Source organism: Ureibacillus thermophilus (assembly GCF_004331915.1).
GTDB classification, from domain to species: Bacteria; Bacillota; Bacilli; order Bacillales_A; family Planococcaceae; genus Ureibacillus; species Ureibacillus thermophilus.
Genome location: NZ_CP036528.1, coordinates 2,622,302 through 2,677,962 on the forward strand (window position 1 = coordinate 2,622,302; position 55,661 = coordinate 2,677,962).

Genomic DNA, 55,661 nt, shown 5'->3' on the forward strand with positions numbered 1-55,661 from the left:
CAAGGAATGTAACTGCGCCACCTACATCAATTCCATCAATAAAGTCTTCCTTCGTTAAATTCATAACATCCATTGTCATTTGACAAGCGATTAATTTTACTCCCATCTCTTTTGCCATTTCTACTAATTCCGGAATACTTGGAACATTTGCTTTCGCAAATCCTTCTGCATAATGTTCTTTTCCTTCTGGAAGTGGCAATTGTTTCATCGCTTCTTTATGAATCAAGTTCAGACCCTCAAATGTAAAGAAGATTGCTACTTCTTTCTCTGTAGCAGCTGCTGCCGTTGCGATATTAAATACCTTATATGCATCAAATAATCCACCATTACTTGCAATAATTGCAACTTTATTAGACATTTTTCAAACCCCTCCGAATTTATAATTTTTTTATTAAATCGCCTTTCCAAGCACTCATTCCTGGTAAGACGTTATAAACTTTTGTAAAACCTTTTTCTACTAATTTTTGAGCAGCTAAATCACTGCGTGTACCTGTTCGACAAATGACATAGATTTCCTTGTCTTTGTCTAATTCATCTAAACGGTCTTCTAATTCCCCCATTGGAATGGATATGGAGCCTTCAATATGACCAAAAGCGTATTCCACTTCTTCTCGAACATCTAGAAGAATTCCGCCATTTTTCACTCGACTCAGAACTTCATCATTCGAGATTGTATGTTCAAATTTCTTTTCAACAACTTGCTCATTACATTTACGAATGTAATGAAACAGCACGCCATTTTCTTCAAACATACCGATATATTGATGTCCAACACTGTCACACCATGCTTTTAAGTCGGCAATTGAACCTTTATCGGTCGCTTTCACTTCTAATACTTGGCCTTCCTCGATACCTTCCATTGCCTTTTTCGTCTTCACAATCGGCATTGGACATGAAAGCCCCGTACAATCTAACTGTACATGTGCCTTTATCGACATCTCAAAACCTCCAAATACCTAATAGGGTATTTTATTTTAGAAAAATTTTTTGTTGAATATAAAATCAAAAATTTGCCGTCATGGAATCTTTTTCTTCATGTATGAATAAATATTTTATTACAGAAATTGTTTTTTCTTCTAATGTTGAATAGAACTCCAACACAAATTAGAGAAAAACTTGAATTGACAACAATACATTATCTTAAGATTGATGATTCGAAACCTCCTTTTCCCTTTCTTTGTTACTCTAACGATATCATATACCCATAAGGGTATAATGTCAACACTTAAATATTATTTTTACTGTTTTTAAAAGATTAACTTAAATTTCCAATACTTCTGCACAATTCCGTAAAGGAAATGTAGCCCTTAAAAGAAGGGAATTCTCTATTCAAGTCGTAAAATTGTTGATGGTAATTAATTTTTGTAGTGTTTGGCATTATGCATAAATTTTTGCATATTTGACGCTTTACATGGTGGCGGGCATGATAGGCTACTTTGCCTTGCAAAGACCAAATATAATTATGGCTTGCCCCCTTTGCAAGAAATCATGCCCGCAAAGGCTCCATGTCAAGTTGCAACACTATGCATTTGCAATTGCACAACTGTGTACTTTTTCATTGCAAAACACATAAGTTTATTGTCTATTGTGAAGGTTAAATAAATAATATATGTTTATGCGGTTTTGAAGCAATATTTGAACATAAAATAAATGGAATACACCTTTTGGTAACAGAAAAACCTAGCCCTATTGTTGTTTAATTACCAATACAGGCTAGGTTTAATATTATTATGCAATTATATTAGTTTCGCACTGTAACTAGTAGTATCTAACAGCATCATCGAAACCTTGAGTAATAGCTTGTCTATCTTTTTCATCTTCTGGTTGTCCAACACCAATTCCTACACCTGTACCACCAATAAGTAATACAGTTTTAGAAAATAGTGTTTCACCTACGTAACCATAGTTATAATTACCGATATATTCCGTATTTATTACTCTTGTTCCTGAATAAGTATAGGCTGTCCATTCTTTATACCAGTATCTATATCCTGGTTGAACCTTGTAGTCCCATGCTCCACCTTCTCTTACCTTACCTACGAAGTAACCTACTGCAGATGCATAAGCACTTTGCGGAGAGATTTTTAGAACAGCACTTAAGTAGTCTTCTAACTCCTTTTTGTTACGCTATCATAAGTGGATATGCGAACTACCGTTAATAAATAAAATGGATATAGTATTAAACTCGCTGTAAAAACTAATCCTATAATAGGGATTGGTCTATCCCCTTCGTTGTACATAGGAAATATATTTGTAAAAGAGGAAATAAATAAGAAAATGATCGGTAAACAAATAAATGGCCCCAAGTAATTCCACTTGTTTTGTTTTAAAAATTTTTTATTGAGCATATAGAATATAAAAGTGCTGGATATTATTAAAATTAAAATTAGCAATCCAATTAAAATGGATACTGTCCCTACCTCTAAATTAATAAATCTACTAATACGATAGATATTCAGCATAAGTTCTGCCTCTATCACATAAAAGAGGGCATAAATACTACTAACACATATCAATTTAAAAAAGTAATTCAAATAACCACCTCAAACTTTAAAAATTCATTTCGGCTCTATAATATTTGGTGTTGGTGAGTAAAAACCAGCACCAATTTTTTTGAACAAAAAAATGAGACAGTGACAAAACTCTGGTAAAATGTAATCGACCAAAACCACATTTACAAGGAGTGATGTCACATGTCTCATCATTATTCTATACGTAATTTATTAAATATTAAAGATAAAAATATCACATTTGATGAAAATTTTTGTGCAGAAGAACTCATTAAAGGGGTCCAATCAAAAGTCTTTTATGTCCAATTAACTTACCAACCAAAAGCGTGCTATGCTTGTGGACATGTCTTCGATGATCAAATCATTAAACACGGTTTTAAAACGTCTCTCATTAAAATGCCTAGTGTTTCAGGTTTTCATACCTATTTAAAATTGCGTAAACAGTGTTATTTCTGTAAACATTGTCATTCCACGTTTACTTTAAAAACGAGCGTCGTGGCTAAAAACTGTTGCATTTCCAACAATACCAAAGTATCGATTGCTTTAAACGCCAAAGATAAAATCTCCGAAAAAGATATTGCCATCAAACACAATGTATCTCATGCCACTGTCAGTAGAGTCATTGACAGCTTTTATAGTTACTATCAGCCGAATGTTCACTATCTTCCTAAGCACCTGTGTTTTGACGAGTTTAAATCCGTGAAATCCGCAACTGGAGCGATGTCCTTTATTTTCTGCGACTCTGAAACAGGGGAGATTGTGGATATCGTGGAGGACCGAAGATTACATGTCCTCAAAGAATATTTCTTACGGTATTCCAAGAAGGCGAGAGATGCGGTAAAAACGATTGTCATCGATATGTACAGCCCTTATATTTCCTTAATCCAAGAAGTTTTCCCTAAAGCGGAAATCGTACTCGACAAATTCCATATCCTCCAACTATTTAGCAGAGCTTTAAACAAAACGCGCATCAACGTCATGAATCGGGATAAAAAGAATTACAATAAATTAAAAAAATACTGGAAGCTCCTTCTGAAAGATCAAACAAAACTTGATTATAAGAACTATACATATCATCGTTGCTTTAAAAAGCATATGTGTGAGGTGGAGATTCTCCACTATCTCATTGATTTAGATTCTGAATTAAAAGCGTCCTATGAGTTATACCAATACGTTCGCCATTGCATCAAAACCAAAGACTTTGAGCTCCTAAAGAAAACATTAGAGAATAAACAAAATATCGTTTCCAGCTATATGAAAACCGCCATCAAGACAATCAACAAATACATCAATTACGTCGAGAATACGCTAAAGTACGATTATAATAACGGCATTTTAGAGGGGAGTAATAACAAAATCAAGGTGATTAAACACATTTCTTTCGGTTATCGATCCTTCTATCACTTTAGAAACCGAATATTCATTACCCAAAACTTAGCGAAAATAAAAACCGCTTAGGGGAACCTCGAATTTCCCCTAAGCTATCCGAATACATATTACCAAATAATGTCACTAGAATTTATTCACCAACACCATTTGACAAAGAACCCTTCGATATATTACCCATGAGCAACTCCCCATTTACATTTACTTTTATAATTCTTCTTTTATTCTACCATTAGATTTAATTTCTTTAAAATTAAGATTTACTCAGCATGTTCTATATAAAATAGAGAAGTTAATTTTCACTTCATCATCCTTAAATCGTTTTTTCTAATCTCAAAACTCCTTTTAAATTACGTTAAACTTTAAATTAAATTTAGTTGTGAACCATAAAATTTCCTAAAATAAAAGGAACCATAAAGTTTCCAAACGGAAATTTTATGGTTCCTGTCACAGATTTTGACGTTTATTGAAATTTTATAAAATTCATCTATGGAGACGGCGGGAGTCGAACCGTTTTTTAACACAAACGCTGATAAATCAATGTTTCCAAGTATTTTTCACATACTTTTTAATTGTACTAAATGCCAATTTAAATGACATATCATAAAACTTTGTTGGGGGCAAGTTTTAAATAACATGAGCATTTTGCAAAATTAGATTTTTTGGATAAAAGTATAAAAAATAAAGCACTCGACAAATAGCTACCAGCATGTTATTTTACAAAATATTACAATAATCTTGTTTTCGGGCATACCTACAGAATTTTTCACATTGAATTTTTTTAAGCGGCTTTCTTCCCTTTATTTTCCTTTGCCATCGCTAGCGCTGAAACAAGTAATACAATAGCGTTCAGGTAAATATGGCTCTTTACTTTCTCAATTCCCCATACATGTAGGGAGTTCGCCGTAAGGTAGCTTTTCATTCTTGAATTACAGCGTTCTACACTTGTCCTCTCGTTGTAAAGCTCTTTCCAACGTTTTGTATCACGGTGCGGATTGGAATATCGGCGCACATCCTTTTTGATGTCGACTTTTACCACCATTCCATAGTTGGAAGATGAACAGGCTGCCATTCCTAATGGGCAATCCACTTTGCCGGTTGCGTGAGGACATCTGAACTTGAGCTGGTCCTTATCAGCTCCCCAATAAGTCATTTCATAACCCATGGAACAACGCGGAGTTCCATTGGAAGAAATCCCTTCAGGAGGCTCTTTTTCGTTGCGCAAATTGAGCGGGATAATGGCTTGCGCTCCAATGTTTTTGGCTGATTCATAGTTTTTTAGTTGGTCATATCCGCCATCCATGATCAGAAATTCAATTTTGGATTTGGTACGCTCTGCCACTTGCTCGATTAATTCTGGTGCGACTTCTCCATCGTTCACATGGGCAGGGGTTACTTTTATGGCCATTGGCAGTTCGCTTGCGGTATCGACTGAAAGATGCATCTTATAGCCAAACCAGGTAATTTTATTGCCGAAGGAATCATATTTTGCGCCCCAATTGGCATTACCCGTTTGTTCACTACGCTTTTTGGGCTGTTTCTTTTCATAGGCATCAATGGCGGCACTGTCGATGGCCTGGTGGCTGCCGTCAATTATTCCTTCCTCCTGAGCTAACTGTACCAAGTCAAGGAAGATCTTTTCAGCCAGCTTTTTTTTGGTAAGTGCTGCAAAAACCCGGCTGAGAGTGGAGATAGACGGTGCGGGGCGATCAATCGATAAACCGCATTGATAACGGAAACGAAGGTCTTTATCCAATCGATGATGAAGGGCGGTAAAGGTGTCGATGCCTTCGAGTGGGGCAGCGATGAGAGCCCTTAGAATCCCTTCTCTGGAATGACCGTCAGCCCCTCGGGGTGAAGAACTTCTCAACTGTTTAGCATAAGGGCGTAAATCAAGCGAGCTAAAAAAGATATAAGTATTTACCGGGAAGAATTAAAGAATTTTTGTTGGTAGATAATTTAATTATTCGACGAAAACGATTAGAAGCTCTAGCTAGTTTATTAGTTTCTCATGACATGAAGAAGATTAATGAAGAGTTCTATGAATTAATTGCACAGGATAAGCTACCTAGTGATAATAATCCTTATGAAGTGGACTGGAGTAAATACGATTCATTAGCTCCTAGAGAGGAGGCTGTCAATTGAAACAGGACATTAAAGAATTGTGTAAGTCATTGAGGTTAGCTTATGTTGCGGATGTATACGAGCAAATACCGTTTGAAACTCCGAAACAATTCTTATATGGGCTACTTAAGGAGGAAATAAGATTAAGAGAAAAAGCGAGAGCAATCCGCTTGATAAAAAAGGCGAAGTTCTTAGATAAAAAGAGTTTACATGATTACGAGTGGACCGAACAACTTCGGTTCCCTCCTCACTTAACCAAAGAGGATTTGTGTAGCCTACAATTTATTGAGAATCGAGAAAATGTAGTTTTAGTTGGTTCACCCGGGACAGGGAAGACTCATTTAGCCACAGGACTAGGGAGAAAAGCTTGTGAACTAGGTTATGAGGTTCGTTTTTACCGTGTTGCCCACCTAGTTGAGGAATTAGAACAAGCTTTACGTAACAACCGTTTATCAGCATTTAGAAAACGGATGGAGAAGGTTGATTTGGTCATTTTAGATGAAATGGGATACTTACCATTTAGTAAAGAAGGAGCTGAATTATTATTCCAAATTATATCGGAGTTTTATGAACAGAAAAGCGTAATTATTACATCTAACTTAGAATTTAGTCAATGGAACCGGATCTTTACAGATTCTCGTTTAACAGCAGCGTTAGTGGACAGGCTAATTCATCACGCCCATATCATCTCTTTTCATGGCGAGAGCTATAGACTGTCCCACGCATTGTCGAAAAGGAATTAAATGGGTGGCAAACCTCTGCATTTTTAATTGCATTTCTCTGCACTTTTCTATTGCAAAATACACCAAAACACTATTTTTCAGCTGTTTTCAAGGCAGAAATAAACTGATCGACTGTTCGACTTTTACTTTCTTTAATAACATGAGCATATGTTTCCCAAATAACATTTGGGGTGTTTCCAAGTCGGTCTGCTACTACTGCTACGTCGATACCTTTTGAAAGTAATATCGAAGCATGCGTGTGTCTAAGAGTATGTGGTTTAACGGTAAAACCGACGATTTTGGATAATCTTTTAAATGCATAGTGTAAACTGTTGTCCATATATGGTTCTGCTGTTTGATATGATATAAAAACAAACTGTTCTTCAAATTCTTCCGGTGTAAATCTTTTGCCGAAAGAAAAGAATAACTCTTTGCACCATTTACGATACTTATCAAACATCGAAGCCAAATTTTCGTCGATATCGATTGTCCGATAACTATTTAATGTCTTTGGAGTACGATAACCTTTACGATCTCTTGTAGCTTCAATTGTGATTGTAAATTTTTCTGTATCAATATTTTTCCATTTCAAACCAAGCGCTTCGCCGCGACGCATACCAGTGAAAGCTAGTGTATAAACAATAAGTTTCGAAGTGAATGGTTCGGTTTCAGCAGCTTCTAAAAACTTATTTAATTCGTGAATGCTTAAAACATTTGGTTCCTCACGACGTTCTTCGTCTACAATTTTAATTTTTGTGAAACGATTACGAGGAAGAATTTCAGCATCCACAGCAGCATTAATTGCCACTTTAAACACCCGATGGAACAGTCTTACTGTTGATGGTTTATATTCCTCTAAAAGCGGATTAATAAATTTCCGTTTGTATGTTTCTCTGTCTAACGTTGAAAGTTTCATTTTTCCGATTAACGGCTCAATTTGGTATCGAATAATATTTTTTCTTTGTAATCGAGTAGTAATCTCCCACTCGTTTTTATGTGTTTCATACCAAATGTTGACCCATTGTCCCACAGTCATTTTGTCGTGTTCAACTTCAATGTTATTGCCTGCTGCCAATTTTGCGCGTACTTCGCATAACGCTCTGTATGCTGCGGCTTCACTAGTAAATCCTCTTTCTGTTTTTTCTCGGCGTCTGCCAAATAAATCATAATAACGATGGCGAAAGCACCAACGTTTTTCACCTTTAGAGTTTAAATACCAATACAATTCGTTATCTTTTTTACATTTATGCAATTTATTTTTTTTTCGATTAGTTTTTGCCATATTCTTCCCCCTCATTTGTGGGCAGATGTACGGGCATGGAGGGTAAGTTACATCACCTCCTTAAAAGAATATATGTTCGGTTTGGTTTTTGCTAAAAAAACAGCCTGTTCAGTATTGAATATTAGGCCGTTCATATTGATTAGAAATGGCGTTTATAATATAATGAAGGTGGAACTGAAACCGGGCTAGACTCGGGAGTAGGTTCCTACCGGCCCCCTTTTTGGGGGCCTTTCCTATTTAACCATTAATATTCCATTTTTCTCTTTTGATATATGTGTGCATCTGATATTTTCTAATCGTTTAATGAAGTTGTGCGCTTTTTTTCTTTTCATATAAGCTGTTGGATCTAAACTCTGTTTCATAAAATAAGCATTCACATCGACTAATTGATGAATATATGAATTCATCGAATCTTTAGTATATGGATCTTCAACGATTAATGTTAAAGGGAGATTTAAATAACCATTACCAAATCGACTCGGAATCGGATTGTATCTTCTAAGTTTTCTTACTAATTGAGTTAGTTTTTTATCATCGGTTTTATCTGGAATTAATATAAAATTATCGTTATTTTCATCTTTTGATGAATTGTTTATGACTCTAAAATTATTATTATCCAATGTATTATGAATTCTTTGTATAAGATATTTCCAAGCGGTTTCAAAAACATCTCCCGTAAAAGTAGCTTTGTCTATAACAATAAACATAACTTGTATATAATCTAATGATTTTTGAAAATCTAGTGTTTTTTTACATATTTGTAATTTTATATGTTTATCTATATGATCATACTTTTTAGATGATTGAAAGAACTCGGCAGCGTGTATTTCCTCTCTCATTTTAAATTTATAACGGTCTCTTAAATTTCTTCTAAAATCGACTAAGTCATCGATGAATCTATTCCAATTATTTTCATGAATAATCAGTGCACTTAAAATGAAGTATCTAGTTGGGCTATTAGTTACCCCTGTATCTCCACTTTCATCAACGTACACTAAATACATATATTACAATCATTCCCTCCGTTATCGAATGTTGATAGACTACAATGATTTAATTTTTATGATGGACTTCACATTTTAATCTGACTAATTCAACTGGCACTTGATATGCAGAAGCGATGTCAAAGATGTTATTGTATTCTAGTAAACTATCATCAGGGATTAAGAGTTCGGCTGCAAAGCGATTGGCTTCGCGTTCTATTTTGTTTATAGAGAAAAATGTATTCTTCGTCATGAATGGTGTATTAACTCTAGTGTGTAGTATTGCGTGCCCAAGTTCATGGGCACATACTACACGTTGAAACTCGTCGTCTAAGTTGCAATTAATTACTATGTATCGATTTCGACGATCGTATTTATAATAACCGTTGATTTGTTCGTGTAAATCCCATTTGATGACATGGATGTTTTTCTGTGATGCTATTTCAAATGGGTTGAAAGTTTTGTGTTCATTTACTAATTCTTGTACTTTAGCTTTCAACCACATAAAATCACTTCGCTTTGTAGATAATGCCTATTCTAAAAACTGAAAAGTTGTATATAATACATAATAAGAATTACTTTTTTGAAGGGTGTGAGATAATGAAAATGTTGTTTAATGAACATAAAAAGCTAATAAGAAAAATAGCGGATCAAGTTATTGAAGAACAAATGTATGCATCTCAACACTCTAAAAAGGTTCGTCAAGAAATTTCAGAACATAAAAAACGTATGGAGGAAAGAAGGAAAAGATTTTCGCTTATTCGAAATAAATAGCAACAGGAGAGACTATGTGGTCTCCTTTTTTTGTTAACTTTAATGATTCTAATATAAAATAAATCATTTGATGCAACTGTAATACAATATCAATATCGTTTAATTGAGGTAATTCACTGCTATTTATTTTCCCAGTTACTTTCCCCAGAAGTGTAATTTCTAAATTTGAAGAATTGCCATATTTAAAGCTTAATTCCTTTCCTTGTTCTCTTAGAAATTCCTCTTTTAACGGTGCTATTATTCCATCACCGATTAAAAATGTTGAGTTAGGTAGAATTTCCTTCAAATACTTCAACATCTTTTCAACTTTTTCTAATTCAGAAATAGTTTGTTTTTTCGTATTTTCTATTTCTACTTTTCTATCTTTAAAAAATGAATTCATTTGTTGATATTCTTTAGTATTCTTTTGTGCTTTTGGTATATTTTTAAGTTGCTGATTTATCTCGTCTAATTTTTTATCTAGTTCATCAAACATAAACATTTTAATTATATCTGCTTGCATTATTTTGATTAAATAATCAAAATCAATAATATTAAAAGTACTTTTTTTAGTAACATATTTACCAATACAATTCTTATCTTCAGTTAACTCTGTAACATAAATATCTTCTGTATTTTCATTTAAATAAATAATGAATTCCTCTAGGGCGTTATCATGCATTTGAGTTGAAATAATTTGTTTTGCAGCTTCAGTTTGAGAAGCTATAGCTTTTTCTTCTGAATAAGTACCAGGTCTCCAAACTCCTTTAATTTCACCAGAAGGCCCCTTAAATACAAGTGGAATCTCAAAATCACCAGTTTTAAAAATAGCTTCAATACTTGATCCGCTTTTATGCCCATCAGAAGACTCTAATGCATCTTTGATTTCCTCTGCTCTTTCATGACTTTTTAACGTAGGGAGTCCGTCGTTTTTTTGAGCTAAAAAAGAATTTAGAAATTGAGTGTCTAAATAAATAATTTCTTTCATTTGCATCCTCCTAACTCTTACTCCTCATCCCTAAACTTCTTAGGAACATACTTCTTATTGATCTTCTGCGTCTGCCGAAAAATATACTCCATCGATTCAATCAGTGATTCTTTCGCTTCCTCTGATAATGGTTCTCCATTGAATGCTAATCCATCCGAATTTTCAATTTCTTCTCTGAATTTTTGTATTCGTTTGGCTATGTCTTTTTCGGCTTTGTTAGCTAATGGGGTAGAGTTATCATCCGGAATTTCTTCAATATAACCAGCGCGCGCCATTAAATCTTCATAAGATACATGGTAACCATCTGCAATAAGTTTTAAAGTTTCTGGTGTAGGTTTTACCGGTTTACCAGAACGTTTATCATAACCTTTTTCGATTGTATCTAAATAAGTATGACTTATACCAATACGTTTACTGGCTTCGCGCAAAGACTCTTTCCCTCTAAGTTTTTTTAAATACTCACCTAAAGTTTCCAAAATACTCACCCCCTGTAATACATACTTTACACAATGGAATGAAAAAAATATAGAAAAATGTTGTAAATCATTATTGACATACGTGTAATTCATGTAATACAATACAGTCAAGGAGGTGTTATACATGACTTACAATAATAAGTTGCGTGAAATTCGGAAAGAAGTAGGAATGCCTGTAGCAGAATTAGCAAGACGTTGTAAAACGACTAGACAAACGATTACTAATATTGAATTGCATGGTCAAGAACCTTCTGTAACGTTGGCTTTAAAAATCGCTAAAGCTTTAAAACGGGATCCATACGATATTTTTTTTACGAATGATGTTATACAAGGTTTACAAGAAAGTGATAAAACCGCATAGGAGATGAAACAATGGAAAACTTAACTCAACATCAAGCTGAAAATGTTTTGTCCAAAGTGAACGATTTATTAAATTATCTTGTTAAAGAAAATATCTTGTATGAATTCGATCCATCTTTAACAAGTCGTTTAGTTGGTTGTCAAGAGAGGTTAAAGATTCTAATTAGCAAGAAAACGAATGAACAACCAACTAAACATATTCCTAGGTTAGAAAGATACATTAAATCTGAATTAGAAGCTATTTTATCTGATTTGAAAGGTTGTTAAAAATCGAAGAATTTTTTCTCTTTAAATTGTTTGGATTTAGCTTCATCAATCTGAATTGTCACATCTTTTAAAGAATCGTTATTAACTGTGATACCTAGATGGTCTGAATGATTTAATTGCAACGATTGGATGCCTCTGCTATGAATGTATATTTCGGTTAATCCTATATCTTCTTTATCGATTTGTATATCACCGATGTAATCAAATACATCATCTTCATCACGAGCAAAGACAAGGATACCTGAACTGTATTTCGAACAGCTGATGATTATATCTTCTTTTAGAGCAAAGTAAGTGCGTTCGGTGTCATGATAACGAGATTTAAATTGTTTACCATCTACGGTTTCTAAAAGAGTTATACGTTTTTCAGTCACAACCAACACCTCCTTCCGCTGTCAATATTCGACAGGAAAGAGAGGAATCCTGCAAAAACTAGGAGGTATGTAAATGAATCAATTGCAAGTGATTGAACATAAAGGACAACGTGTTTTAACTACATCACAGCTTGCTGAAAGCTATGGGACAAGCAGTGATCGCATTTCAAAAAATTTCAGCGAAAACAAAGAACGCTACAAAGAAGGCAAACATTACATTTTACTTCAAGGAGAAGACTTAAAACGATTTAAGAACGACTTCCGAAATTCGGAACTGGTTGGAAAAAATGCATCAGCATTGTACTTATGGACAGAAAAAGGCGCATGGCTTCATGCGAAATCACTAAATACAGACGAAGCTTGGGAAGCTTATGAAATGTTAGTAGATGAATATTATCGTGTTACACAAGAGAAGCAACTTCCACAAGATCCTATCGAACTCGCTTTAGAAACATCACTAAAAAACTATCAAGAAATTAAATCTCTAAAAAGCGATGTTGCTTATTTAAAAGAATACATGCGCATTGATGGAGCGCAAGAATATGCTTTAAATTCACAGGGTAAAGCGAAAGTTTTAGAGATACTTGGTGGTTATGAATCGCCTGCATATAACGCAGTAGCACGTAAAGCTTTTGCAGAATTGTGGCGTGACTTTAAACGTCATTTCAAATTACCACGTTATAGTGAATTACCGAAATCAAAATTCGATGAAGCGGTTTACTTCATTAGCAAATGGCGCCCAAGCACTTCATTAGAAATTGAAATTGAAAGCTACAATAAACAAACTCAATTGAAATTAGTTAAATAAAAAGGCTGTCGGGCAAACAGCCTTTGCAAAGGAGGACTTTTGATGGTTAGAAAAATTCAGGAACAACCATCTGAAAGTGTTCTGATAAAAACTATTTTAGAAATGTCTGGAATTACTACAGAAAAAATTGAAAAACAAATTGAAAGTTTAATCAATGATGTAATGCGACCTAAGTTACTGTACTGGGACATTAAGAAAATGTCCGAACTTACCTGCATGGAACCTTCGTATTTAGAAAAATACGTTCTACATGATCCACGAATGAAAGTGTACGAACGTAGAAACGGTAAGGGCAAACGATTCTGGGAATACGAAGGCAGCGTTAAAGCTTTAAAAGAAATTGTTGATGAATGGTACTGATAAAAAATACATCGGGCAGATGTACGGGCAAATAGTAATTCTTCGTATTGTTAGAGGCCGGGCAGAACCTCTACTAATATCTTAATCTCAAACGAATTAACTTGGTATTCCGAGACGGAATATATTCCATTTTGGAATATTTGAAGGGGGGTGAAAGCCGTGCAAGTAACCCAGGAGTATCATAAGTTGCTGAAACAATTCAGAAAGAAAGCAAAAATGACCCAAGAACAAATTGCTTACGAACTCAATATAACTCAATCGACAGTAAGCAAAATCGAAAGCGGTCGATACTTTGTTGATATTAAAACATTCATGAACTGGGTGAGGGTTACGAATTGTGAAGCGCAGGCAGCAGTAATGATGTTCGGCGCAGATGTGCTAAACAACGCTTTGACTTTATTACAAATGATTCCAGCGTTTATAGGAGGGGTGTTATGGATTTAAAATCTATCAATTTTGAGATAGCAAAAGAGAAAGCGTGCATTGATGATCTCTTAAACATGATTAGAATGCACACTCAAGACGGACGAATTGATTTAGCTATCGCTAGAAACAGAGATATGCTTCGCTCTCTTGAACGAGTACAAAAGCTCGAAAACCAACGAAGATTTTACTTAACAATACATGATTTATCAAAACGAGGAATTTTATGTGAGGTGGTCAAAAGGTGCGAAAGTTTAAATGGCGCAAGTTGACATTAATTCAAAAGTTGTTGCTATCAGGCAAGGTGATCAGATGAAGTGGCTCAACGATTACTTTTTCGAAGGACAAGGTACCATATCAGATTTCATTTGGTTCTTTGGACCATTATTATTCGGAATTATCTTAACAGTTTTCTTATATATTCACATCAATTAAAAAACCGCTAACCAAAATGGTTAACGGCAGACTAATATACACTAATTCAATTATAACACAAATGATGATGGGTTGCGAGTCTAACTCGCTCCTATCCAGCAGTTCATAATCGACTCCTCGAATCATTTGGTTGGTTAGCCACGGGGATTATGAGCTGCCGGATGGGATTAGCAATCTATCTACAACCGAGCCCAGCTTCGCCAAGACTCCATTCGGACGAGCGGCGGCCGCAAAGGCTCCAGTGGCGACGACGTTGTGGATAGATTGGTGATTCTATCACCAAGAAGGAGGGATGCGTGATGATTACATGGGTTAATGGCAATACAGCTGTAATCAATGGCGGCCGTAAATACAAATTTACAGGCATTATTCGAGGGCAAGGATATGTCCCAATAACTTATTATGCAGATTCCATTGAGGAAATCACTGATGGGTTAATCCTCGATGAATGGATTTACTACATCAAGGAGGTGAAATCATGAGACCAATCGATATCGAAAATCCAATGGTCCTCGGCGGAGTTTATCCGGAAGATGCGGTAGGACCAATAGGAAAATGTAAAACATGCGATGCACCAATTTATGGAGGGGATGGCGCCGCAACATTCGATGATGAACTGTTTTGCAGTCCAAGCTGCCTTTGGGAGTATCTCATGGATGATGGGTCTCTCGAAGAAATATAAAAGACCACTTTTTTAAGTGGCCTACAAATAAAAAATATTTCAATTACTGAAATTATAGCATAGGAGGTCTGAAAATGGTATCAGCAATTTCAACGCTCGAAATGGACCGCCAAGAGTGGTTGGAAGCAAGAACAAAAGGGCTTGGCGGTTCTGATGCAGCGATTGTTCTTGGTCTAAATAAATGGAAAACACCTTTTGAATTATGGTTGGAAAAGACAGGTCAAGTAACAACTCAAGAATCACAAAGCGAGGCAGCTTACTGGGGAACAATGCTTGAAGATATGGTTGCAAAAGAATTTGAAATCCGAAGCGGGAAAAAGGTACGTCGCAGAAATGCAATGTTCCAACATCCAGAATATCCGTTCATTATCGCAAATGTAGACAGAATGGTGGTTGGCGAAAAAGCCATCCTTGAATGCAAAACCACGTCTGCATACAACGCTGATGAGTGGAAAAATGATGAAATCCCGGAAACGTATATTGTGCAAGTTCAGCATTATTTAGGAGTATTAGGTCCCGAATATGAGCGGGCATATATTGCAGTACTAATTGGCGGACAAAAGTTTCTTTGGAAAGAAATTGAGCGCGACGATGAACTTATCAACATGATTTTTGAAACTGAAAAGCATTTTTGGCACGAACACGTTGAAAAAAATATACCACCAAAACTTGATGGATCCAGTGCTGCTGAAGAATATTTGAAAAAACGTTACGCCGACGCAGAACGAGGAAAAACCGTTGATTTGAAACATGAATATAAAAGTAAAATCGAAGAATTACTTTCCCTCAAAGAGACAATTAAACAATTAGAAGAACAAGAAAAAGCGTTGGAAAACGAGATTAAAAACGAGCTAAAAGACGCTGAATACGGAATGGTAGGAAATTATCAAATCAGTTGGAAGCCTATCGTATCCAACAAGGTTGATTCTAAGAAATTGAAAGAGAAGTTCCCTCATGTATATGAACAAGTCATTAAACAATCAAGTTACCGGAAATTTGGAATTAAACAAATTAGCTGAAAGGGTGAAAAGTTATGGCTACAACACAATCATTGAAAAACAAACTTGCTTCTAAAAGTCAAAATAGCCCTGTACACGGATACACAATCAAGCAGCTGATGAACAGTGAAAGCGTGAAAAAACGCTTTGAAGAAGTGCTTGGAAAAAGGGCTCCGCAGTTTATGACTAGCGTAATCAATTTGGTCAACAGCGATACAAACTTGCAAAAATGCGACCAGATGAGTGTAATAGGCAGCGCTATGGTCGCTGCCACACTGGATCTTCCAGTCGATAAAAACTTAGGTTATGCGTGGATTGTACCATATGGAAACCGGGCAACTTTTCAATTGGGTTACAAAGGTTATATCCAATTAGCTTTACGTACCGGACAGTATAAATCAATAAATGTTATCGAAGTTTACGAAGGCGAACTTCAAAAGTGGAACCGACTCACTGAAGAATTTGAAATCGATTTTGATAAAAAACAATCGGATGCAATCGTTGGATATGCAGCTTATTTTGAGTTGATTAACGGTTTTAAGAAAACAGTCTACTGGACCAAAGAAGAAGTCGAACGGCACCGTAAACGCTTTTCTAAGTCTGACTTCGGATGGAAAAACGATTATGACGCGATGGCCAAGAAAACAGTTCTCAAAAATATGCTGAGCAAATGGGGCATTCTTTCAATCGAAATGCAACAAGCGTTCATTGAAGACAGCGAGGAGCGAGAATTTAAGGACATTACGAAAGATGTAGCAGAAAGCAACATTATTGAAATAGAAGTTGAAGCAGAAGATACGGAGCCAGTACAAGAAGAACAGCAACAAGAGCAAGTCGCAGAGCAACAAACATTAATCTAACGCGAGGGGAGAAATCCCCTCAATCATAAAGGAGGGCGAGGGCAATGGGCATTGTAAGGGTCGCTAAGAACAGCAATTATGTAGTGATGAACAGGACAGCGTTAAACGATAAACGGCTATCCTGGAAAGCTAAGGGCATAATGGCATATCTGTTATCTATGCCGGATGACTGGGTGTTTTATATGGACGAATTAGTAACGCATGCATCTGATGGAAAAGCATCATTTAGATCGGGTTTTAACGAACTGAAAGAACATGGTTATGTTGAACGTGTTCCTATACGAGAAGGGCAAAGGATTGTAAGGTGGGAAACTATTGTTCATGAAGTTCCTAAAAAGTCTCTACTTACCGATTTTCAAGAAGTAGAAAATCAAGAAGTAGATTTTCAAGAAGTAGAAAATCCGACACTACTAAATACTGATAATAACCAAGTATTGAATATACCAAGTACTGATAATAATTCTACTACTACTAATACTGCTGATCGCAGCCAAGAAATATTCCAAGCAGTCCAAGAAAACATTCGCTATAACCTGTCACCAATCGAAATAGAAACAATTGAATACTGGATTAAAGATTATCCTCACGACTTAATCTTAGAAGCTATTAGACGGGCAGTTCTATCAAATCGGGCAACTCTAAGATATATCGAAACTATCTTAAAAGACTGGCAGCATAAAAGAATTAGTAATTTAGCCGAAGTCGAACGCGACGACGCGGAATTTAAACGAAAACGAGGTGGACGAAGTGAACGCGATTCAAACGGTAATGGACAATCTGATCGAGCGTCAGAAGATGACTTCTCACTCTGATGTGCACATCTGCCCACACTGTGGCCAAGAGGTACCTCCGATGGAAATCGAAGTGCTCGGCCGTAAAAGATGGGTGCAACCGATTTGCGAATGCGAGAAACAAGCAAAAATGGAAGAAATAAATCGACTGGTACGAGCCAAAGAAGAAAATGAAGTTCGTGAGTTATTCTCGATTAGCAACATCGGGGATAAATACTTAAATGCTAGTTTCGAAAACTTTGAGGTTCGGCCAGGCAGCGAAAATGCTTATAAAATCGCGAAACATTATGCCGAACACTTTGAAGAATACGGCCCCGAATCCATCATGATATGGGGTGAACCAGGAAACGGGAAAACGCATTTAGCGGCAGCGGTTCATAATCATTTGACGAAACACGGGAAAGTCGTTGTATTCATTTCAATGCCAGAGCTGCTGAACAAAATTAAAGCGACATTTAACTATAACAACAAAGAAACCGAACAGCAGATTTTAAAAGCATTAAACATTTGTGACTTGTTAATTATCGATGATCTAGGAGCAGAAAAAACATCGGATTGGGTGCAAGAAACGGTATTCACGATTATTGACGGACGTTACAGACGTCAGAAACCAATTCTAGCAACTTCAAATATTCGGCCTGCTGATTTAATCGACAAAATTGGAAATCGTGCATACGACAGAATCCTCGAAATGTCACAGCCTATTGAAAACAAAGCGACTAGCTACAGACGGGAGATTGCGAAGCAAAGACTATCAAAATTTGATGAGATTTTAAGGGGTGAATGAAATGGCAAAAGTGTATGTCGTAACTGTATTTGATGCAGGCGAATATAAAACAGAGCCGTGGGAAGTTATTGAAAATGAATTTGAAGCATATGACTACGCGGCTCGATTGAACAGAGAATGGGCAGCGAAAGGCGATCATTCGGAAGCAACAGTTTCCGAACATGAATTCGAAAGTAAATTTGAAAAGGCGCTCAAAGAAATCGAAGCCATTACTCGCGGGCTAGGCGACTTCAACCCAACATATGACAAGATTCATAAAATCGCGAGTGAGGCGTTGGGGGTGAATGAAAATGAGCGATAAGGAACGGTTGGAAAATTTAAATCCAACAATTGTTGATAATCAAGGGAATGTCACATTAAAAGGCGATGATTACCATTGGTTGATGGAACTAGCTGAAAAAGCGGAAAAGTTTCGTAAAGCGCTTGAGTTTTATGCGGATGAAAGTATCTATTCTGCAAAGAACAAAGAACGGGCAGAAATCACTTTGGATTATGGTGAAAAAGCACGAAAAGCATTGGAGGGATAAAAATGGTAAATTCACGGTTTAAGTTTCGTGCGTGGTTTAATTTAAAAAACAAAATGGTTGAATCTGAAAATTTAGCATTTCAATACGAAGGCGATGAAGAAAATCCTTTAACATTCGCTTTTGATAAAGCTGATATTGATGAGAACGGTAATGAAAAAGGAACGATGTGTTTTATTTTAATGCAATTTACAGGCTTATACGACAAAAACGGCAAGGAGATTTATGAGGGGGATATTGTATCTTATTTTGGTTTAAAATACGAAGTTTTATTTAAAAATGGTGCTTTTGGTTGGATGGAGGATGGAGAATTTTATTCTTTCAATGAAATGGCTCGTTCAGAGTTTAATAAATTCGAAATCATTGGCAATGTTCCGGTTAGCTGTTAATCGACCGTTTGCAAACCAAAATGGCGAAAGAGAAGCAGATTTTATCAACTGTGTAGCATGGAGAAAACAAGCTGAAAACCTCGCAAATTACATGCGGAAAGGAAGCCTCGTCGGCATCGATGGCCGCATCCAAACCGGCAGCTATGAGGACCAAGACGGCAAGAAGGTGTTTTACACCGAAGTAGTTGCGGAATCAATCCAATTCCTTGAATCAAAAAACACGCCTAATTCAGCGCAGAATCAATTTTCTAGTCAAGGTAATACAAATTATCAATCTAGTAATCAAAACGCCTACAGCGGTCAAAATCAACCGAATAATGACCCGTTTAATACTTCGTTTCCAGATGCAATCGATGATAACTTACCGTTTTAGCGAGGTGATGTAAATGGAGACGTTAAGCATCTATCATAAACGAAAAATTCTTAAAGGTCGAACAAAATGCGAATTAGAAAAGGAGATCGAACGTCACAAGCAATATGGCTATGTAGAGGTAAGTGAAACGAAATATTTCGAATCTGATTCAAAACCATATCAAATTCTAGTCGAAAAACGCTGGTTAGCAAAGGAGAATCGAAATGAATCTACAAAAGTTGTTTGAAGTACAAGCAAAATTAGATAAAAAAATCGTTGAGGAGAAAGGATTACAGGGGCAAGATTTGCTAGATAAAAAGATTCTAGCCTTGCAAGTTGAACTCGGCGAACTCGCAAATTGCTGGCGTGGTTTCAAGTTTTGGAGCCATGACCAAGAGCCGAGAATTGAAAAAAGAACATATAAGACATGCCCATCATGTGATGGTGAATATGTCGATTCATGTTGGGAGTGCGGTCATAGCGGTCAGGTAGTGGATAAAATTATCAATCCACTACTTGAAGAGTTCGTCGATTGTTTGCATTTCATCTTGTCTATCGCAATCGAATTGGGCTATACCGTAGATGATTTATATGTTTGGGATGATGAATTGGTAGGAAAAACAGAAGACATTTTCTTGGAATTGATGTACTGGGTTGTTCTTATCAAATCTAAAGATGAACGCAAAAGAAAAGATGCATTTAGAACTGTATGCTATATCTTTTTCAATATGGCTGAACAAAGACTCGGTTTTACATGGGAACAAATCGAAGAAGCGTATCTAGAGAAAAATCGAATCAATCATCAGCGACAGCTAAATCACTATTGAGGGGTGGTTGTATGAAGAAAAGACATTGGACTCAAGAGGAAATCGATTATTTAGAAGTTAGTTGGGGCACTGTATCGCTACCCGGGATATGCAAAAAGTTAAATCGTACAGAAAACAGCGTAAAGGTGAAAGCGTATAAGTTAGGGCTTGGCGATCCAATTAAAGCCTTCGACGGAATTACAATCTGTGAATTAGCAAAAACAATAAAAGTTAACTACAGCATTATGAAAAATTGGGAAGAAAAATATGGTCTACCTGTTATGTATAAACGTTTTACTAAAGTAAAAAAAGTCAAAGTCATCAAATACAAAGATTGGTGGAAATGGGCAGAGAAAAACAAACAAATGATTGATTTTAGTCGATTTGAGAAGGGGGATTTAGGTCCCGAACCAGATTGGGCGGAAGAAAAACGCAGAGCAGACCATCGTAAAAAGATGTACGTGCCAAAACCACATAATACGCCATGGAGTAGCAGGGATGATAATCTGTTAAAACACATGGTCGAAAAAGGTTATACGTATCCAGAGATATGCGACCAGCTGCAACGAACACATGGAGCGGTTAAACGTAGATTGCAAGACTTGGGAATTAAATACCGTCCAGCTTATCTTGATAATCACAGGCCTTACACGCAAAAAGAAATTGACTACATCCTCGAAAGTATGAAAAAAGGAATCAGTATACAAGAGATATCCCGTCACTTAAAACGCAGCGAAGCTGGAGTAAGAGGGAAGTTGGAACGGATGGGGTATAAGTTTAGAAATGGCGTTCCGCATTTGGATGAAAAACAAATTAGTTAAATGTAAGTTTGCTGATGAGAGTTTTATCAACTCTTTATCAGCACTCTAATCAAGCGAGTGCCAAGGAGGGCGACATGGCAAAAACAAAATACAAAAACAAGAAAGTAGTAGTGGATGGAATCGAGTTTGATTCTGCACTGGAAGCAAGATATTACAAACATTTAAAACTATTAAAAGCGCAAGGTATCGTAATAGATTTCGAGTTGCAACCAAAATACACATTGTTAGATAGTTTCAAGAAAAATGGTAAGACATTTAGAGCTATCACTTATAATGCAGATTTTGAAGTTTACTATACCGATGGACACGTTGAAGTGGTGGATGTAAAAGGAATGGTCACACAGCAATTCGAGTTGAGGAGAAAGCTTTTTGAGTACCGTTATCCGTATGAGCTAAAAGTCATAACGTATTCAAAAATTGACGGCGGATGGATAACCCATGACGAGTTGAAAAAAGCCAGAAAAGCCCGTAAAAAGGCCAAAAAGGTGATTTGAATGGCGGTTATCAACAAAGAAGTACGATTAACAGCATTGGAAAGACAGAAAATGCTTTACGATTTGCATTGTAAACATTGCATCAACTGGAATGAGCGAAATAATGTGAAATATTGTCCGGGTTGCGCCATTTGGGATGAGTTTTTGAAGATTGGCGAAGTGTTAGATAACACAATCAGCGATAGAGAAGAAAGTGCTTAGTGAACAATTGACACATAGTGCGACAAAGGAAAGGAGAATAACAAATGAGCAATATAACAGCTTTGAAGTTCTTTGAATTTATCGAGCCATACTACGCTTTGATTAAAGCAAAAGATTACGAAGAAGCTGTAAAAAAGTACATCGAAGTGGTTGCTGGCGAAGAAGATGAATTTGATGAGCTATTAAAAGAATGTAAATTAGTACCGGAACTTTATGCAATTGTGAAATTTTCGCAAGCTGTTGGTGAGGATGGAAAATTAAGTGATGTAGAAGAAATTGTAGAAGTTTTAGAAAGTGACGAACCAGAAGTATTGTTAATTGATGGTTGTTTATTGTAAGTAGCATTTTGACACATTGAACGACAGAAAGGAAGTAGAAAAATGAATATTGTACCAAAGAAATTTAAATGTATTGAATGTGGAAAAGAAACTTATGGTTATTATTCAATCTGTAGTTGTGGTGCTGAATTTTCATATAAACCAATTAATCGTGAGCATTACAAATGTTATTTAAACGGAAAATTTTACGGTAGTGGCGACTTAAATTACATGAGAGAACTTTTTATTGATTATGTTATTGCTCATAAAATGTACAACAAAAATGAGGTTGATTTTAAGATAGTCAAAGTGCAAGAAGAATTAACGGTTTAATGCACATTCCGAAGAATTTGTGACCATATCGAAGATTATTCAATTAACGATTTTGAGAATAAATTAACAAAAATTAATGCGTAGTACGAAGATTAAGTGACAAATGAATCAAAGTTCGAAATAAAGGAGAGATAATAATGAATTGTAAGTTGCTTTATTATGTTAGTCCGAAAGACAATTTTGAAGCGGATGGCAGGATTTTTCTAAAGGGTGAAAAATATCCAGTTTACGATGTAGACGGAGATTCTTTATTAATAGCAGAAAATGGAGATTTCCGTTTCACTAATCAGTTAATGAAGCAAGTTATTGAAGAATGGGAATTAGAAGTGACGGAAATTTAATGTCACACTTCGAAGATTAAGTGACAAATGAACGAAATTGTGTAATGAGTGGTAGATTGATATGGAAAAGTTTTATTTACCAACAAAAGACGTTTTTGATAGATATGAGCCAAGAGTTGCTTTTAATTTAATACACAGATATCACGAACGGATGACAGAAAAACACGATTGGTTTGTAAGAGAATTTGAAGGGGATTCGTATTATGTAGATGGGGAATTGCCTATTGTACCTTGGGCAGAAATAATTAATTGCAATTGGACACAAGATAAATGGTACAAAGAACCGTTTAGTTATTATTATAATCCGAATGAAAATGTAATTTATAAAGAATTTAGAAACATGACAGCTCTTCTTTTTCCGAACGATGCTTATGGGGAGAACAAACATGTTGTGAAGAAAATGAGAGGTAATGATATATATTTTATGTATTACAAAGAAGGGTGGGGCGGATGTAGTGCATTGTGGGATATAGATAATAATTGGATTCAATTTATAACTAAAGATGATATTTGGATGGATTACTATCAAGGTAAATTAAAACGTGGAAGATTTATGTTTCAAGAATCAGTAAAATCATTTGATCAATATGAGTTAATTCCAATCTTAAGAAAGATGAACGCTAAGAAATTTAATGGATTTTATGATGAATTTGTTAATTATGTTGTTGAACTATTTGATGTGAATCGGACACAAATATAGTCACACTTCGATGAAAATGCGAAATAAAAAAGGGGGCATCGATTAATGTTTCTTGCGCTTATGTTTATTGTTGCGGAGCAAAACGGTATACCGCAGTTAATCGACAATAAATTCTATACATCCGAAGTATGGGCGAGAAAGCGATTAGAACGTTTGAAAAAGTCTAACCCAGACTTTAACTACTTTATCGCATACGCAGATTCGTTTAAACGGTTAAGTTGATGTCGTAAACAAAAAGCTGCGGCCACACATTAACAACCAGCCGCAGCTTGCCCTCATAGCTAACAACTCAACTCTATTATAGCATGGGAGGGCAAACAGATGGGCAAAGGGCAGATTACGAAAGAAAAGTTAGAACAATGGATTAAAGACTATCGTTGGATGATTAATACAGTCGAAGAATTACAAAGCGAATTAGACTTCAAAGGGGCAAAAATAGCGCAGTACGGTGTTGAAGCCAGTTTGCCGAAAGCGGCTGGAAGTACAGGTGATGTGGTGTTCTCGGAAGTGTTGCGCCGGAACAAACACTTAAAACGAATCAATGAATATATTTTTAAAATTCAAGAAGTGCAAAAACGAGTTGATAAAGTAACAGAACCAAGAGAAGCAGAAGTATTGTATTGGCTCTTAGAAGGTAAATCAATGCGTTGGATTGGGCAGCACATGGCTTTAAGTCATGTATCTATTAAAAACATCAAAGAATCGATTATCGAAAGTATGTTGAAATAGTGTATTTCCAAACTTACCAAATTTAACACTTTTAACAAAGGTGACAGCTATTATTTTCCAACTGTAAAATATGAGGTAGGTCCGGGGCGGCGTGGAAAACCGCTTCGGCATTTCAAAAATACACGAATAACACAATTCGTAAAGTTGGTCAATGAAGCAGTCGGCGTGGAAAACCGGCTGCTGAATACATATGAGACAGTGGCGGAAAGGGAAGACGCTTAGACGTAAGACGAGCTACGCTTCGGTGCCAAAGGCATGGCGTAATGGGAGGCTCGACTCTAATAAGAACCAGAGCGGAACGCAGTTTGACCGCGTACCCGTCGATAAATGCTCGTCATGCAAGGTTCGAATCCTTGCCTGTCTCGCCATTTTGCGGTTGGGACTACGAATTCGTGGGCCTAACCTATCGCTCATCCACCTAGTTGTGGAAGGAGAATGCTGGTTGCTCATAGAGTAAACGGCCTTTTGAAAGGCGATTTAAATCACAACGCCGTTGACCGTCGGACGATCAATATCGACTGACAAATGGTCTCGGCGTTGTATTTTTATACTTTGAAACCTGCACCAAACATCCGCATTCACCGATTGGCATGTGTAAATCCTCCTCTTATTTCGTTTTTTTGTTTGGTGCGGATTTGAGAGTGTAAACGGACTATCGCAAAAAAAGAAGGTGAGAACATGCAATTACATGAGCGATTAAATGAACAGACAAAACAAAAGTTGAATGAATTGAAAAAACAAAATAAGCATAAAACCGAACAGTATTCGAAGCGTGAAATACTTGAATTGATGGGCGTAAATAGACCAACATACAAGCGTGTGCGCGGGGCGATTCGGAGGAAATAAATTTAGCATCCTTCGGGGTGTTTTTTAATTTTACCGAGCAATTAGCGTAATGGGGTGATGCCATTGAATGTAAGGAAATTAACGCCGAAACAACAAGCATTTGCTGACTATTACATCGAATTAGGTAATGCTACACAAGCAGCGATCAAAGCAGGATATAGTAAACGTTCGGCAAGACAGATAGGTGAACAAAACTTGTCAAAACATGACATTAAAGCTTATATCGATGCTCGAATGAAAGAATTAAAGTCACAACGTATAGCAGATCAGCAAGAAATATTGGAAACATTGACATCTGTTTTGCGTGGCGAAGCAAGAGCTGCAACATTAGTCGGAGTTGGTGGGGGTGAAGAAGAAATTAATACAGAAATGCCGCCAACTATGAGCGAACGAATTAAAGCGGCTGAACTACTTGGTAAACGTTACGCCATGTGGACAGATAAACAAGACGTTAATGTGCAAGGTGCTGTAACATTCGTGGATGATATAAGCGGTGATGGCGAATGACTGTCATAAGACTATCAGAATTATTGCCAAAAGCATTTCATTCGGTGTGGAAAGCTACTATTAACCCAAATATATTAAACGTGGTATGCAAAGGTGGACGTGGTTCTGGTAAATCCTCAGGTATTGCTCATATAATTGTCCAACTACTCATGCGTTACCCCGTTAATGCGGTGGGTATAAGAAAAGTTGACAATACTATCGAACTATCAATCTTTGAACAAATGAAATGGGCCATAAACGAACAAGGTGTGGCACATTTATTCAAGATTAATAAATCTCCAATGCGAATCACATACATTCCTAGAGGGAATTATATGGTATTCCGTGGAGCGTTAGAGCCAGAGCGTATTAAATCATTAAAAAGTGCTAATTTTCCATTTGCCATTGCTTGGATTGAGGAATTAGCTGAGTTCAAAACAGAAGATGAAGTTACAACCATTACAAACTCTTTATTGCGTGGAGAGTTGAGTAATGGTCTTTTTTATAAGTTCTTCTATTCATACAACCCTCCAAAGCGAAAACAATCATGGGTTAATAAAAAATACGAATCGGCATTTGTTCCTGAAAATACATTTGTTCATCACTCAACTTACTTAGATAACCCATTCATTTCAAAACAGTTTATTGAAGAAGCAAATGCAGCTAAAGAACGAAATGAATTACGTTACAGATGGGAGTACTTAGGCGAGGCAATCGGTTCTGGTGTCGTACCATTTGATAACTTGCACATCGAAAAAGGATGCATAACTGATGAAATGGTGAAGAACTTTGATAACATACGAAATGGTGTTGACTTTGGTTATGCAACGGATCCATTAGCTTATGTTCGTATTCACTACGACAAAAAGAGGAATGGTATCTATATCTTTGACGAAATATACGGTGTGAAAATGAGTAATAGAGAGTTTGCTAAGAAACTACACGATAAAGGGTATCAATCAGATGAAATATTCGCTGATTCAGCAGAACCCAAATCAATCGATGAACTAAAGCATGAGCATGGAATCAAACGAATCAAAGGTGTTAAAAAAGGTCCTGACAGTGTTGAATACGGTGAACAATGGTTAGATGATTTAGATTTTATTTGCATTGATCCGTTACGTACACCAAACACAGCTAGAGAGTTTGAAAATATCGATTATCAAACGGATAAAGATGGCAATCCTAAACCGCGTTTAGAAGATAAAGATAACCACAGTATCGACGCAACACGTTATGCAATGAGCGAGGATATGCGTTCTAAGAAACGCATGCAAGTTTTGCGTTAAAGGAGGTTAAAGATGTTTGAAAAAACACATACCGACGAATTAATTCGATATATAGAACAAAATGCACCGACACCATCCGAGATTATTAAAGAGCTCTTCGATTCGTTCGACCCATCACACATGCACGAAGGCGTTCGATACTATAAAGGTGAATCAGACATCTTAAACAGAAAAATATACTCTTACGAAGATGGCGTAAAAGTGATTGATACGGAAGCTACTAACGAAAAAGTGGTTTCGGGATTTCATAAAATCTTGGTAGACCAAAAGACAGCTTACTTAGTCGGTGAACCAATGGTCTTTGGTAGTCGAAGTGATAACCAAGAACACCTAGATTTACTGCAAGAACTCATTGGCGAACGGTGGGAAGATACAATACCTGAATTAATCAAGGGTGCAAGCAACAAAGGTTTAGAATGGCTACATCCTTTCGTGAATGAAGAAGGCGAATTTGATTACATGATAATTCCAGCGGAACAATTAATTCCGATTTACGACTATTCGAAACGTAAAAAGTTGGTTGCTGCTATTCGATTCTATCAACTTGATGATAATATAACAAAATTAGAGTTATGGACTTCTGATGATGTGACCTACTACGAAATGATTAACGGACAGATTTATTTAGATGCAACTGTTGAAGTGAATCCAGCACCGCATTTCACAGACGTAGAAGGCGTGGAATGGAAGTCATGGGGACGCGTACCGTTCATCAAATTTGCCAACAACGAAGAAGAATTAAGCGATTTACATTTTTACAAATCTATCATCGATGCTTATGATCTATTAGTTTCTGATGCACAGAACACATTGTCGGATATGCAGTCACTTGTATGGGCGCTCGTTGGCTATGAAGGCGAAAAGCTCGATGAATTCATGGCCAATCTGAAACGCTATAAAGCAATCAAACTAGATACCGATGGCGATGTAAAAACAATCAGAGCAGAAGTACCAGTGGATTCATACAAAACACAAATTGACATCCTAAAAGAAAACATTTATGCATTTGGTCAAGGTGTAAACCCTTCACCTGATATCATTGGCGATGCTCCTTCAGGTGTGGCATTAACAAACCTTTATTCATTATTAGACATGAAAGCTAGTATTCTCGAACGTAAATTCACATTAGCTTTACGTGAGTTTATGTGGTTCGTCGGGGAATATGTGAGACATGCGAAACTTGGCAATCTTGATTATCGAGATATTACATTCACATTCAACAAAATGTTACTTACAAATGAGTCTGAAATTATTGACATGGCTCAAAAATCGCAAGGTATCATTTCTCAAACAACGATCCTTGAAAATCATCCTTGGGTTAAAGATGTGGCCCAAGAAATGGCCCGAATTGAAGAAGAACGACAAAAGGAAATGGAATTGTTTGATAACTACAACACTACATTCAACCAGCTGAATGGCGGTGGAGTAGATGACCAAGAGTAGGGAGTATTGGCGTAAACGCTTTGAATTACTGGAAGATGCACAAACTCGAAAAGCTGAATCGTATTACAGGGACTTAGAAAAAGCGTATATTCAAACAATGCGAGCTATTGAAGCAGATATTCTCAAATGGTACAACCGATTCGCTAAAAACAATGAAATCACACTCGAAGAAGCAAAAAGACTGTTAAAATCTGATGAATTAAGAGAGTTTCGTTGGACTGTTGAGGAATACATTAAATATGGTCAAAAGAACGCTATCAATCAACAATGGATGAAGCAACTTGAAAATGCATCTGCAAGAGTCCATATAAGTAGATTAGAAAGTTTGCGGATACAACTTCAACAACACATAGAAAAGCTCTATGGTGGTCAAATCGAGGGTTTTGAGCGACTAATGAAAGAAATATATCAGGACCAATACTATAACACGATATTTGAAGTGCAAAAAGCCTTTAGCGTTGGGTTTACTTTGCAAGCTCTCGACGAACGAGTATTAGCAAAAGTCATTAGTAAACCATGGACAGCCGATAACCTAACGTTTAGCGCTCGAATTTGGCGTGACAAAAACTTACTTCTCGATACATTACACAAAGAATTAATACAAGCTTTTGCTCGTGGAGAAGGGCCTCAACGTGTAATTTCAGTCATTCAAAATAAAATGAACACATCTCGCGCAAACGCTGCTCGATTAGTTCAAACCGAGCAAGCGTTTTTTAGTGCTTCGGCACAGAAAGAAGCGTTTAAAGAATTGGATGTAGAACGCTATGAAATCGTAGCAACATTAGACAGTAGAACATCGGAAATCTGTCAATCTATGGACGGAAAAGTGTTCAAAATGAGTGAATATGAGCCTGGAGTAACAGCGAGTCCTTTCCATCCGAGATGTAGAACGACGACTGCTCCATATTTCGATGATAACTTTGGCGAAAGGTTTGCGTGTAATCGTGATGGTAAGGTGATTTACATTCCAAGCAATATTAAATATTCAGAGTGGAAAAAGAGATTTGTAGTTTAATCTTGACCTGAGCATGTCGTTAAACTGCTTATTTATTTTGCCCTTTTTAAAGGTTTGAGGGTTAATCAAACGGATTCCTTTAGCGAGAGGTGTAACTCGTTAAAAAACATTAAAAGGAGAGGAAAAAACATGGATTTAAAAGAGTTATTAGGTGAAGAACTATATACACAAGTTATGGAAAAGATTGGGGACAACAAGATTGACATTGTATCAAACGGGAATTGGATTCCTAAACAAAAGTTTGACGATCTAAATACAACGGTTAAGGATTTAAAGCAACAACTTAAAGACCGAGACGCTCAACTTGAAGATTTAAAAGCAAAAGCTGCTGGCAACGATGAATTAAAAGCACAAATTGAAGAATTGCAAGCTAAAAATCAGCAAATTCAAGAAGAATATGAAACTAAAATTCAACAGCAGCAATTCGACTTTGCACTTGAAAGCGCGCTAAGGGATGCAAAGGCGAAGAATCCAAAAGCTGTTAAAGCGCTATTAAATACCGAAGCTATTAAACTGGTAGATGGTCAGTTGGTCGGTTTAGAGGAGCAAATAAAATCCTTAAAAGAAACTGATGACTATTTATTTGTTCCTGATGGGTTGAAAGGAAAAACGCCTCCTGGAGCCCAAAATCCAACAGGTAATAACAAACCAAATCCATTCAGCAAAGAACATTTAAATTTAACTGAACAAGGAAGATTAATTCGAGAAAATCCAGAACAAGCAAAACAATTAATTATCCAAGCTGGAGGAAACCCAACGCTTTATGGACTATAAAAATAAATTAAAGGAGATGTGTAAATATGGCAGTAACAAGAGTTTCAGATATTATTATTCCTGAAGTTTTTAACCCTTATGTTATTAATACAATCGAAGAGCAAAACGCATTAATTCGATCCGGAATTATGGGGCCTGTACCAAATGTAACTGTTCCTAATGGCGGTACTATGGTAAATATGCCTTTCTGGAACGATTTAGAAGGAGATCCAGAAGCGATTCAATCTGACTTTGCGTTAACTCCTGAAAAAATCACAGCAGGAAAAGACGTGGCACGTATATTCGAATTTGGTAAAGCGTGGAGTTCAGAAGACTTGGCAGCGGAATTAGCTGGTTCCGATCCAATGAGAGCTATTGCTAGTCGTGTAGCGGGTTATTGGACACGTCAACAGCAACGGATTTTATTGAAAATGCTAGACGGGGTATTTGGTGATAATGCAGCAAATGACAACGGAGATTTAATTCTTGACGTTTCTAAAGAAGATGGAACTGGCGGAACAGCTAGTGGAGAAGTATTTATCGACGCTGCTCAATTACTTGGAGATGCAAAAGAAAAATTCACTGCAATTGCTGTTCATTCTCGTGTGCATGCTAACTTACAAAAAGCACAATTAGTTGAATATCTGCCAGAAAGCACAATTGACATTGGTTTCGGTACTTACCAAGGTAAAACCTTAATTGTGGACGATAGCTTACCCGTTATTGATGGTACTACTAGCGGTAAAAAATACACGTCTTACTTATTCGCTTCTGGAGCTGTTGGTTATGTTGCAGGAAGTCCTAAAGTTCCTACTGAAACAGACCGTAACACATTAAAAGGTGAAGACATTTTAATTAACCGCCAAAAATTCATTATGCACGTTCGTGGTTTCCGTTGGACTGAACAAGCAGTGGCGGGTGAAATGCCAACGCTTGCAGAAATCGGAAATGCAGCAAACTACGACCGTGTTTATGATCCGAAGAAAGTTCGTGTCGTAAAAATCGTCACGAACGGATAAGGTTAGGGATTATTCCCTAGCCTTTTTACTTTATGTAAAGGAGGGGTTACATGGGAGCAACAACGTTTTATTTGCTTGAAAAAGAGCGAAAAGAGCGATTGGAAAAAGAAAAAGTTGTATCAAAAGAACAATTCAATGATACGGCTGTTAAGAAGAAAGAGCAGCCAAAAAGAACTTCTAAATCGAAATCAAAAGAAAGTGAGTGATTCGCATGTTGAACAAAGTAAAAGAGCGATTAAACTCACTGAAAGTACCTATTTCGGATGAAGAAGACACTTTATTAAACTTTTCTATCGACAAAGTAACAAATCATATTAAAACACAAACGAATCAACAAGAAATGCCAACCGAATTAAACGAAATCGCAATCGATATGGTGGTCGGTGAGTTCCTTTACCTAAAAAAGAGTATGGGGCAATTAAACATTGAAACTATTGACTTTTCCCCAATCGCTAAGCAAGTGCAAGATGGTGATACAAATGTAATTTATGCTATTGGTGCAGAGGACACGCCGGAGGCACAATTTAATGCTATGGTAGAATATTTACAGCATAAAGACTATGATTTTACGAAATTTAGGAGGCTAACATGGTAAGTCCACGAAGAAAAGCCATCCAAAGTTTGTATCGTGGCACTTGCACGGTGAAAGTGTGGGAAGAGTATAAAGATCCAATAACAAAAATCACGAAACATCAAGAAGTAACGAAATTCGAAAACGAACCTTGTAAATTGTCTTATGTAAAACAAACAACAGCTTCAAGCGATGGAGGTCCTGCTATAATTTCTCAAACTATCAAGCTATCTCTAGCACCCGAATTAGAAATACCTGCTGGAAGCAAAATTATTGTTACACAAGACGGAGTGACAAAAGAATTTACAAGAAGTGGCGAACCAGAGGTACACATGGACCATCAACATATAACGCTTGAGTTATTTAAGGAGTATGCATAATGGCTAGGCGATGGGGTAAAGTTGATTATCGACAATTGAAAAAGTTGCAGGAACGAATGCAAAAGCTTGAAAAGGCTGAATTGGAAAAGTTTTGCGAGGCTATGGCGAAGGAATTGGCTGCTAGAATGTTAGCAAAAGTTATTAAAAGGACACCTGTTGCAGACCCTTCAAAATGGAAAAAGCCTGTTAAAGGTTATGTTGGTGGTACATTACGTAGGGGTTGGACAGCCGGAAAACAACATTGGACTGAAACCGAAGATGGAAAAACAAGAATAAAAGGAATAGGTGGTAAAACCGGTTTTGCTCAATCCATGACTGTTACGAAAAAAGGTAACATTTATGAGATTGATATTATAAATCCGGTGCATTACGCGAGTTACGTGGAGTATGGACATAGGACATCTAACCACCAAGGCTGGATTCCGGGTCACTTCATGATGACGATATCTGCAGATGAATTACAAAAAGATGCACCAAAAATTATTGAAAAGAAACTTGTTAAATTGTTAGGAGATGCGATGAATGGAAATTAACGATATCATAACAGCCATCTCTATTAAACTAAATCAAGTCTTTGGAGACGAATATCGAATATATGCTGACGACATACCGCAGGGCTTTGAAGCACCCGCTTTTTTAATTCTCTTTCTGAACTTAGAGAATATCCGACAAATCGGTGGACGATGGCGTGTAAATACACTATTTAACATTCAGTATTTCCCGAGAAACGGGCGCACAGAGGCTTCGAATGCGGCGTTGAAGGTACAACAAGCGTTAAAAGAAATAACGTTGTTAAATGGCACTGTAATGCTTGGTACTAACGGGAATACCGAAATTGTAGATGGCAACGCACACAACTTTATTAATTTTAATTTTTATTTACAAGAAATCGAGTACGTACCGTTTATGGAATCTCTTGAACATCACCTAAACACGAAAGGGTGAAAATATGTCTACTAAAAACATAACAAAGACAACAAAAACGAAAAAAGAAAATAAGAATCCAAAATTTACAAAAGAACAATTATTACGAAGCGAGAAATACGCTAATTACCAAGACGCTTTAAGCGCACTATTAAAAGATGGCAAAACGTACACACATGAGCAAGTCGATGAAATTTTAGAGAAATTCTATAAAGGAGGCAACAAATAGTGGCATTAGGTGGAGGAATTTTCTTAACTCAAAACAAAGTACTTCCGGGCGTTTATCATAATTTCATTTCGGCAGCTAGAGCATTCGTGAATCTATCTGATCGCGGATATGTCGGTTTACCAATCCAACTAGATTGGGGTCCAGATGGCGAGGTATTTACGGTGACAGTTGAGGATTTACAAAAAGATTCACGTAAAATTTTTGGTTATGACTATACAGATTCGAAACTTAAAGGTATTCGAGATGTATTTAAAAATGCAATCACTGTTTACTTTTATAAACTGGCTGTGAATGCAGCCGCAGCACAAAATGATTACGCAACAGCTAAATATAAAGGTGCACGAGGAAACGACATTAAAATCGTTATTCAAGCAAATGTGGATGAGCCAACTAAGTTTGATGTTCAAACGTTATTGGATAACGTTGTCGTTGACGAACAAATTGCTGTAGCCAGTGCAGGCGAATTAGTCGATAATGACTTTGTTATTTGGAAAGACACTGCAACGCTACAAGAAACTGCCGGCACTCCATTATCAGGCGGTTCAAACGGCGATGAAATCACAGGCGGAGCGCACCAAGAGGCGTTAGATGCTCTTGAAGCTTATGGATTTAATACTCTTGGTTGTTTATCTGATGATCCAATTATCAAGTCGCTTTACATTGAATATACAAAACGGTTACGTGACCAAGTCGGAGCTAAATTCCAGCTTGTAGGGCATAAATTAGGAAATGCAGACCACGAGGGTGTTATAGACGTACAAAACGATGCTATTGGTGAAGATGAAGAAGTATTCGGAGCAGTTTATTGGGTGGTCGGTGCTCAAGCGGGTGTGGCAGTTAATAAATCCAATACAAACAAAAAATACGATGGTGAATTTACATTAGATATGTCTGAGACACAAACACAACAACAATTAACAGCATTACTAAAAGCAGGAAAGTATGTATTCCATCGTGTTGGTGAAGAAATTCGCGTACTTGAAGATATCAACACATTTACATCGTTTACAGTTGATAAAAACGAAGATTTCAGCATGAACCAAGTGATTCGCGTATTAGACCAAATTGCAATTGATACGGCAAATATCTTTAATAATCGTTATCTTGGTAAAGTGCCGAATGATAAAGCGGGGAGAATATCACTTTGGAATGACATCGTAAGACACCGTCAGGAATTACAAGCATTACGGGCATTAGAAAACTACGATAAGGAAGCTTTAACTGTAGAACAAGGTAATTCTAAAAAATCAGTTGTTGTGAATGAGGTTGTTGTGCCGACAGTAGCAATGTCACAACTTTACATCACAACAACAGTAGCGTAAGGGGGTAATTGATTATGGCAGAAACAATGCATGCGAGAGATGCGATACACGGAGCTCAAGGCGAGGCTTTCGTAACAATCGAAGGTACTCGCTATAATTTTGCTCAATTAATAAACCTTGAAGCACGAATGGAGAAAACGAAAACGCAAGTTCCTATTCTCGGCAAAACAGGTAAAGGTAATAAATCGACGGGATGGGAAGGTACTGGGAGCGCTACATTCCATTTCAACACATCTATTTTCCGTCAACTTCTCTACCGCTATAAAGAAACTGGAGAAGATATTTATTTCGATGTGCAAGTTACTAACGAAGATCCTAGTTCGAACGTTGGTAGTCAAACAATCATTTTAAAAGATTGTAACCTTGATGGAGGAATCATTGCATTAATTGATGCGGATGCGGAATATCTTGAAGATTCGTTTGATTTTACATTTGAGGATTGGGAATTAGTTGAAAGTTTCTCCATACTCGATGTAATGCAATAAAAGTAAAGTCCACTTCGGTGGGCTTTTTTATATTAAAAATTCAGGAGGCTGACATTAATGAGTAACTTACAAGCTTTCTTTGCACAGAACGTTGAAAAAGTCGATATCGTCGAACGTGTAGTATCGAAACGATTTAAAGATGAAAACGGGAATCCGATTCCTTGGAAGTTTGGGGCGATTACCGCTGATGTAGATACAGCTATTCGTCGAGAGTGTACTAGACGAGTGCCCGTTCCAGGTCGAAAAGGTGTAACAATGCCAGAAATCGACTTCGAACTCTATTCATTAAAAACAACAGTAGCAACAATTAAATTCCCAGACTTAAATAACGCTGAATTACAAAGCAGTTATGGCGTTATGGGAGCTGAGGCATTATTACAAAAGATGTTACTTCCAGCAGAATTAACTGAAGTAAAGAAAATCGCTCAAGAGGTCAATGGTTTTGATGTTGACATGAACGACCTAGTGGAAGAAGCAAAAAACTAATTTTAGACGGTGATAGCGATGCGAATATAGCGCACTACGCACTGCATAAGCTAAAGCTGTTGCCGTCACAGTATTTAGCTTTGGATAGATATGAGAAAGCCTTCATTATCGCTTCTATTCAAGTGAAAATTGAAGCTGAGAAGGAAGCTAGAAAAGAAGCTGAACGGAAATCTAAAGGCGGTAAGGGTAAACGTAGAAAAAGAAGGTAGAAATTCAACTCCCTTTTATGTATATTTATGGGTAGGGAGGGAAATATAATATGAAGAAAATTTTAAAATTTGGTTGTGGAGGACTTGTTACTTTATTTGTTCTATTAGTTATAATCGGTTTCTTAGTTGGCGATAGCGAACAAAGTAATACTGATTCAAATAACAAATCTAACAATGTTCAGACAGAACCTGTTGTTGAAGAGACTAAAAATGTAGGTATTGGAGAGGAACTAACTGTAAATAAAGTAACTTTTAAAGTGAACTCTCTAAATGAAGTTAATGAAATAAGTGCAGCAAATGGATACATGAAATATACACCTGATGCAGAAGGTGCTGTATTTTTAAATGTAAATGTAACAGTTCGTAATGATGGCAATGAAATGATTCAAACAGATTCAAGTTTTTTTAAATTAAAAACTTCTACTGGTGCAGAGTATTCGCCGTCAACTATTATTGTAGCTGATGATAAATATTTCACATTTGAAGGTATTAATCCAGGATTAGCGCTTACAGGTAATGTAGTATTCGAGGTTCCGCCTGGATTAACTGGGTTGGATTTACAAGTACAAACGGGTTTCTGGGGAACTGAAACAGGAATTATTAATTTAAATTGATGTAACGAAGCCACTAATTAATAGGTGGCTTTTTATTATGCCTAAAAAGGCGGTGATAAGAGATGACGACTATTAAAACTAGCATCATGGTCCATGACATGATGTCGCAACAATTCCGGGCAATGAACATGGCGATGGCGACTGTTATTGATAGTTTTCAAACATTGCAAGATTTATCCGGAAAAGCTGTTGATGTGTCTGCATTAGAAGCAGCGCAAAGAGAATTGCAACAGGTTGAAGCTAATTTTAATCAGATTGAAAATGAAATTAGGCAAGCTGAAAACGCACAAAATGAATTTAATAAAAGCGTACAGAATAGTGATAACTATGCAAAAAAACTATTAGGTACTATAGGAAGTATCGTCGGAACTTATTTGACTTTAAATGCAATCGGAGATGCAATAAGCATATCTGATGAAATTGCAAATAGTAAAGCTCGTCTAGAATTAATGAATGACGGGTTACAAACAACAGCCGAACTGCAAAATATGATTTACCATAGCGCGCAACGTTCATATTCTTCTTATTCAGATATGGTTGATATCGTAGGTAAACTTGGAAATAATGCACGCGACGCTTTCGAAAGTACTGCAGAAGTAGTCGCTTTTGCAGAATTGCTACAAAAACAATTTAGTATTGCTGGTACCGAAGCGACAGAGGCTGCAAATGCTAGTTTACAATTAACTCAAGCGCTAGGTTCAGGTGTTCTGCGTGGTGACGAGTTAAACTCAATCTTCGAGCAAGCGCCTACCATCATTCAAACGATTGCTGATTATCTTGATGTGCCGATTGGTAAAATACGCGAGATGGCAGCAGACGGTGAAATCACTGCAGAAATCGTAAAATCGGCAATGTTCGCAGCAGCTGATGATATTAATAAAAAATTTGAAAGTATGCCTTTAACGTTCGGACAAATTTGGACAAGTTTCAAGAATGAAGCGTTATGGGCGTTTCAAGATGTTTTAGCATACATGAATGAAATAGCAAACAGTGAAAAATTTCAAGAATTCGTTAATCGTGCTAGTCAATCATTATACGTGATAGCGCAATTGACTTTAACATTTTTACATGGCTTAGCATCTCTTGGTGCGTTTGTATACGACAATTGGGCCATAATAGAACCTGTTTTAACTATAGTAGGTTCAGCTTTATTAGCGTTAGCTGCATATTTTACTATTGCAAAAATTGCTGCAATGGAATTTACATTTGCTCAATGGAATTTAAACGCGGCTATGGCAGCCAACCCGATTGGAGTTATTATAGGGGCTTTAATCTTACTAATAGGTTTATATTTTGCGGCGATAGAAGTAGTGAATCATTTTACGGGCGCGAATATTAGCGCTGTCGGATTAATAACTGGGGCATTCGCGTTCATGTATTCTGTTTTCTACAACGTGATTGCTTATATGTTGAATTTGGTCGTTTCATTCGCTGAGTTTTGGATTAATATATGGCGTAATCCGGTTTACACAATAAAACGTTTCTTTGCGAATTTAGCAAACAGCGCAATCGACATGGCAACATCGATGATCGGCTCGTTCGATAGTGTTGCTACAAATCTTGCGAATATGTTAATTGCTGCTGCTAATAAAGCAATTGAAGGGATTAACTGGATTATAGGAGCACTAAATCAAATACCGGGGTTAGACATTGGTAAAGTCGGTAAATTTAGTGCGAGAACATCAATCAAAGCGGATTATAGCGGTTTAAAAAAGCGTATCAACGATTGGGTCGGAGATATGCCAGAAACGTATATCGAGCTTCCGAGACTTGAGTATATGTCTCCGCTTGATAATGCAGTGAATGCATATAACTGGGGAGCGAATCTATTTAGTGGTTTTGATTTAGATATCCAAAATCAAGAGAGTTTTAACATGGAAAAATATATGAAAGACATCTTAAACTCGGTAAACGGCTTAGGCGATGCAATCGATGCAGGTAACGGATCCGCAAAAGATACAGCTGGCAATACAGGAAAATTGGCTGACAGCGTGGATTTATTAGAAGAAGATATGAAATACTTGAGAGATGCAGCAAACGCCGAAGCAATCAATCGCTATACAACAGGTAATATCACAATTGATATGAGCGGAATGCAGAACAACATCAATAGTGAGCTGGATTTAGATGGAATCGTAGATAAATTAGTAGCAAAAACAGAAGAAGCGCTTGATGCATTGCCGGAGGGGGTGTAATAGGGAATGTATAACTTCTTCTTAGACGGGGTACAATTCCCCGTTGCACCGAAAGAACTCACTTTAAAAATCAACAACAAAAATGAAACTTTGACATTAATTGATGACGGCGAAGTCAATTTATTGAAAAAAGCGGGTCTTACCGAAATAGAATTCGAGATATTACTTCCGAACGTAAAATATCCATTCGCTGTTTATCCGAACGGGTATCAACCTGCATCGTACTACTTAAACAAACTTGAACAGTTAAAAATTAATCAGAAACCATTCGTTTTTATCGTCAACAGAATGAAACCAAACGGAACATTTCTTTTTGATACAAATATGCTTGTATCTTTAGAAGATTACGAGATTCAAGAAGATGCAGAAAACGGTTTTGATGTCATTGTACCAATTCGATTAAAACAGTACCGACCTTGGGGAACGAAAGTTTTAAAAGCGCAAAGTGCACCGCAAACGCAAGTTAAGTCTGTAAAAATTGAAAAACAGCGTGATACAAGCACGAAAACAATTCCTAAAACTTATACAGTAAAATCGGGAGATACACTATGGGCTATCGCCAAAAAAGAATTGGGTGACGGCTCAAAATACACGGAACTAGCAAAATTGAACAATATTAAAAACCCGAATCTCATCTATCCGGGGCAGGTGTTAAAACTTGGCTAATGTTGAATTAATCATACAGAACGGAAACAAAATTCAACAATGCGTTGTCGAGGAAGGTGTCACTTGGGAGACACAGCGGCGCAAAGCAGCGGGGAAATTGACATTTACAGTCTTGAAAGATGAGGCGTTAGGATTTCAAGAAGGCAATCCAGTCATTTTTAAATATAACGGAAACAAAATATTTTACGGTTTTGTGTTTACAAAAGAGCGTCAAAACAACGACAAAATTAAAGTGACTGCTTACGATCAATTACGTTATTTAAAAAATAAAGATACTTATGTATTTACGAATAAATCGGCTGTGCAAATCTTAAAAACGATTGCAGCCGATTTTAATTTGAATTTCGTTAGTGCAGATGACACGAAGTATTACATCCCAACGTTGACGGCCGATAACAAAGAACTGTTTGAAATTATTCAAATGGCGTTGGATGAGACGACAGCCAACACGGGCGAAGTGTTTGTGTTATACGATGAGTTCGGGAAATTAATATTAAATAATATGAAAGACATGCGTTTGAACATTTTAATCGACGAAGAAACGGGCGAAAGCTTTAATTATACAACGAGCATTGACAATGAAACTTATAACAAAATAAAACTCGTTTATGAAGACAAAAAGAACGGAAAACGAGAGATTTATATTGCTCAAGACACCAATAACATCAATAAATGGGGAGTATTACAGTATTTTGAGACCATTCAAGAAAGTGCGAATGGAAAACTAAAAGCTGACACATTGCTCAAACAATTTAATCGTAAATCTCGTAAACTCTCAGTAAATAAAGTGTTTGGGGATGTACGTGTACGTGGTGGCTCCGTTTTACCAGTCGCGTTATATCTTGGTGATATAACCGTAGCAAATTACATGGTGGTTGAAAGTGTTAAGCACACATTTAATGAATCTTCGCACACGATGGACTTGCAATTGATTGGCGGTGAGTTTATTGCGTAATGTTAACGACTTAGTAAAGTTGATTAAAAAGGCAGCGGTCGAAGCAGTAAACGCATCAGATCCGACAGCAATTAGATATGGAGAAGTTATCAACGAAAATCCATTACAAATTCGAATCGACCAGAAGTTAATTCTTGGAGAAGCGCAATTAAAACTCACTCGAAATGTCACGGATTTTGAAGTTGACATGACGATGAATCACGAAACAGAGAGTGCAAGCGGTGGAAGCGGATATTCGGAATTCGCTCCGCACAAACATGAATATAAAGGTCGAAAAAAATTTCTAGTGCATAACAGTTTAAAAAATGGCGAAAAAGTGCTGCTCATACGTATGCAAGGTGGTCAGCAATATATCGTGGTAGATAGGGTGTGATAACGTGTTACCACAAACTAACAACGATTTATTAAATGATTTCGAAGAAGTACAACAACCGTCAAAAACTTATCGAATCGACTTAGAAAAAAATCGTATTGTTGGCTATGTCGACGGCAAGGAAGCGATTAAGCAATTCATCTATAAAACTCTTTCTACCGAAAGATACGAGCATATCATTTATTCTTGGAACTACGGGGCAGAACTCGCTAAATTATTCGGACAACCAATTCCATATGTTTACAGCGAGATAAAAAGATTAATTACAGAAGCATTGACACAAGACGACAGAATTACAAGTGTCAACGCTTTTTCTTTTGGCCATAAGAAGAATAAAGTGTTTGTCTCGTTTGTTGCCCATACAATTTACGGCGAAGTTGACGCTTCTTGGGAGGTGAAAATTGCGTAATGTTTGAGAACATAACCCCGGAACGTTTGTTAGAAGAAGCACTTAGTCAAGTGCCGAATGATATTGACAAGCGAGAAGGTTCGATTATTTATGATGCGTTGGCTCCGCACACAATTCAGTTGTACCAACTCTATCTCTCGATGGAATCATTAATTAACGAAATGTTTGGCGATACAGCTTCGAGGGAATTTTTAATACGGTTATGTTTGGATCGTGGTATAACACCAAAACCTGCCACGCATGCAATACTAAAAGGAGAATTTAACATCGATATTCCGATTGGTTCAAGGTTTTCGCTTGATGAATTGAATTATGTTGCTAGCAAACGAATATCACAAGGTATATATGAAATACAATGCGAAACAGCTGGATCCATTGGGAACACTCGGTTTGGCACGCTTATTCCAATTGAATATATTGATGGACTTCAAAAAGCAGAACTAACCGAATTGCTTGTACCAGGAGAAGATGAAGAAAGTACGGAATCTTTAAGAAAAAGGTATCTCGAAAGTTTTGATTCCAAAGCATATGGCGGAAATCGAAAGGATTATAAGGATAAAGTACACGAGTTACAGGGTGTAGGTGGTGTTAAAGCGGTACGTTTCAGGGATGGAATGCACAATGTATTGTTAGTAGTCATGGATTCACAGTATCGAACACCTTCACAATCATTACTAAATGATTTGCAAACTGTCATTGACCCAGAAGGTAACAAAGGTGAAGGGTTAGGAATAGCACCGATAGGCCACGTAGTAAAAATTGAAGGTGTCATTGAAGTACCTGTTAATATTACACTCAACATTACTTACGAAGAAAGCTATGCATGGGAGGATATTGAGCTTGAAGTTCATCAAGCGATTGACGATTACTTCCTTGAACTCAAAAAAACTTGGGAAGATTCAGAGCAGCTTGTCGTTCGCATCATACAAATTGAAACTAGAATTTTAGAAATTAATGGTGTCGTCGATGTGCAAAATACATTATTGAATGGAGCGCCTGAAAATTTAATTTTAGGCATATTCGAAATACCTGTAAGAGGTGAGGTAAGTGGATAATTTCTTATCACATGAAATAGATGTATCTACTTTACAACCTCCTACTGTTAAAGATTTAAAAGATTTCGAGGAAATTGCTAATGTCGAGAACAAAAACTTCAATAAGGTCCGGATGCAAATTATTGACATATTCAATAACAGGTTCGTGCATCTAGCGAATGAACAAGGTATCGCTCGATGGGAGAAGATGCTCAAGATTCAACGCAGACGTACTGACACCTTAGAAGAACGAAGGCAGCGGGTTTTAGCAAAGATTAATAATAAACTCCCTTATACCATGAGGACTTTAAAGCAACTTTTAAACTCCCTATGTGGGGAAAACAATTATGGCCTTTTTCTCGATCCAGAAGAGTTTGAACTACATTTAGAACTTTATTCAAAAATTAATGATGTACTTAATTTGAAAAACACTCTTGAAGCTATGATACCTTTGAACATCTGGCTTCATTTTGTTTACGCAATTAAAGTACCTCCTATTAAAATTGCAGCTCGAAAACACATCTACCCAGTTGATTATCCAATAACCAACGTCGCAATCAGCAATAATGACGACGTTGGTTTTGTTGGTTCAAGTAATGTTGAAATACCGGTTAGCGAAAAGAAATATCGAGTGGTCTATCCGATTACAGGCATGGCATTTTCCTATTAAAGGAGGGGTTTTATGCAAATACATGAACGATTGATGAATGTTTTTTATCAAGCGTTATTAGAAACCATTCGAAAAGCGCGCTTTACAATCGATGGTGTCGAAAGAGACTTTGATATTTTTCGTACGGAACGAATGGGGAATATCTTACGAGTGATGTTTTATTTAGATGATTATAGTGGTCCAGTAACACATGCTACACTTTTGGATAAGGACGACGTGATTTTAATTAGCGGTACAACTAATTTCCATAAAGAAAACGATGGATTTATGTATGTGTTCGACATACCAATTATCCCTGAAGGTGGTGTGGCTCCATGATTAAAAAAATCGAACCTTATGAGCTAATAAATTTCGTTGATCACATTTTACAAATTGATGAAAATGGAAATTTTATTCCAGTCATTGATGAAAAAACCGGTAAGCAAAAGGTTAATCCAATTACAGGTGCACCGGTGTGGAAAGCCCTGCAAGAAGGAACGCGCCATAATGCAAAAGTGATGGGGCATTTAGACAAGAATATTCAACTCAACCGTGAATACTTAATCGCTTTCCAACGCCAATTAAAAAGCATCATCGCCCAACTCGAACTCAACGGGCGTGTCCCGAGCGCAAACGGGAATTTTTTAGATGCGTTTGATGGCTCGCCGTCCCGGATAAAGTTGTTAAATGAAGCCACGCACGTCAAAGCGGATATTTCAGCGGGCACAAACGTTGCGGTCAGTGTTATCGATGCCAGCCAGTTCAACGCATTTACTTATGCCACGATTTTCGACGGCACCAACTACGAAGACGTCTACATCACAGCCGTGGACACAAGCGCCAACACGATCACTGTGCAAACGATGGCGCATGATTATGTCAAAGGCGCTATCATCGCTCGGAGTACGGCGGTTGTCGACACAGAAACTCAAGAAATGCTTGTCGGCCCACATACGGTCTATGAAGTTGAGTTAGTGGAGGTGGTGTAGGTGGTTAAGTACTATTACGATAAGTATACTTCAATTGTAAAAAAAACTCCTATTTGGCATGAACTTAGTACTACCTATGCTAGTTTTTATGATTTAAGACTTTATAAAGGCTACACTAATTCTAGTCCTTCTGTGTGGGGGTTAATAAATCCTTTTGTTCCTGAAGATTTTGTAGATATAAATACTGCTGGGTATAGAGTTACCGCCAACGGACAACAATTAGAAAAATTCACTGCTAAATCAGCAGGATATGCAAATACACATATAGAGGCAACTGTTCAATATGCTCTTATAAATGAAGCTTATAATACTTATTCAAGAGGAAGTTTAGTACAATCAAATATTATTGCAGAAAATGGAACTTACCCCGATAATGGTACACATACCGATGGGTATTGGTATGTGAAAAAGGGATTAGCAGACAATCCACCAACGACACCATCAACTATTTCAGTTGCAGGCTCGTTTAAAACAGGCGAAACTGTAACGGTATCATGGGGAGCTTCAATGGACCCAGACGGTGATGTAATTACTTATGGTTTAGAAGTATCTATAAATGGTGGAAACTATACGCAAATTTATAGCGGAGCAAATCGTAACTTTTCTTATACTATTCCAAACGGCACGACAAAACTCGCTTTTCGCGTGAGAGCATACGCTAATGGTGCTTATTCCGGCTATCAAACAAGCCCAACTTATAATGTAAAGTCAAACTCATTACCGATAGTAACACTAAATATCGAAAATAATTTAACACTATACGAAAACGACACACTCACAATCGCCGGCTCCGCATACGACAGCGACGCTGACCAATCGGTTACTGTTTACTATCAAATCAATGATAGTCAACGTAAAGTTTTAGCAACAAACTTATCGCAAACGACAATAACGTTTAATAAGCAGTTAAAATTTTCTGGTGGTGTACTGTACGACGGAGACACAGCAGTGTCTAGCGCTTTGACGGACGGTGTCGCTTATACACTCAAAGTCTGGGCGGTGGATTCGGACGGTGCACAGTCGGAAGTACAAACACGGACATTCTATGTGGTGCCAAATCGAGCGCCAACACTAACACTTGATGAAGTGGTACCAAGTGGAATAATCGATTCGGATAAATTCACAATTAGCGGACAAGCCGGCGACCCGGATGCCAATGCGAATATTAAAGTGAGCTACCGAATTAACAACAATAATAGTGTCGAAGTGTACAATGGCCCTGGCGATGCATTTAGCTTTGATGTTATGCTTGGCCAGTTAAATGTCGGCCAAAATACAATTACCATAGAGGCAGCCGATAACTATGGTGCGAAGTACACTAAAACAATCAAACTGAATAAGAAAGAAGTCAAAACACCTTTATTGCAGTCCACTGCTCGGTACAAAATCGAGCCTCCAAGTGGCAGCGCAAAAGGTGTTTTATTATGGATCCAGCGCCATAAAAACTTGCAAATTGATATAAAAATCAACATGACGCTTAAAGGTGAGCCAGAAAATTTTGTATCTATGAGTCTTGAAAATACAGCACCAGTGGATAATGACATCGTGGAAGATGAATTCTTCTATGAAGTAGATGATTCTGTAGACAACATCATCTTACAAATTGATATGACGCGCTCATCTATTGATGTAGATGATTCCATTAAATTGATAAGTGGGGTGCTTGAGTAATGGCTATTGTACGTAGAAAACGACTTCCAGACGGTAGCTTTGGGGAGCCTGAGAAAATTGGGGGAGGCTTAACTACAGATGAAATGGTCGCTGCACTCGGTATACAGCTAGCCCAGGAAAAACTAAACAATATTCAAAAAGACGCAAGCATCAACACATTGGGTGCCGAAGTTGCGTCTTTAAAATTGCAAATTTTACAAATGAAAGGTAGTGAATCACGATGAATTTCTGGAAACTTGCGTACAAAATGAATTGGGTAACTGCCGAGCAATTACGGTTGGCCGTGAAAACTGAAAAAAATCCTTATGGTGAAATCACACCGGAGCAGTACAAGGAAATCACCGGAGTTGATTTCTAATGATGGATTATTTCGCCACACTTACACCGTAGCCCATCTCATTAAATACTGGTGGGTGTGGTTGGTTTATGTAGGGATTTTTCTATTGCACCAAAATCCGGAAACGCACCGTGCCGAGCGGTGTTATCGGTGTTATTTTTTTGCAGAGCAGGTGGTCTAATGGAACAAAGAGTATCTAATTTAGAAAAAGACATGACAGATGTTAAAACGCGATTAGCAGTTGCTGAAGCGGGATTGAAAGACATGAAAGAAGATATGCAAAGTATAAAAAACAACACAACTTGGATTTTACGCATTATCATAGGGGCAATTATCACAGGGTTGCTTGGCTTACTTTTGACTAACGGAGGGATGTAAAAATGAAAATTAACTGGAAAGTGCGGTTTAGCAAACATAATTTAACGTTTATCATCCGTTTTATTGGGGCCTTGCTAATTCCAGCGCTTGGTTATCTGGGAATAAAATATGAAGATATTAACAGCTGGGAAAAATTATTAGATGTGTTAATAGGATTCATCTCTAATCCATATTTAATAGGATTAACAATTGTAAATGCAATCAATTTAATTCCAGATCCAACAACTCGCGGGTTATCAGATAGCAAACGCGCTTTAACATACGAAAAACCGGGTGAGTAATCACTCGGTTTTTAATTTATGAAAGGAGTAATAAAAATGGGATATATCGTTGACTTATCACATCATCAACCACCAGCAAAAATCAATTATGATGTTTTTGCTAAAAATATCGATCACGCAATCATTCGTACTCAGTATGGATCTGCAACGATTGATAAATATTACCGGACTCACCATGCCGAACTACGTAAACGCGGTGTACCAACTGCTGCATATGCATGGGTACGAGGAATTTCCATCAAAGACATGGAGCAAGAAGCGATTGATTTTTATAACCGCACGAAAGACCTGAATCCTACTTTTTGGTGGTTGGACGTGGAAGAGCAATCCATGAAGGATATGCGAGCAGGGGTAAAAGCATACGTCAAAAAGTTACGTGAGCTAGGAGCACGAAAAGTTGGCGTCTACATCGCCCATCATCTATACAAGCCATTTAATTTGGATATGATTGACTTTGACGCCGTGTGGATCCCGCGATATGGCACGAATAACGGGCAACCACAAGTAAAACCAGATTATCCATGTGACCTCTGGCAATATACTTCGGTTGGGAAACTGTCTGGTTATAGCGGCAATTTGGACTTAAGTAAAATTATTAGTAGCAAACCATTGTCTTTTTTTACAGTTGCAAGCATAACTACTGAGACAAAAACTAATCAGAAAACACTGTATCGGGTACAATCTGGCGGATATGCAACAAAAACAGCAGCGGAAAAAGCTGTGCAGCTACTGGAAAAAAATAAAATTGCTAGCGCGAAATATTGTACAGTCTATCAAGATGGTAATGTTTATCGCTTCGCTACCGGAACATATTCTTCTAAATCAGACGCCGAAGCGGCGCTTGCAAAAATGAAGCAATTGAAAATTTTGACAGTTGGATATATAGTCGAAGCATAGTATAAAGAAATTAGCTTTCTTAAAAATTGGAATTAATAGTCTAAAAACCGCCTTCCACATTTGAGTGGTTGGCGGTTTTCTAGTACATCTACCCACAATAAATTGATTTTAAATTGCTAAAAAATGTCCCCCAAATGTTCCCCCAGAAAAAAGTGTTTATTATGGTTTCTTTTTTATGGGTAAAAATATTTCAAAACAACGAAAAACCCCCAAAACAAAGGCATTTCTGATGTTTTGGGGGTAGATAAAATTTTGTCTTTTTTGAGCAAAAAGATTAACGAGAGATTACTGGTTTCAGCTCTCGCAATGGCAAAAGAGAGTAAAAAGCAACAAACCGCTTAAAAAATTTTTAAAGCGAAAAATTCTGCAAGTACGCCCAAAAAAGGACAAACAGAATATTTGTAAACCAAAGATACAAAATACCCCAATTTATTTGGGTTTCTTTTAAAACTCTTTTTAATAAAAATCTAATTTTGCAAAACTCTCAATTAAAAACAAAACAGATGTAAGCGTCAAATCTTGCACACCTTCTTGATGTGCTAATTTCATGAGATAATCTCCTCATGATGAAATTGAAAGAGTTTTTTTTATGCCTAAGAATCCTGAATTACGAAAGGTTTGGGAACAACGAATCGCTGACTATCGTAAAAGCGGTCAAACTCAAGTAAACTGGTGCAAGGAAAATCAATGGAGTATTCACCAGTTTAAATACTGGTTAAGAAAAATTGAAAATCCAATAAACAATCAAGGAAAGTCTACAAAATGGGCATCCGTTACCCTAGAAGATCATTCACAAACAGTTGAAAATTCATTACGGATTGAAATTAGTGGGATTTCAATTGAAGTAAAACCTGGTTTCGATCCGGCCTTTCTTTCAGAAGTGGTTAGGACGTTGAAATCAACATGTTAGTTGGTACAAGAGCTGAACGAGTTTACTTGGCAAAAGGAAGTACTGATTTGAGAAAATCCATTGATGGATTAGCTGCTTTGGTGAAAGAGGGATTTGATTTAGATCCCTTTTCATCAAGTTATTTTGTGTTCTGTAATCGAAAGCGAGATAAATGAAAAATTCTTCACTGGGACTATAATGGTTTTTGGCTTTATTATCGTCGATTGGAAAAAGGAAAATTTCAATGGCCAAATGAAAATGACACTGGAACGATACAAATTAGTTATCGGCAATTACGCTGGTTATTGGATGGTCTTCCAATGGAGCAAAAGAAAGCACACCCAGAAGTAAAGGCTAGAACAGTTATATGAATTTTTTACTTTTAACAAAAACCTTGGAGGAAAATAGCTAAAACCGTCGAATTATTACTACATGATGAAAAATTTAAAGAATCCTAACCAAAACCCATTTGAATTAATTGAAAAACTTCAACAGCAAATCGTTGAATTGACGGCGAAATGACGATGGTATGAAGAACAGTATCGTCTTAGTCAAAAACGAAAATTTGGCTCTTCAAGCGAAAAAACAAACCCTAATCAATTAGAACTACCTTTATTCAATGAAGCAGAAGTAGAGTCTAATGTAAAAGCCGAAGAGCCAACTGTTGAAACAATTACATATCGTCGTAAAAAGAAACGTGGTCAACGTCAAGCTACGTTTGAAAACCTGCCTATGGAAACGATTGAATATCGTTTACCCGAAGAAGAGCAGGTCTGTTCGTGTTGCGGTGAAAAAACACACGAAATGAGCACAGAAGTAAGACAAGAATTAGTGATTATTCCGGCTCAAGTCAAAGTTTTAAAACACGTTCGATATGTCTATGGATGCCGTCATTGTGAGCGTAATGAAATAGAGACACCAATCGTTACAGCACCTGCCCCAAAATCTGTGTATCCAAAAAGTTTAGCTTCGCCGTCAAGCATGGCATATATGATGAATCAAAAATATGTAGAGGGGCTACCTCTATATCGCCAAGAACAACAGTTCAAACGATTAGGTGTGATCTTATCCCGGCAAACCATGGCCAATTGGATGCTTTATGGTGCCGAAAAATGGCTTGCGCCAATTTATCAACGAATGAAAGAGCATCTCCTCTCTAAAGACATTCTACAGATATGTCTATGGATGCCGTCATTGTGAGCGTAATGAAATAGAGACACCAATCGTTACAGCACCTGCCCCAAAATCTGTGTATCCAAAAAGTTTAGCTTCACCGTCAAGCATGGCCTATATTATGAATCAAAAATATGTAGAGGGGCTACCTCTATATCGCCAAGAACAACAGTTCAAACGATTAGGTGTGATCTTATCCCGGCAAACCATGGCCAATTGGATGCTTTATGGTGCCGAAAAATGGCTTGCGCCAATTTATCAACGAATGAAAGAGCATCTCCTCTCTAAAGACATTCTACATGCGGATGAAACAACTGTTCAGGTTTTACATGAACCTGGAAGGTCAAGTACATCGAAATCTTACATGTGGCTTTATCGGACTGGAAGAGAGGATCCACCACTTGTCCTTTATGACTATCAGGAAACTAGAGCAGGAGAACATGCCAAAGAATTCCTAAAAGGGTTTAAAGGATACCTGCATGTCGATGGATATGCAGGATACCATAAGATATCCGGCGTAACATTAGTTGGATGTTGGGCTCATGCCCGCAGAAAGTTCGATGAGGCTTTAAACGTACTTCCTGAATCCAAACGTCATTCAGCAGTCACCGTCATTGTGAGCGTAATGAAATAGAGACACCAATCGTTACAGCACCTGCCCCAAAATCTGTGTATCCAAAAAGTTTAGCTTCACCGTCAAGCATGGCATATATTATGAATCAAAAATATGTAGAGGGGCTACCTCTATATCGCCAAGAACAACAGTTCAAACGATTAGGTGTGATCTTATCCAGGCAAACCATGGCCAATTGGATGCTTTATGGTGCCGAAAAATGGCTTGCGCCAATTTATCAACGAATGAAAGAGCATCTCCTCTCTAAAGACATTCTACATGCGGATGAAACAACTGTTCAGGTTTTACATGAACCTGGAAGGTCAAGTACATCGAAATCTTACATGTGGCTTTATCGGACTGGAAGAGAGGATCCACCACTTGTCCTTTATGACTATCAGGAAACTAGAGCCGGAGAACATGCCAAAGAATTCCTAAAAGGGTTTAAAGGATACCTGCATGTCGATGGATATGCAGGATACCATAAGGTATCCGGCGTAACATTAGTTGGAATGCGAGTTCTGCAACCCAGCCAGCGGAAATGAAAAAGGGAATGTCGAATCAAAGGTGAAATATATTCGAAACAATTTCTTTTTACCTGAACAAACAATCGTAAGCGTAAAATAACGCCCACGAAAAAACACGTGGGCGTTATTTTACGCTTACAAATAAACCTTATGATTGGCGGGAGATTCAACTAGCCCCAGGCATCACAAAAGATTATATTTTAGAAGGTGAGTTTACGAAAAATCAGGAAAACCTTATCTTCTATGGCGGAGTGGGAACCGGTAAAACATTCCTTTCCACTCTCATCGCCCTCAATTTGATGAAAAAACAAGGAAAAAGAGTGAAGTTCTATACGGCCGCCTCCATTGTCAATGCTTTATTGGAGGCCAATGAAAAAGGTGACCTTGGTAAATTTCTCAATCAAATCGAAAAGTTGGATCTCTTGATTCTTGATGAATTGGGCTATATTCCATTGTATAAACAGGGGGCAGAGTTATTATTTCAAGTTATTTCCATGTGTTATGAAACCAAAAGCATCATTGTGACAACCAATTTACCTTTTAGCCAATGGAATAATGTCTTTGGCGATCCCATTTTAACAGAGGCCGTCATTGATCGGCTGATTCATCATTCTCATTTAATCATCTTCAATGGTGAAAGTCACCGATACAAAGACTCAATCTCTCAACGTTAACCATGGAATTTGGCAAGTGTATGTATGCATTTTTAATTGCCATTTCATACATTTTCTACTTGCCAAAAACACCTAACTGAAAAGATTTTTCTTGAGAAACTAAAACATATACATTTATCACATACAACTTTGCAAAAATACCCATCCAACCATTCTTAGACCAAACACCAAATTGGGCAAAGAACAAGTTGGACAACACCCTTCCTTTTCATAAAAGCAATCGTTATCCATATTGTTATTTTTGCATAGGGAAAGGTGATGGAGGCCGAGGGACGTGGGTTTCTCTGATTGACAATAACTATGCAGAAGAACTTTGATTTTAAAAAATGATATCAAATCGTATATCTTGCTTGACATACAATCAGCACGATTATATAATGATATCATCAACGAATCATATTAAAGGAGGCAGTAATGAAAGAATATAGTGGTCGAATCTTACTAAGAATGTCTCCCCAATTACATCAAGAAGTTGCACAATTAGCTTCGTCCTATAGTCAGTCGCTGAATGAATTTCTTATTCAAACTATTGAGGAAAGGGTTGAGAAAGAAATGAAAACGAATGTGTCTTTTTCGCGTGTAAAAATTGATGAGTTAAAGGTGAAAGAAGTAAGAGAGGCGGTGATCGTCACTCAACACCCATGGTTTATGGAATTGCTTCATAAGCACAACGTTTACTTCTTTAATCCTTCCCTTGGAAGAGTGACACCGATGCAGTATTTGCTTTTTTATGAAACGACGAAGCAAGAAAGTGACGGAACAAAAAACGAGCATCCGCGTCATATCGCTTATTATGGAAAAGTAAAGGAAATCATTTATGACATTCAGCCAAGCGACTACATTCATATTCCTGAACTACAACCTTTAATGAACGATCCGAAGTTTTGGGATGAAATTCGCACGTGGGAAACGACGAATGTGGTTCTTTTACGTGAAGTGGGAACATTCGCGAATCCTCTTCCGCTGAAAAATGGTTTAGAGGCGAGATACTTAGTGAACAAAACAACAACTTTGCCTTTGTTAAGAAATGCAACGTATATTGACGAACTATATTAAGTCTCATTAGATGTAGTATAGATTTATGGACACAACTTGGTTAAGTCATTAATATTAAACTAACGAAAGGTTGTGTCCGAATCATGAGTCAAAAACGGTATAATCAAGAATTTAAACAAATGCTTTCTTGCTCAATGATAAGGGGATGGGAGCGGGGCAGGATGCTGCCTGTGTCCATCGTTCTCTTGATTGTTCCGTTAATCCCTGTTGCACAAAAGTCAATCCCATTTTAATACAATGCTTGTTATCCATTGTAACAAATAAAGAATGACTGCGCTCTTTTGTGCTGGAATATATAGATTAGGTTAAAACCGGAGAAAATATGGTACCGTCAAGAAATTTGCGTAATGTATAGGGGAAGGGTTTCTCTGTAATGGATTTGAATTGATAGGGGACTGATTTCCTCCACACAAGAGACTGAATATTCAGTTTCTTGTGCGGAAAGGGAGAATCCCCTTATTTGTTTATTTACAATATTTGGTTAACAATAACGTTCTTCAAACATTCGCTCGAGGGCTTCATGCGCTTCGGCAAATCCTCTTAACTTTCGCCCTGCCCATTTCTCATTAAAATCTTGGATGGTCAAATACACGACTTTTTCCGCGGCTTCTAAACTGCTCAAACTGTTCATCGGCTTTAGACGTTTCCGAATCTCATTGATCGTTCGTTCGATGGCATTCGTCGTGTAAATCACACTTCGAATACTGCTTGGATCATCCATAAATGTTAGGAGGACATCCAACTCATTGGCCCAAGATTGGACTTCTCTTGGATATTTGCTGGACCATTTCGACTCAAACTGTTGAAACATCTGTAATGCCATCTCCTTATTCGGCGCGCGATAAATCAGCTTGAGGTCCTCTGCCACTTCGAATTGGTCTTTTTTCCGAACACGATTTAAGGTATTACGTACTTTGTGCACGACACAGCGCTGCACATCGGCTTTCGGATACACCGCCTTAAAGGCTTCCTCCAGCCCCGGTAGTCCATCGAATCCGCCCAGAAGCACTTCCTTGACGCCTCTTTTGTAGAGCTGTTGGAGAATCTCCCGCCATCCATAGGCGCTTTCTTGTCCTCCCACGAAGAAATCCAGAATTTCTCGATACCCTTCTTCATTCACCCCCAATACCACATAAATAACTTCTTTCTCTACCGTATCCCGGCGAAGTTTCACGTACAAGCCGTCCAAATATAAGATCGAATAACACTGGTGTAGTGGACGAGCGTGCCATTTCCCGATGTCTTCTTTCACGACATCGGTAATACGGCTGATCGTTGCAGGAGAATAGGCATTTCCTAGAATTCGTTCGATAAACTTGCCAATTTCCCGTGTACTCATGCCACTTTGGTACATCCTAATGATGGCTTCCTCCAGCCAGCCGGTGTGGCGTTGATAAGGGGCAAACAACTGTGTTTGAAATTCCCCGTTTCGGTCTCTTGGAACCAAAAGACCCTCAATCCGGCCATATTGCGTATCTAGATTTCGTTGATAGTAGCCGTTTCTCATATTGGATGTGTCCGCCTGTTCGATTTCGAGGAAATGTTTGATTTCTTCCCGCATAATCAGCTCTAATTTTTCCTTCACAAACTGACGAATGCCACTTTCCAGTTGATTTGCCCAGTCGACATTCGGTATCCTTTTAGACATAGGTAGGGTACTCCTTTCTCTAAGATTTTTGGTCCAATCAGAGAATACCCTACCTTTTTTCTTTTGGTCTAGCAAAATACAGCAGGCCATGAAGGAGTTTTTAACTAATGAAGAAATTATCAACTTTTATAAGGCCGGAATGCCTATAGAAGAAATTGTTAGAAAGTCTAAATACAGAGACAAAAGCTCAATATATAGGATTCTTAAAAAAAATGGTGTTACCCCAGATAGAAATCCTAAAATAAACCTTTCAAATGAAGAAATAAATAATATAGTCGATTTGTACAATATCCCCCACAGTATCTGCGGTTAAGATTGGCAAAAAATTTAATATATCTGGTGATTCAGTGTTGCGTATTTTAAGAGAGAAAGGAGTTTCCATAAGAGAACAACCTAGAAAACATATTATAGATGAGCAGTTTTTTGACAGAATAAGTCCAAATGTCATTTATATTGTTGGTCTAATCCAAACAGATGGAACGATACATAAAGATCTTTTAGGTTTCTCCATAATCCAAAAAGATTATGAATTATTAGAGAAGATAGCGAAGGAAATGGGAGCGAATTCAGATATCCTATATAAGGGTGTAAATAATACATCAGTATTAATTGTTAGAAGTAAGAAAATGGTTAAATCGTTAATTGAAAAGTTCAAGCTTCACCCTAATAAATCTAAAACTTTAGAATTTCCACCAATACCAGAAGAACTTGTACCTTCGATGTTGAGAGGGAATTTTGATGGAGATGGTCACTTTTCAAAAAGAGAGGCGGGTATTGTTACTGCTAGCGAATCCTTTGCACTATCTTTATATGATTCCGTAATATTTGTCCATAGATGTAGTATAAGTTATGCTCCGATTAAACCTTTAGAAGAGAGATTATTTATACTACCTAGAAATACCCGCATGTTCGAGTTTATGTCATCGTAATACTCCTATATGATTGAACTGGTTCCTTGAAGGGCAAGGGATTTTTTGAGGGGATGGATAGGTGTATTGCTGTAGTTTGAAATCAAAAACTTAGCACTGGAACACTGAGTGAATTGGACAGTTTGCACGACATGGAAGTATGTAAACAACTGGTATTTATGTTAATTTTCTGAAGGGAGAAAAAGTAAAAGCGTTCAGAAATATGTAGTTTCATGAATTTTTTTGATTAATTACAGGTAATTACAGGACAATGAGGGAATAATGCATAATAATAATGATATAAGGTAACAGTTAAAAGAAAAAACCCCTTGCGAAAACTGGAAGGAGGGAAAACGGTGAAGATTTCTAAATACAACAGTAAAATAACTCTTGACTTTTTATTAAATGAGAAAGAGAATCAATTTTTTGATCGCAAGTCGGCAAGTATCAAAATTAACAAATTAGCTGAAGCAATTGTGGGATTTGCCAATGCTAATGGGGGATTAATAGTCGTTGGAATTGAGGATGGAAAAATTCAAGGAGTACTTTCTCAAGGGAATACAAAGGTGAATGATATCATCCAATGTGGATTTCAAAAATGTATTCCATCTGTAAATTATAAATATGAGAATATTCCAGTTAAAAAAGACAATGGGAAAGAAGATGAAATTATTTTATTACATGTAGAGCCTAGTGTAGACAAAGTTCATAAAACAGAGGCTGATGAAGTCTTTTTAAGGGTTGGCGATGAAACCATAAAACTTAATCATGAACAAAGGTTAGATTTGGAATATGATAAGGGTAGTCGTCTTTATGAAGAACAGATTGTTGAGGGATGCACATTAGATGACCTTGATAAAGAAGTATTAGATAAGTACAAAAAAATACTTGA

Annotated in this window: 75 protein-coding genes and 6 pseudogenes (2 of these 81 running past the window's edge); 71 read left to right on the forward strand and 10 right to left on the reverse strand. The window is 37.2% G+C overall.

What is annotated here, in order from left to right:
- Together DKZ56_RS13095 and DKZ56_RS13100 are read right to left on the reverse strand one after the other, a co-directional pair.
- A protein-coding gene (locus tag DKZ56_RS13095) for a DsrE/DsrF/DrsH-like family protein (protein WP_016839191.1) crosses the window boundary here: on the reverse strand, window positions 1-358 show its 5' portion. The gene continues 38 nt to the left of window position 1, outside the view; only the first 358 of its 396 coding nucleotides appear in the window; the start codon lies at window positions 356-358; its stop codon lies beyond the left edge, outside the window.
- A gap of 19 nt (window positions 359-377) precedes the next feature.
- A complete protein-coding gene (locus DKZ56_RS13100) occupies window positions 378-938 on the reverse strand; it encodes a sulfurtransferase TusA family protein (RefSeq protein WP_141603362.1) in 561 nt (186 codons plus the stop codon).
- Between the two features lie 1,755 nt (window positions 939-2,693).
- Between DKZ56_RS13100 and DKZ56_RS13110 the strand changes: the two genes are divergently transcribed.
- Entirely contained in the window at window positions 2,694-3,968 is a 1,275-nt protein-coding gene (locus DKZ56_RS13110; protein ID WP_208650383.1) for an ISL3 family transposase, read from the forward strand.
- A gap of 709 nt (window positions 3,969-4,677) precedes the next feature.
- On the opposite strand, the pseudogene DKZ56_RS13115 reads toward DKZ56_RS13110, so the two are convergent.
- Window positions 4,678-5,808 (reverse strand): annotated as a pseudogene (locus DKZ56_RS13115) (transposase); the annotation flags it as partial.
- Between the two features lie 229 nt (window positions 5,809-6,037).
- Between DKZ56_RS13115 and istB the strand changes: the two are divergent.
- The gene (istB, locus tag DKZ56_RS13120) at window positions 6,038-6,763 is read left to right on the forward strand and encodes an IS21-like element helper ATPase IstB (protein ID WP_208650384.1); all 726 of its coding nucleotides are present in this window, start codon (window positions 6,038-6,040) and stop codon (window positions 6,761-6,763) included.
- 70 nt (window positions 6,764-6,833) lie between these two features.
- On the opposite strand, the gene DKZ56_RS13125 is transcribed toward istB, so the two are convergent.
- The 3 genes from DKZ56_RS13125 to DKZ56_RS13135 form a co-directional block, all read right to left on the reverse strand.
- Window positions 6,834-8,024, reverse strand: coding sequence for a tyrosine-type recombinase/integrase (locus DKZ56_RS13125; protein WP_245989466.1), 1,191 nt, complete (start codon window positions 8,022-8,024; stop codon window positions 6,834-6,836).
- Between the two features lie 233 nt (window positions 8,025-8,257).
- On the reverse strand, window positions 8,258-9,028 hold the full coding sequence (locus DKZ56_RS13130) for a DUF3800 domain-containing protein (RefSeq protein ID WP_208650386.1): 771 nt from the start codon (window positions 9,026-9,028) through the stop codon (window positions 8,258-8,260).
- A 49-nt stretch (window positions 9,029-9,077) separates the two neighbouring features.
- Complete coding sequence (locus tag DKZ56_RS13135) at window positions 9,078-9,512, reverse strand: ImmA/IrrE family metallo-endopeptidase (RefSeq protein WP_208650387.1); 435 nt, start codon at window positions 9,510-9,512, stop codon at window positions 9,078-9,080.
- 95 nt (window positions 9,513-9,607) lie between these two features.
- Here DKZ56_RS13135 and DKZ56_RS13140 point away from each other — a divergent pair, with 95 nt between their 5' ends.
- Window positions 9,608-9,781, forward strand: coding sequence for a hypothetical protein (locus DKZ56_RS13140; RefSeq protein WP_208650388.1), 174 nt, complete (start codon window positions 9,608-9,610; stop codon window positions 9,779-9,781).
- Here DKZ56_RS13140 and DKZ56_RS13145 read toward each other — a convergent pair.
- Both DKZ56_RS13145 and DKZ56_RS13150 read right to left on the reverse strand, forming a co-directional pair.
- Complete coding sequence (locus tag DKZ56_RS13145; RefSeq protein WP_208650389.1) at window positions 9,765-10,748, reverse strand: DUF6414 family protein; 984 nt, start codon at window positions 10,746-10,748, stop codon at window positions 9,765-9,767. The genes DKZ56_RS13140 and DKZ56_RS13145 overlap by 17 nt on opposite strands.
- Before the next feature lie 17 nt (window positions 10,749-10,765).
- Window positions 10,766-11,224, reverse strand: coding sequence for a helix-turn-helix domain-containing protein (locus DKZ56_RS13150; RefSeq protein WP_208650390.1), 459 nt, complete (start codon window positions 11,222-11,224; stop codon window positions 10,766-10,768).
- 124 nt (window positions 11,225-11,348) lie between these two features.
- Between DKZ56_RS13150 and DKZ56_RS13155 the strand changes: the two genes are divergently transcribed.
- On the forward strand, window positions 11,349-11,585 hold the full coding sequence (locus DKZ56_RS13155) for a helix-turn-helix transcriptional regulator (RefSeq protein WP_208650391.1): 237 nt from the start codon (window positions 11,349-11,351) through the stop codon (window positions 11,583-11,585).
- Between the two features lie 11 nt (window positions 11,586-11,596).
- Window positions 11,597-11,851 (forward strand): hypothetical protein, encoded by a 255-nt coding sequence (locus DKZ56_RS13160; protein ID WP_208650392.1) that lies wholly within the window; start codon window positions 11,597-11,599, stop codon window positions 11,849-11,851.
- Here the strand turns inward: DKZ56_RS13160 and DKZ56_RS13165 are convergent.
- A complete protein-coding gene (locus tag DKZ56_RS13165) occupies window positions 11,848-12,225 on the reverse strand; it encodes a hypothetical protein (RefSeq protein ID WP_208650393.1) in 378 nt (125 codons plus the stop codon). The genes DKZ56_RS13160 and DKZ56_RS13165 overlap by 4 nt on opposite strands.
- A 73-nt stretch (window positions 12,226-12,298) precedes the next feature.
- Between DKZ56_RS13165 and DKZ56_RS13170 the strand changes: the two genes are divergently transcribed.
- The 64 genes and pseudogenes from DKZ56_RS13170 (at window position 12,299) to DKZ56_RS13490 (ending at window position 52,213) form a co-directional block, all read left to right on the forward strand.
- Complete coding sequence (locus DKZ56_RS13170) at window positions 12,299-13,033, forward strand: ORF6C domain-containing protein (RefSeq protein ID WP_208650394.1); 735 nt, start codon at window positions 12,299-12,301, stop codon at window positions 13,031-13,033.
- A 42-nt stretch (window positions 13,034-13,075) separates the two neighbouring features.
- Entirely contained in the window at window positions 13,076-13,393 is a 318-nt protein-coding gene (locus DKZ56_RS13175; protein ID WP_208652289.1) for a hypothetical protein, read from the forward strand.
- Window positions 13,394-13,552: 159 nt separating this feature from the next.
- Window positions 13,553-13,837 carry a helix-turn-helix domain-containing protein gene (locus tag DKZ56_RS13180; protein ID WP_208650395.1) on the forward strand — a complete coding sequence of 95 codons (285 nt, stop codon included), beginning with the start codon at window positions 13,553-13,555 and terminating at the stop codon, window positions 13,835-13,837.
- Window positions 13,828-14,088, forward strand: a complete 261-nt coding sequence (locus DKZ56_RS13185; protein ID WP_208650396.1) for a hypothetical protein — start codon at window positions 13,828-13,830, stop codon at window positions 14,086-14,088. Before DKZ56_RS13180 ends, DKZ56_RS13185 begins: the two co-directional genes overlap by 10 nt.
- Before the next feature lie 462 nt (window positions 14,089-14,550).
- Window positions 14,551-14,733: a hypothetical protein gene (locus DKZ56_RS13190; protein ID WP_208650397.1), complete on the forward strand. Its 183-nt coding sequence runs from the start codon at window positions 14,551-14,553 to the stop codon at window positions 14,731-14,733.
- Window positions 14,730-14,933 (forward strand): hypothetical protein, encoded by a 204-nt coding sequence (locus tag DKZ56_RS13195; protein ID WP_208650398.1) that lies wholly within the window; start codon window positions 14,730-14,732, stop codon window positions 14,931-14,933. The genes DKZ56_RS13190 and DKZ56_RS13195 overlap by 4 nt, the downstream gene beginning before the upstream one ends.
- 74 nt (window positions 14,934-15,007) lie before the next feature.
- A complete protein-coding gene (locus DKZ56_RS13200; protein ID WP_208650399.1) occupies window positions 15,008-15,952 on the forward strand; it encodes a YqaJ viral recombinase family nuclease in 945 nt (314 codons plus the stop codon).
- A 14-nt stretch (window positions 15,953-15,966) separates the two neighbouring features.
- Entirely contained in the window at window positions 15,967-16,791 is an 825-nt protein-coding gene (locus DKZ56_RS13205) for a recombinase RecT (protein ID WP_208650400.1), read from the forward strand.
- 44 nt (window positions 16,792-16,835) lie between these two features.
- The gene (locus tag DKZ56_RS13210; RefSeq protein ID WP_208650401.1) at window positions 16,836-17,603 is read left to right on the forward strand and encodes a DnaD domain-containing protein; all 768 of its coding nucleotides are present in this window, start codon (window positions 16,836-16,838) and stop codon (window positions 17,601-17,603) included.
- A complete protein-coding gene (locus DKZ56_RS13215; protein ID WP_245989468.1) occupies window positions 17,539-18,369 on the forward strand; it encodes an ATP-binding protein in 831 nt (276 codons plus the stop codon). Before DKZ56_RS13210 ends, DKZ56_RS13215 begins: the two co-directional genes overlap by 65 nt.
- 1 nt (window position 18,370) lies before the next feature.
- Window positions 18,371-18,670: a hypothetical protein gene (locus DKZ56_RS13220; protein WP_208650402.1), complete on the forward strand. Its 300-nt coding sequence runs from the start codon at window positions 18,371-18,373 to the stop codon at window positions 18,668-18,670.
- Window positions 18,660-18,896 carry a hypothetical protein gene (locus DKZ56_RS13225; RefSeq protein WP_208650403.1) on the forward strand — a complete coding sequence of 79 codons (237 nt, stop codon included), beginning with the start codon at window positions 18,660-18,662 and terminating at the stop codon, window positions 18,894-18,896. The genes DKZ56_RS13220 and DKZ56_RS13225 overlap by 11 nt, the downstream gene beginning before the upstream one ends.
- Window positions 18,897-18,898: 2 nt before the next feature.
- The gene (locus tag DKZ56_RS13230; RefSeq protein WP_208650404.1) at window positions 18,899-19,282 is read left to right on the forward strand and encodes a YopX family protein; all 384 of its coding nucleotides are present in this window, start codon (window positions 18,899-18,901) and stop codon (window positions 19,280-19,282) included.
- Entirely contained in the window at window positions 19,263-19,655 is a 393-nt protein-coding gene (gene ssb / locus DKZ56_RS13235; protein ID WP_342775808.1) for a single-stranded DNA-binding protein, read from the forward strand. Before DKZ56_RS13230 ends, ssb begins: the two co-directional genes overlap by 20 nt.
- Before the next feature lie 13 nt (window positions 19,656-19,668).
- A complete protein-coding gene (locus tag DKZ56_RS13240) occupies window positions 19,669-19,881 on the forward strand; it encodes a hypothetical protein (RefSeq protein WP_208650406.1) in 213 nt (70 codons plus the stop codon).
- Window positions 19,859-20,461 carry a dUTP diphosphatase gene (locus DKZ56_RS13245; RefSeq protein ID WP_208650407.1) on the forward strand — a complete coding sequence of 201 codons (603 nt, stop codon included), beginning with the start codon at window positions 19,859-19,861 and terminating at the stop codon, window positions 20,459-20,461. Before DKZ56_RS13240 ends, DKZ56_RS13245 begins: the two co-directional genes overlap by 23 nt.
- Before the next feature lie 11 nt (window positions 20,462-20,472).
- Complete coding sequence (locus tag DKZ56_RS13250; RefSeq protein ID WP_208650408.1) at window positions 20,473-21,261, forward strand: hypothetical protein; 789 nt, start codon at window positions 20,473-20,475, stop codon at window positions 21,259-21,261.
- 74 nt (window positions 21,262-21,335) lie between these two features.
- Window positions 21,336-21,755 carry a DUF1064 domain-containing protein gene (locus DKZ56_RS13255; RefSeq protein ID WP_208650409.1) on the forward strand — a complete coding sequence of 140 codons (420 nt, stop codon included), beginning with the start codon at window positions 21,336-21,338 and terminating at the stop codon, window positions 21,753-21,755.
- Window positions 21,756-21,956 carry a hypothetical protein gene (locus DKZ56_RS13260; RefSeq protein ID WP_208650410.1) on the forward strand — a complete coding sequence of 67 codons (201 nt, stop codon included), beginning with the start codon at window positions 21,756-21,758 and terminating at the stop codon, window positions 21,954-21,956.
- Window positions 21,957-22,000: 44 nt separating this feature from the next.
- On the forward strand, window positions 22,001-22,294 hold the full coding sequence (locus DKZ56_RS13265; RefSeq protein ID WP_245989469.1) for a hypothetical protein: 294 nt from the start codon (window positions 22,001-22,003) through the stop codon (window positions 22,292-22,294).
- A gap of 42 nt (window positions 22,295-22,336) precedes the next feature.
- Window positions 22,337-22,606, forward strand: coding sequence for a hypothetical protein (locus DKZ56_RS13270; protein ID WP_208650411.1), 270 nt, complete (start codon window positions 22,337-22,339; stop codon window positions 22,604-22,606).
- Between the two features lie 137 nt (window positions 22,607-22,743).
- Entirely contained in the window at window positions 22,744-22,947 is a 204-nt protein-coding gene (locus DKZ56_RS13275; RefSeq protein WP_222837118.1) for a hypothetical protein, read from the forward strand.
- A 61-nt stretch (window positions 22,948-23,008) separates the two neighbouring features.
- On the forward strand, window positions 23,009-23,647 hold the full coding sequence (locus tag DKZ56_RS13280; protein WP_208650412.1) for a hypothetical protein: 639 nt from the start codon (window positions 23,009-23,011) through the stop codon (window positions 23,645-23,647).
- A 45-nt stretch (window positions 23,648-23,692) separates the two neighbouring features.
- Entirely contained in the window at window positions 23,693-23,869 is a 177-nt protein-coding gene (locus DKZ56_RS13285) for a hypothetical protein (RefSeq protein WP_208650413.1), read from the forward strand.
- Between the two features lie 99 nt (window positions 23,870-23,968).
- Window positions 23,969-24,376, forward strand: coding sequence for a helix-turn-helix transcriptional regulator (locus tag DKZ56_RS13290; RefSeq protein WP_208650414.1), 408 nt, complete (start codon window positions 23,969-23,971; stop codon window positions 24,374-24,376).
- A 678-nt stretch (window positions 24,377-25,054) separates the two neighbouring features.
- Window positions 25,055-25,222 (forward strand): hypothetical protein, encoded by a 168-nt coding sequence (locus DKZ56_RS13295; protein ID WP_208650415.1) that lies wholly within the window; start codon window positions 25,055-25,057, stop codon window positions 25,220-25,222.
- 63 nt (window positions 25,223-25,285) lie between these two features.
- Window positions 25,286-25,729 (forward strand): terminase small subunit, encoded by a 444-nt coding sequence (locus DKZ56_RS13300; protein WP_245989471.1) that lies wholly within the window; start codon window positions 25,286-25,288, stop codon window positions 25,727-25,729.
- A complete protein-coding gene (locus DKZ56_RS13305) occupies window positions 25,726-26,997 on the forward strand; it encodes a PBSX family phage terminase large subunit (RefSeq protein WP_208650417.1) in 1,272 nt (423 codons plus the stop codon). The genes DKZ56_RS13300 and DKZ56_RS13305 overlap by 4 nt, the downstream gene beginning before the upstream one ends.
- A gap of 12 nt (window positions 26,998-27,009) precedes the next feature.
- Window positions 27,010-28,440 (forward strand): phage portal protein, encoded by a 1,431-nt coding sequence (locus DKZ56_RS13310; protein WP_208650418.1) that lies wholly within the window; start codon window positions 27,010-27,012, stop codon window positions 28,438-28,440.
- Window positions 28,427-29,455 (forward strand): minor capsid protein, encoded by a 1,029-nt coding sequence (locus tag DKZ56_RS13315; protein ID WP_208650419.1) that lies wholly within the window; start codon window positions 28,427-28,429, stop codon window positions 29,453-29,455. The genes DKZ56_RS13310 and DKZ56_RS13315 overlap by 14 nt, the downstream gene beginning before the upstream one ends.
- A gap of 129 nt (window positions 29,456-29,584) precedes the next feature.
- The gene (locus tag DKZ56_RS13320) at window positions 29,585-30,229 is read left to right on the forward strand and encodes a phage scaffolding protein (protein WP_208650420.1); all 645 of its coding nucleotides are present in this window, start codon (window positions 29,585-29,587) and stop codon (window positions 30,227-30,229) included.
- A 26-nt stretch (window positions 30,230-30,255) separates the two neighbouring features.
- Entirely contained in the window at window positions 30,256-31,227 is a 972-nt protein-coding gene (locus DKZ56_RS13325; RefSeq protein ID WP_208650421.1) for a major capsid protein, read from the forward strand.
- 50 nt (window positions 31,228-31,277) lie between these two features.
- Window positions 31,278-31,433 carry a hypothetical protein gene (locus DKZ56_RS13330; protein WP_208650422.1) on the forward strand — a complete coding sequence of 52 codons (156 nt, stop codon included), beginning with the start codon at window positions 31,278-31,280 and terminating at the stop codon, window positions 31,431-31,433.
- Between the two features lie 5 nt (window positions 31,434-31,438).
- Window positions 31,439-31,822, forward strand: coding sequence for a hypothetical protein (locus DKZ56_RS13335; protein WP_208650423.1), 384 nt, complete (start codon window positions 31,439-31,441; stop codon window positions 31,820-31,822).
- Window positions 31,816-32,178 (forward strand): hypothetical protein, encoded by a 363-nt coding sequence (locus DKZ56_RS13340; protein WP_208650424.1) that lies wholly within the window; start codon window positions 31,816-31,818, stop codon window positions 32,176-32,178. The genes DKZ56_RS13335 and DKZ56_RS13340 overlap by 7 nt, the downstream gene beginning before the upstream one ends.
- Window positions 32,178-32,711 (forward strand): HK97 gp10 family phage protein, encoded by a 534-nt coding sequence (locus DKZ56_RS13345; protein ID WP_208650425.1) that lies wholly within the window; start codon window positions 32,178-32,180, stop codon window positions 32,709-32,711. Before DKZ56_RS13340 ends, DKZ56_RS13345 begins: the two co-directional genes overlap by 1 nt.
- A complete protein-coding gene (locus tag DKZ56_RS13350) occupies window positions 32,701-33,123 on the forward strand; it encodes a phage tail terminator family protein (RefSeq protein WP_208650426.1) in 423 nt (140 codons plus the stop codon). The genes DKZ56_RS13345 and DKZ56_RS13350 overlap by 11 nt, the downstream gene beginning before the upstream one ends.
- A gap of 4 nt (window positions 33,124-33,127) precedes the next feature.
- Window positions 33,128-33,331: a hypothetical protein gene (locus DKZ56_RS13355; protein ID WP_208650427.1), complete on the forward strand. Its 204-nt coding sequence runs from the start codon at window positions 33,128-33,130 to the stop codon at window positions 33,329-33,331.
- Window positions 33,331-34,653, forward strand: a complete 1,323-nt coding sequence (locus DKZ56_RS13360; RefSeq protein ID WP_208650428.1) for a phage tail sheath family protein — start codon at window positions 33,331-33,333, stop codon at window positions 34,651-34,653. The genes DKZ56_RS13355 and DKZ56_RS13360 overlap by 1 nt, the downstream gene beginning before the upstream one ends.
- 14 nt (window positions 34,654-34,667) lie before the next feature.
- Window positions 34,668-35,138, forward strand: a complete 471-nt coding sequence (locus DKZ56_RS13365) for a phage tail tube protein (RefSeq protein ID WP_208650429.1) — start codon at window positions 34,668-34,670, stop codon at window positions 35,136-35,138.
- A 57-nt stretch (window positions 35,139-35,195) separates the two neighbouring features.
- Complete coding sequence (locus DKZ56_RS13370; protein ID WP_208650430.1) at window positions 35,196-35,624, forward strand: phage tail assembly chaperone; 429 nt, start codon at window positions 35,196-35,198, stop codon at window positions 35,622-35,624.
- Between the two features lie 259 nt (window positions 35,625-35,883).
- The gene (locus tag DKZ56_RS13375; RefSeq protein WP_208650431.1) at window positions 35,884-36,447 is read left to right on the forward strand and encodes a DUF4352 domain-containing protein; all 564 of its coding nucleotides are present in this window, start codon (window positions 35,884-35,886) and stop codon (window positions 36,445-36,447) included.
- 62 nt (window positions 36,448-36,509) lie between these two features.
- The gene (locus tag DKZ56_RS13380; protein ID WP_208650432.1) at window positions 36,510-38,642 is read left to right on the forward strand and encodes a tape measure protein; all 2,133 of its coding nucleotides are present in this window, start codon (window positions 36,510-36,512) and stop codon (window positions 38,640-38,642) included.
- Between the two features lie 6 nt (window positions 38,643-38,648).
- Window positions 38,649-39,308 carry a LysM peptidoglycan-binding domain-containing protein gene (locus tag DKZ56_RS13385; RefSeq protein WP_208650433.1) on the forward strand — a complete coding sequence of 220 codons (660 nt, stop codon included), beginning with the start codon at window positions 38,649-38,651 and terminating at the stop codon, window positions 39,306-39,308.
- The gene (locus DKZ56_RS13390; protein ID WP_208650434.1) at window positions 39,301-40,263 is read left to right on the forward strand and encodes an XkdQ/YqbQ family protein; all 963 of its coding nucleotides are present in this window, start codon (window positions 39,301-39,303) and stop codon (window positions 40,261-40,263) included. The genes DKZ56_RS13385 and DKZ56_RS13390 overlap by 8 nt, the downstream gene beginning before the upstream one ends.
- Window positions 40,256-40,636 carry a DUF2577 domain-containing protein gene (locus DKZ56_RS13395; protein WP_208650435.1) on the forward strand — a complete coding sequence of 127 codons (381 nt, stop codon included), beginning with the start codon at window positions 40,256-40,258 and terminating at the stop codon, window positions 40,634-40,636. Before DKZ56_RS13390 ends, DKZ56_RS13395 begins: the two co-directional genes overlap by 8 nt.
- Before the next feature lie 4 nt (window positions 40,637-40,640).
- Window positions 40,641-41,045, forward strand: coding sequence for a DUF2634 domain-containing protein (locus tag DKZ56_RS13400; RefSeq protein ID WP_208650436.1), 405 nt, complete (start codon window positions 40,641-40,643; stop codon window positions 41,043-41,045).
- A complete protein-coding gene (locus tag DKZ56_RS13405) occupies window positions 41,045-42,100 on the forward strand; it encodes a baseplate J/gp47 family protein (RefSeq protein ID WP_208650437.1) in 1,056 nt (351 codons plus the stop codon). The genes DKZ56_RS13400 and DKZ56_RS13405 overlap by 1 nt, the downstream gene beginning before the upstream one ends.
- A complete protein-coding gene (locus DKZ56_RS13410) occupies window positions 42,093-42,749 on the forward strand; it encodes a putative phage tail protein (RefSeq protein ID WP_208650438.1) in 657 nt (218 codons plus the stop codon). The genes DKZ56_RS13405 and DKZ56_RS13410 overlap by 8 nt, the downstream gene beginning before the upstream one ends.
- Before the next feature lie 12 nt (window positions 42,750-42,761).
- The gene (locus tag DKZ56_RS13415) at window positions 42,762-43,067 is read left to right on the forward strand and encodes a hypothetical protein (RefSeq protein ID WP_208650439.1); all 306 of its coding nucleotides are present in this window, start codon (window positions 42,762-42,764) and stop codon (window positions 43,065-43,067) included.
- Window positions 43,064-43,717: a hypothetical protein gene (locus DKZ56_RS13420; RefSeq protein ID WP_208650440.1), complete on the forward strand. Its 654-nt coding sequence runs from the start codon at window positions 43,064-43,066 to the stop codon at window positions 43,715-43,717. Before DKZ56_RS13415 ends, DKZ56_RS13420 begins: the two co-directional genes overlap by 4 nt.
- Window positions 43,718-45,388: a hypothetical protein gene (locus tag DKZ56_RS13425; RefSeq protein ID WP_208650441.1), complete on the forward strand. Its 1,671-nt coding sequence runs from the start codon at window positions 43,718-43,720 to the stop codon at window positions 45,386-45,388.
- A complete protein-coding gene (locus DKZ56_RS13430) occupies window positions 45,388-45,612 on the forward strand; it encodes an XkdW family protein (protein ID WP_208650442.1) in 225 nt (74 codons plus the stop codon). Before DKZ56_RS13425 ends, DKZ56_RS13430 begins: the two co-directional genes overlap by 1 nt.
- Complete coding sequence (locus DKZ56_RS13435) at window positions 45,609-45,746, forward strand: XkdX family protein (RefSeq protein WP_208650443.1); 138 nt, start codon at window positions 45,609-45,611, stop codon at window positions 45,744-45,746. Before DKZ56_RS13430 ends, DKZ56_RS13435 begins: the two co-directional genes overlap by 4 nt.
- 159 nt (window positions 45,747-45,905) lie before the next feature.
- Entirely contained in the window at window positions 45,906-46,103 is a 198-nt protein-coding gene (locus DKZ56_RS13440) for a hemolysin XhlA family protein (protein WP_208650444.1), read from the forward strand.
- 2 nt (window positions 46,104-46,105) lie between these two features.
- Window positions 46,106-46,384, forward strand: a complete 279-nt coding sequence (locus DKZ56_RS13445; RefSeq protein ID WP_208650445.1) for a phage holin — start codon at window positions 46,106-46,108, stop codon at window positions 46,382-46,384.
- A gap of 36 nt (window positions 46,385-46,420) precedes the next feature.
- Window positions 46,421-47,281, forward strand: a complete 861-nt coding sequence (locus DKZ56_RS13450; protein WP_208650446.1) for a GH25 family lysozyme — start codon at window positions 46,421-46,423, stop codon at window positions 47,279-47,281.
- 589 nt (window positions 47,282-47,870) lie between these two features.
- Complete coding sequence (gene tnpA / locus DKZ56_RS13455) at window positions 47,871-48,191, forward strand: IS66 family insertion sequence element accessory protein TnpA (protein WP_096551828.1); 321 nt, start codon at window positions 47,871-47,873, stop codon at window positions 48,189-48,191.
- Window positions 48,185-48,541, forward strand: a pseudogene (gene tnpB, locus DKZ56_RS15605) (IS66 family insertion sequence element accessory protein TnpB). The gene tnpA and the pseudogene tnpB overlap by 7 nt, the downstream one beginning before the upstream one ends.
- Window positions 48,542-48,602: 61 nt before the next feature.
- Window positions 48,603-49,340: pseudogene (locus tag DKZ56_RS13470) on the forward strand (transposase); the annotation flags it as partial.
- 1 nt (window position 49,341) lies between these two features.
- A pseudogene (gene tnpC / locus DKZ56_RS13475) lies at window positions 49,342-49,950 on the forward strand (IS66 family transposase); the annotation flags it as partial.
- Window positions 49,951-49,952: 2 nt separating this feature from the next.
- Window positions 49,953-50,468, forward strand: a pseudogene (gene tnpC, locus DKZ56_RS13480) (IS66 family transposase); the annotation flags it as partial.
- A 149-nt stretch (window positions 50,469-50,617) separates the two neighbouring features.
- Window positions 50,618-51,157 (forward strand): annotated as a pseudogene (locus DKZ56_RS13485) (ATP-binding protein); the annotation flags it as partial.
- A gap of 414 nt (window positions 51,158-51,571) precedes the next feature.
- Complete coding sequence (locus tag DKZ56_RS13490) at window positions 51,572-52,213, forward strand: toxin-antitoxin system HicB family antitoxin (protein ID WP_208650448.1); 642 nt, start codon at window positions 51,572-51,574, stop codon at window positions 52,211-52,213.
- A gap of 481 nt (window positions 52,214-52,694) precedes the next feature.
- On the opposite strand, the gene DKZ56_RS13495 is transcribed toward DKZ56_RS13490, so the two are convergent.
- A complete protein-coding gene (locus DKZ56_RS13495) occupies window positions 52,695-53,861 on the reverse strand; it encodes an IS256 family transposase (RefSeq protein ID WP_208650449.1) in 1,167 nt (388 codons plus the stop codon).
- A 350-nt stretch (window positions 53,862-54,211) separates the two neighbouring features.
- Here DKZ56_RS13495 and DKZ56_RS13505 point away from each other — a divergent pair, with 350 nt between their 5' ends.
- Window positions 54,212-54,790 carry a hypothetical protein gene (locus DKZ56_RS13505; protein WP_208650451.1) on the forward strand — a complete coding sequence of 193 codons (579 nt, stop codon included), beginning with the start codon at window positions 54,212-54,214 and terminating at the stop codon, window positions 54,788-54,790.
- A gap of 335 nt (window positions 54,791-55,125) precedes the next feature.
- Window positions 55,126-55,661, forward strand: partial view of an ATP-binding protein gene (locus tag DKZ56_RS13510; protein WP_208650452.1) — the 5' portion only. The gene runs 943 nt beyond the window's last position; the window shows 536 of its 1,479 coding nt (coding positions 1-536); the start codon lies at window positions 55,126-55,128; the stop codon falls past the right edge of the window.

Coding starts and splice junctions, on each gene's coding strand:
- DKZ56_RS13100 (WP_141603362.1), bottom strand. CDS start 938: ATGTCGATAAAGGCACATGTACAGTTAGATTGTACGGGGCTTTCATGT.
- DKZ56_RS13110 (WP_208650383.1), top strand. CDS start 2,694: ATGTCTCATCATTATTCTATACGTAATTTATTAAATATTAAAGATAAA.
- DKZ56_RS13125 (WP_245989466.1), bottom strand. CDS start 8,024: ATGGCAAAAACTAATCGAAAAAAAAATAAATTGCATAAATGTAAAAAA.
- DKZ56_RS13130 (WP_208650386.1), bottom strand. CDS start 9,028: ATGTATTTAGTGTACGTTGATGAAAGTGGAGATACAGGGGTAACTAAT.
- DKZ56_RS13135 (WP_208650387.1), bottom strand. CDS start 9,512: ATGTGGTTGAAAGCTAAAGTACAAGAATTAGTAAATGAACACAAAACT.
- DKZ56_RS13140 (WP_208650388.1), top strand. CDS start 9,608: ATGAAAATGTTGTTTAATGAACATAAAAAGCTAATAAGAAAAATAGCG.
- DKZ56_RS13145 (WP_208650389.1), bottom strand. CDS start 10,748: ATGAAAGAAATTATTTATTTAGACACTCAATTTCTAAATTCTTTTTTA.
- DKZ56_RS13155 (WP_208650391.1), top strand. CDS start 11,349: ATGACTTACAATAATAAGTTGCGTGAAATTCGGAAAGAAGTAGGAATG.
- DKZ56_RS13160 (WP_208650392.1), top strand. CDS start 11,597: ATGGAAAACTTAACTCAACATCAAGCTGAAAATGTTTTGTCCAAAGTG.
- DKZ56_RS13170 (WP_208650394.1), top strand. CDS start 12,299: ATGAATCAATTGCAAGTGATTGAACATAAAGGACAACGTGTTTTAACT.
- DKZ56_RS13175 (WP_208652289.1), top strand. CDS start 13,076: ATGGTTAGAAAAATTCAGGAACAACCATCTGAAAGTGTTCTGATAAAA.
- DKZ56_RS13185 (WP_208650396.1), top strand. CDS start 13,828: ATGGATTTAAAATCTATCAATTTTGAGATAGCAAAAGAGAAAGCGTGC.
- DKZ56_RS13190 (WP_208650397.1), top strand. CDS start 14,551: ATGATTACATGGGTTAATGGCAATACAGCTGTAATCAATGGCGGCCGT.
- DKZ56_RS13195 (WP_208650398.1), top strand. CDS start 14,730: ATGAGACCAATCGATATCGAAAATCCAATGGTCCTCGGCGGAGTTTAT.
- DKZ56_RS13200 (WP_208650399.1), top strand. CDS start 15,008: ATGGTATCAGCAATTTCAACGCTCGAAATGGACCGCCAAGAGTGGTTG.
- DKZ56_RS13205 (WP_208650400.1), top strand. CDS start 15,967: ATGGCTACAACACAATCATTGAAAAACAAACTTGCTTCTAAAAGTCAA.
- DKZ56_RS13210 (WP_208650401.1), top strand. CDS start 16,836: ATGGGCATTGTAAGGGTCGCTAAGAACAGCAATTATGTAGTGATGAAC.
- DKZ56_RS13220 (WP_208650402.1), top strand. CDS start 18,371: ATGGCAAAAGTGTATGTCGTAACTGTATTTGATGCAGGCGAATATAAA.
- DKZ56_RS13225 (WP_208650403.1), top strand. CDS start 18,660: ATGAGCGATAAGGAACGGTTGGAAAATTTAAATCCAACAATTGTTGAT.
- DKZ56_RS13230 (WP_208650404.1), top strand. CDS start 18,899: ATGGTAAATTCACGGTTTAAGTTTCGTGCGTGGTTTAATTTAAAAAAC.
- ssb (WP_342775808.1), top strand. CDS start 19,263: ATGTTCCGGTTAGCTGTTAATCGACCGTTTGCAAACCAAAATGGCGAA.
- DKZ56_RS13240 (WP_208650406.1), top strand. CDS start 19,669: ATGGAGACGTTAAGCATCTATCATAAACGAAAAATTCTTAAAGGTCGA.
- DKZ56_RS13245 (WP_208650407.1), top strand. CDS start 19,859: ATGAATCTACAAAAGTTGTTTGAAGTACAAGCAAAATTAGATAAAAAA.
- DKZ56_RS13250 (WP_208650408.1), top strand. CDS start 20,473: ATGAAGAAAAGACATTGGACTCAAGAGGAAATCGATTATTTAGAAGTT.
- DKZ56_RS13255 (WP_208650409.1), top strand. CDS start 21,336: ATGGCAAAAACAAAATACAAAAACAAGAAAGTAGTAGTGGATGGAATC.
- DKZ56_RS13260 (WP_208650410.1), top strand. CDS start 21,756: ATGGCGGTTATCAACAAAGAAGTACGATTAACAGCATTGGAAAGACAG.
- DKZ56_RS13265 (WP_245989469.1), top strand. CDS start 22,001: ATGAGCAATATAACAGCTTTGAAGTTCTTTGAATTTATCGAGCCATAC.
- DKZ56_RS13270 (WP_208650411.1), top strand. CDS start 22,337: ATGAATATTGTACCAAAGAAATTTAAATGTATTGAATGTGGAAAAGAA.
- DKZ56_RS13275 (WP_222837118.1), top strand. CDS start 22,744: ATGAATTGTAAGTTGCTTTATTATGTTAGTCCGAAAGACAATTTTGAA.
- DKZ56_RS13280 (WP_208650412.1), top strand. CDS start 23,009: ATGGAAAAGTTTTATTTACCAACAAAAGACGTTTTTGATAGATATGAG.
- DKZ56_RS13285 (WP_208650413.1), top strand. CDS start 23,693: ATGTTTCTTGCGCTTATGTTTATTGTTGCGGAGCAAAACGGTATACCG.
- DKZ56_RS13290 (WP_208650414.1), top strand. CDS start 23,969: ATGGGCAAAGGGCAGATTACGAAAGAAAAGTTAGAACAATGGATTAAA.
- DKZ56_RS13295 (WP_208650415.1), top strand. CDS start 25,055: ATGCAATTACATGAGCGATTAAATGAACAGACAAAACAAAAGTTGAAT.
- DKZ56_RS13305 (WP_208650417.1), top strand. CDS start 25,726: ATGACTGTCATAAGACTATCAGAATTATTGCCAAAAGCATTTCATTCG.
- DKZ56_RS13310 (WP_208650418.1), top strand. CDS start 27,010: ATGTTTGAAAAAACACATACCGACGAATTAATTCGATATATAGAACAA.
- DKZ56_RS13315 (WP_208650419.1), top strand. CDS start 28,427: ATGACCAAGAGTAGGGAGTATTGGCGTAAACGCTTTGAATTACTGGAA.
- DKZ56_RS13320 (WP_208650420.1), top strand. CDS start 29,585: ATGGATTTAAAAGAGTTATTAGGTGAAGAACTATATACACAAGTTATG.
- DKZ56_RS13325 (WP_208650421.1), top strand. CDS start 30,256: ATGGCAGTAACAAGAGTTTCAGATATTATTATTCCTGAAGTTTTTAAC.
- DKZ56_RS13330 (WP_208650422.1), top strand. CDS start 31,278: ATGGGAGCAACAACGTTTTATTTGCTTGAAAAAGAGCGAAAAGAGCGA.
- DKZ56_RS13335 (WP_208650423.1), top strand. CDS start 31,439: ATGTTGAACAAAGTAAAAGAGCGATTAAACTCACTGAAAGTACCTATT.
- DKZ56_RS13340 (WP_208650424.1), top strand. CDS start 31,816: ATGGTAAGTCCACGAAGAAAAGCCATCCAAAGTTTGTATCGTGGCACT.
- DKZ56_RS13345 (WP_208650425.1), top strand. CDS start 32,178: ATGGCTAGGCGATGGGGTAAAGTTGATTATCGACAATTGAAAAAGTTG.
- DKZ56_RS13350 (WP_208650426.1), top strand. CDS start 32,701: ATGGAAATTAACGATATCATAACAGCCATCTCTATTAAACTAAATCAA.
- DKZ56_RS13355 (WP_208650427.1), top strand. CDS start 33,128: ATGTCTACTAAAAACATAACAAAGACAACAAAAACGAAAAAAGAAAAT.
- DKZ56_RS13365 (WP_208650429.1), top strand. CDS start 34,668: ATGGCAGAAACAATGCATGCGAGAGATGCGATACACGGAGCTCAAGGC.
- DKZ56_RS13370 (WP_208650430.1), top strand. CDS start 35,196: ATGAGTAACTTACAAGCTTTCTTTGCACAGAACGTTGAAAAAGTCGAT.
- DKZ56_RS13375 (WP_208650431.1), top strand. CDS start 35,884: ATGAAGAAAATTTTAAAATTTGGTTGTGGAGGACTTGTTACTTTATTT.
- DKZ56_RS13380 (WP_208650432.1), top strand. CDS start 36,510: ATGACGACTATTAAAACTAGCATCATGGTCCATGACATGATGTCGCAA.
- DKZ56_RS13385 (WP_208650433.1), top strand. CDS start 38,649: ATGTATAACTTCTTCTTAGACGGGGTACAATTCCCCGTTGCACCGAAA.
- DKZ56_RS13405 (WP_208650437.1), top strand. CDS start 41,045: ATGTTTGAGAACATAACCCCGGAACGTTTGTTAGAAGAAGCACTTAGT.
- DKZ56_RS13415 (WP_208650439.1), top strand. CDS start 42,762: ATGCAAATACATGAACGATTGATGAATGTTTTTTATCAAGCGTTATTA.
- DKZ56_RS13420 (WP_208650440.1), top strand. CDS start 43,064: ATGATTAAAAAAATCGAACCTTATGAGCTAATAAATTTCGTTGATCAC.
- DKZ56_RS13430 (WP_208650442.1), top strand. CDS start 45,388: ATGGCTATTGTACGTAGAAAACGACTTCCAGACGGTAGCTTTGGGGAG.
- DKZ56_RS13435 (WP_208650443.1), top strand. CDS start 45,609: ATGAATTTCTGGAAACTTGCGTACAAAATGAATTGGGTAACTGCCGAG.
- DKZ56_RS13440 (WP_208650444.1), top strand. CDS start 45,906: ATGGAACAAAGAGTATCTAATTTAGAAAAAGACATGACAGATGTTAAA.
- DKZ56_RS13445 (WP_208650445.1), top strand. CDS start 46,106: ATGAAAATTAACTGGAAAGTGCGGTTTAGCAAACATAATTTAACGTTT.
- DKZ56_RS13450 (WP_208650446.1), top strand. CDS start 46,421: ATGGGATATATCGTTGACTTATCACATCATCAACCACCAGCAAAAATC.
- tnpA (WP_096551828.1), top strand. CDS start 47,871: ATGCCTAAGAATCCTGAATTACGAAAGGTTTGGGAACAACGAATCGCT.
- DKZ56_RS13490 (WP_208650448.1), top strand. CDS start 51,572: ATGAAAGAATATAGTGGTCGAATCTTACTAAGAATGTCTCCCCAATTA.
- DKZ56_RS13495 (WP_208650449.1), bottom strand. CDS start 53,861: ATGTCTAAAAGGATACCGAATGTCGACTGGGCAAATCAACTGGAAAGT.